Genomic DNA, 55,772 nt, shown 5'->3' with positions numbered 1-55,772 from the left:
TACTCGGGGCACGGCAGGGGGTCCGTGACCCAGCCCGCTGTCAGCACCAAGCGCGTGTGGCGATGCAGGGCGAGGAAGCCGAAAGGCCGGTCGAAGACGGCACTGATCCGGGTGGTGACGTAGCGGAGGTCGGGTAGGCCCCCGGCGACCGCGCTGAACGCCGTCACCGCGGCAGCCTCAAAACCCGACGCGCCGAACTTGGCCCGTGTGTTCTGCTCGGCCGACCCGATGGCGAGCGGGAAGCCGCTGATGCCGGGGAAGTGTCCGCGCGAACGGTCCCGAGCCGTCGTGAGACCGAACAACCGGTGCAGCTTCAGCAGATCGTGGCTCGCGTTCATGTCGTACGCAACGGTCGTCACCTCCAGCCACGGCGGCTCGGGCCGGGTGTTGCGCAGCTTCTCCACGCGCAGGCCGGGGCCGACGTCCCCATAGGGCAACAGCGGTCCCGGCACGACCGGGTACCGGCCCGCGAGGATGCCGACCCCGGCTTCCAGCACCTGCCGCGGCTTCATGTTCTCCTCGCCGAGCAGCAGGTGCACGTCCAGGGCGTTGTTCCCCAGCACCTTCAGTTCGGTGACGTGTCCGCCGGGTGTGTCCGCCACCCCGATCCGGTCCAGTACGGCACTTGAGCGCTGCAGCCCCAGCCTCGGTTCGGCGGCCCAGGGCTCGTACGCCGTCTCCAACGGCACCTCGGTGAACGGGCTCAGCCACTGTGTGCGCATGGTCAGCGCACTCGCCAGCACCATCTCCGAGTCCTCGGTCAGCGTGACCGGCATACGGTCGATCAGCCCACCGGTACGCTTCGCCGTCCACGCGTCCAGCGCTCGATGGTCGGCCGCGCGGTCCCCGGTGAGCACCCCGTGGACGTCGGCCGACAGGCCCGCCTCCCACTCCTCCCGCAGCTCCAGCGTGCGCTGCGTCCACAGCCCCAGCGCCGTGTCCAGACCTCGCATGGCGCCCATCGCGGCAAGCAACTCGCGTGCGGCGCCGGCTGCCTGCCCGGCGTCGATCCCGAGAGCCTCCGCCAGTTCTGTCCGCGCCTCGCCCGCGGCCCCGTCCGCCAGGTGGGCCAGCAGCGGCCACACACCCGCCGCCGAGAACACCGTGCCGCCCTCCGGCACACCCGCCCACCGCGCGGTCAACTCGTTCACCGCGCGGACCGTCGCCGTCGCGACTCCCATGACACTCCCGTCGTCAGCACGCCCACGGTGCGCAGTCCCACTTCTGCACCGGCGTCGCCGCCATCCGCCCGCCTGGAAGCACGGTACCTGTCCCCCCCACCTCCGCCTTCGGGCTAGCGCGTGTCTCTTTGATGGGTTGGTCAGTTGATCAGATGTGCCTGTCCGATTAGTGATCACTGATGCGATGTGGGACCGGATCGCGCCGCTCATGCCGGCCGATCCGGCCCGCGGCAGGCGGTGGGCAGACCATCGCCGCACGCTTGAGGCCATCGCGTGGAAATACCGCACCAACTCGCCATGGCGGGACCTACCCGACGAGCTCGGCTCATTCCAGACCGCCCACAAACGGCTGATCAGATGGGCCATCGACGGCACCTGGGAGATGATCCTTGCCGCCGTCCTGGCGGCGGCGGACGCCGATGACGACATCGACTGGACGGTGTCAGTGGACTCCACGGTCGTCCGGGCTCACCAGCACACCGCCGGAGCGCTCAAAAAGGGGCGGCCCACCGCGGCGAGCCGGCCAATCACACGCTCGGACGCTCCCGCGGCGGGCTGAGCACCAAGGTCCACCCGGCCGCAGATGGCCACGCACGGCCCCTCGCCTTCGTCGTCACCGCAGGCCAGGCGGGTGACGCGCCCGCCTTCGAGACGGTGATGTCCCGCATCCGCGTGCCCCGCGCTGGCCCCGGTAGGCCCCGGACCCGGCCCGTGGCCGTTCTGGCCGACCGCGCGTATTCCTCACGTGCCATCCGCAGCCACTTGCGGCGCCGGCGTATCCGCGCGGTCATCCCGCAGCCGTCCGACCAAGTCGGCCACCGCCTGCGGCGAGGCCGACTCGGTGGCCGCCCGCCCGGCTTCGACCGCGAGGCTTACAAGCAGCGGAACACCGTCGAGCGGTGCATCAACCGCTTCAAGCAGTGGCGCGGCCTGGCCACACGAACCGACAAACTGGCAATCGCCTACCAGGCCGCACTCCACCTCGCAGGCATCCTCATCTGGACCCGACGCTGACCAAAGAGACAGAACCTAGCCGGGCAGCTGCACGTGGTGCTGGAGGATCGGGTCGTAGAACAGGAGGGGCTGGTCGACGCGGGCTGACAGCTCCGCCCGGTAGGCGGTGCCGTCGTCGACAGCATCGTGCACGGCAAGGAGCTCGGGGAGGTGCCCGTTGAGGTCGCCGAAAGCGTGCTGTGCGGCCCGGGCGCCGTCCCACAGCTTCCCTGACGCCTTGGCCTGCGGGACGGACACCTGGTGAACCCGGTTTCCGTGCGCGGCCAGCTAGCCGCCCGCGCGCAGGAGCCGCGAAGAACCGTGGCAGTCTTCGGCTACGCGTACGACACGGGCCCGGCCCTCCGACTCTGTTGGGGCCGGGCCCGTGTCGTATGCCGGCCCCGGTCGGCTGGCCTTCAGTTGTGGAGAGGTTGGCGGACTCAGCGACGGCGGAGTTCCCCGGACCATTCCCGGAGCCGGTCTTCGAGGGTGAGGTTGTCACCCCGGGCCACGGTCTGCAGCAGTTGGGCGCACACGCTCGCTTCGGCGGCGAGCCCGGCCGGGCTGCCCAGGACAGGGAAGGCTGCACGGACGCGGGCGGCGACGTCCGGCTGGAGCAGCGAGTAGGCGTAGAGCATGGCGGCGTCGAACCCCTCGGGGGCCTGCCCCCAGCCTTCCCAGTCGAGAAGCCGCAGAGGCTTGGTGAGGTTCGCCCAGTGCAGGTCGGCGTGGGCGGTGGTCCAGTTGGTCACGGCGGGGGTCGGGATGCCGACGAATTCGGGGATGGCCCGGTCCATGTACTGCTGACGTACGGCGACACGGGCGGTGACGGTTGCCGACACTTTCTCCAGTGTCTTGGTCAGGTCGGCCCACCAGGAGCGGGGCAGCTGGAGGTCGTGCTGGAGGATCGGGTCGTCGGACAGGACGGGCTGGTCGAGGCGGGCTGACAGCTCCGCGCGGTAGGCGGTGCCGTCGTCGACGGCGTCGTGCACGGCCAGGAGCTCGGGCCGGTGCCCGTCGAGGTCGCCGAAAGCGTGCTGTGCGGCCCGGGCGCCGTCCCACAGCTTCCCTGATGCCTTGTCCGCCGGTGCGGACACCAGCCGTAGCCACGCCGGGGCGCCGGCCGCGGTGCGGGCCGGGGCGCCCAGGGTGCGTCCGGCCCACCCCCAGAACTCGCCGTCCGGCTCGACTCGGACGTCCAGGGCCTTCGCGGCGCGGGCGTGGTGGGTGCGCATGCGCTGTTCGGTGTCCGGGTCAGGGGAAGGCGAGTACATGAGTGATCTCCCGCAACTTGGCGGCGAGGGAGGGTTGGGCGACGGCGTCGGCCGCGTCCCTCCAGTGTGGCGTACTGGAAGCGGCGATGAGGACGTCCGTCACTCCTGGGGCATGACGCGACGGTGAGAAGGCACGCCTGGGCGGGGGTGAGGCCGGGCTGGATGAGGTCGGCGAGCTCCTGGTCTGCCATGCCGGGGAGCTCGCCGCCGTGCAGCGGCGCGGAGGCCATCACCCGCAGCCCCGCGTCGGCGGCGGCCGGGAGCGGGCCCCGGCCGTCCAGGGCTTGGACGATCGGCGTCATCATCACCAGGCTGACCGGCATCTGGACCGCGACCAGGTGGTGCTCCGGCCCGCCGACGGCTTCGGCGGCCAGGGCGAGCATCTCCCCCACCGTGAGCGCTTCTTCTTCCAGACCCGCCCAGGTGGCGATCCCGTACCCGGCCACGTTCCCGGCCGCCACCTCCTCATCCAGGATCACGAAGGCGTCCCGCATCGCCGGGTGCAGGGCGAGACGGTCGCCGGGGTGTGCGCGTTCCGGGTTGTGCAGCAGGACCAGGTCCAGCCGCTCACGTCCGAGCTGCTCACGGTTGCGGCGGATCTGCCAGCGCACGTAGTCCGGGGCGAGGCTGTGCCCGGTCACCGCCTGGTCCTCGGTGAGGACACCGGCGTTCACGGCGTCGGTGCCGGTGGCCGCCGTGAAGTACCCCGCTTTCGTGGAGACCCGCAGGGACGGGTGGGCGGCCAGGACCGGAGCCAGCAAGTCCTGGGCGCGGCCCGAAGCGTAGTTGGGGGCGGTGTCGATCCAGTGCGCGCCGGAGGCGGCCGCACAGGCAGCCGCCTCCGGGATCACCCGGCACCGGTAGGTGCCCAGTGCGAGTCGTGCCGTCATAGCAGGCTCCCCACCACGGCGGCCTGCCCTGCGACGAGCTCCTGGATCAGCCCGGCGACGTCCTCCAGGGCGAGGCCGGCCGTGTCGGCGAGCGTGGCCAGGTCCACGGTGCGGCCGTCGACCAGCGGGCGCAGCACCGCCTCTGCCTCGGGGGCGAAGTCGTACACGGTTCCGGCGGCGGACAGGGTCGCGGCGTCGTCGCCGACGTCGAGCACGGCGCGGGCGGTGGTCAGACGCACCCGCAGGTACGGGTCCGCCGGGATGCCGTCGATGTACGGCAGGCTTGGCACCATGCGGCCGACGGCCTGGCCGTCCATCGCGGACCGGTAGCGGGCGAGCAGCCTCGGGTCGTCCATCAGTTCGGCGAGCCGCTTGCGCATCCCGTCCACGGCGTCGGCCTGGACGTCCGGCCCGGCGTGCAGCGGCAGGTCGCGGCGTCAGTCCTCGTGCGTGAGCAGCTGCTCGGACACCCACGCCATCAGGTACGTCGCGGTGTGGGTCTGAAGGCCGCAGGTGACGTGCAGGGACCGGGTGCCCTGGTCGGCGGAGACCGCGTGCCACACACCACGCGGCACATAGAGCCGTTCGCGGTGCAGTGCCTGGGCGAGGAAGTCCTCGCCCAGGCGTGCCGCGATGGACAGATCCGTCATCGCGTCGGGGCTCCCGATCGTCAGTCGTTGCCGTCGCTGCGGCCGGTGCCGCCGCCGTCCGAGGAGATGGCGTTGCGGTTGCGGGCGGCGACGATCCGCTGCCGGGAACGGACCAGACGGCCGGACTGCGGCCCGGGCGTGGCGGGCGAGGGCGGGACGGGACTGGGCATGAGGACCCTCCTCCTGATCGGTCGGCCGGACCCCGGACAGCCGCGGCCGTGACACCCGTCAGTACAGCCACGGCAAGGGCTGGCGATAACCCCGTGACGGGCCCCCACGGTGGGTATGGTCGGGGGACTGACGCCTGTCCTTCCACGCGATTCAGGGGACTTGTGGACGACTTACCGCCGTCACCCGCTCAAGTGCCGCGCCATCTGCTGGCCGACCCGGCGTTCGTCGGGGCTCTGCGCGAGCGGGACTTCACCACGGTGTTCGCCATGGCCCATGACGCGGGGATCTCCTTCAACCGGATCGCCGAAGCATGCGCGCTCAAAGCCGATCGCGTCAGCCAGATCGCCCGGGGCACCGCAGCTGTCACCGCGCTGGCCGCTGTCGAGCGAATCTCTGGCGGTCTGCGCATTCCCGGTGCCTTCCTGGGACTGGCTGCGCAACCCTGGGAGGACACCGCCGTTCTCAGCTCGGAACGCCACCATGGAGTTGATCCGATGAAGCGCCGCAACCTGCTGCGCGGCGCACTGGCCGCCGGCCTCACCGCTCCGGCCCTCGCCGCGCTCACCGCCGCCCGGACCGACCTCGACCAGACCCTCTCCCCCGACGCCCCCGAGGCCCTGGCCGACCTGGAAGCCGCTGCCGAGAGCTACGGGTACGGCTACCACGGCCAAGCCCCCACACGCGTCCTGGCCGATCTGGTCACCGACTTCACGACCCTGCGCCCGCTGCTCACCGTCCCGCAGCCCGCCCCGGTACGGGCCAGGTTGTGCCGCACGGCCGGGCAGATGGCCGGAATGACCGCGATCGTCTTACACGACCTGGGCAGCCGTAAGGAATCCCGCGCCTGGTTCGCCACCGCCGCCCGGGCCGCCGCCGAATCCGGCGATCCCCAGCTTCACGCCTGGGTCCTCGCCCGGGAGGCCATGGTGCCGCTCAACTACGGCGCTCCGAAAGCGGCGGCCCGCCTCGCCGAGCAGGCCCGCCAGGCTGCCGGCACCCGGCCGACGGCCGCTGCGGTGCTGGCGGCCGCGGTCGCCGCTCGCGCGTATGCCCTCAACCACCAAAGCGAGTATCGAAGGCGGGTGGGCGGCCGCCGCGGGTTCCACGTCGCAGGCGGTTGGCCAACTGGTCGCGGCGTTCGGGGATCGTGGCAACGATGCCCCGGCGCCGCAGCAGGTGGCGTATCGCCCGGCTGGAATATGCCTTGTCGCCCAGCACCCGCGTCGGTGTCGTGCGAGGTCGGCCCGTAACGGCGCGCGGGATGCGGATGCTGTCGAGGGCCTGGCCGAAGGCGGTGGCGTCGTTGACGTTGCCGGGTGTGAGGGTGATGGACAGCGGGAGGCCGCGGTCGTCGACGGCGAGATGAACTTTGGTGGTCAGCCCGCCCCGGGATCGGCCGAGGGCCTGGCGCGCCTGCGAGTGGCCCGGATTCCCCTTTTCCGGTTCGTCCCCGCACGCGGCCCCTTTTTACGGGCGCCGGCCGCGTGCTGGTGAGCTCGGTTGATCGTGGAATCGACAGCGACGGTCCACTCCACCTGGCCCATTGCGTCGTCGCGGACCTGGACGTGTTCCAGTAGCTTCGCCCAGGTCCCGTCCGCTTCCCAGCGGGCGAACCGCTCGTAGACGGTCTGCCAGGGGCCGTACCGCTCGGGGCGATCGCGCCACGGAGCCCCGGTCCGCAGCCGCCACAGCACCCCGTTGATCACCTGCCGGTGATCACGCCACGGACGACCGTGTCCGCCCACCCGCGGCAACAAGGGCTCTATTCGCTCCCACGCCGCATCCGTCAGCTCACCTCGACCTGCCACAAGATCAATGATCAGACCGGCTATAGAGTCCCGCCTGTGGCGAATCATCAAGACGAGACCAGGGCGGCCTACGACGGAGTCGTCGAGCTGTACGCATCACTGTTCGCGGACCGGCTGGAGACACAACCGTTTGCCCGGGCCATGATCGGCACCTTCGCCGAACTGGTGCGCGCGACAGGCAACCTGCAGACAGCGGACGTCGGGTGCGGGCCCGGACATCTGACGGCCATGCTGCACGAACTGGGCCTGGACGCCTTCGGACTCGACCTCTCCCCTGGCATGGTCGATCACGCCCGGCGGGCCCATCCGGCACTGCGCTTCCAGGAGGCGCGGATGGAGTCCCTGCCGATCGAAGACGGTGTACTCGGCGGCATACTGGCCCACTACTCGATGATCCACACCCCTCCGGGAGAACTCCCGAAGCTGCTCGCCGAGCAGGGACGCGTCCTGGCTCCGAGTGGCCTGCTCCTGGTCTCCTTCTTCGGGACCGACGGACCGGAGCCGGTCCAGTTCGACCACAAGGTGACACCTGCCTACAGTTGGCCGGCGGACCGCCTCGCCGAACTGCTGGCCGATGCCGGGCTTGTTCCCTTCGCCCGGCTGCTCCACGATCCGGCCTCTGAACGGGGTTTCCTCGACTCCCACCTGCTGGCCCGCCGTTCGTAGGTCCTGCCCGGCAATGCCCGCCGGGTGGTCACTCCGGGCTGCCGGCCAGGCGGGCGCTCGCTGATCCGACGGAAATTGTCAGACAGGCCCTAGGTCGTGTCCGCAAAGTGGTTGTCGCGTTGGTCTGTTCGTGGTGCGTCGTCATGAGCTGACTGATGAGTCGTGGGCGGTGATCGAGCCGTTGCTGGCCCCGCCTCGGATGGGGCGTCCGGTGCGGGATCGCCGTCAGGTGGTCAACGGTGTCCTGTGGAAGCTGTCCACGGGTGCGGCCTGGCGGGACCTGCCCGAACGCTACGGCCCTTGGAAGACGGTCTACGAACGCTTCCGCCGCTGGTCGGCAGACGGCACCTGGGACCGGCTGCTGGCCCACGTCCAACAGCACTCTGACGCCGTTGGTGCCGTCGACTGGACTGTGGCATGCGTCGACTCCACGACCGTGCGGGCCCACCAGCATGCGGCCGGGGCCCGAAAAGGGGGCTCTGGCCGGGTGAGGCGATCGGCCGGTCCCGCGGCGGGCTGACCACGAAGATCCACCTCGCCTGTGATGGACAGGGCCGACCGCTCGCTTTCACCATCACCGCCGGCAATGTCAACGACTGCACGCAGTTCGAGCAGGTCATGGCCCGCATCAGCGTGAGCCGGTGCGGGCCCGGACGGCCCAGGACACGACCCGAGCAGGTCGTCGCGGACAAGGGCTACTCGTCCACGAAGATCCGCTCCTATCTGCGCAGGCGAGGCATCAAGGCCGCGATCCCGGAACGGATCGACCAGATCAACGGCCGTATCCGGCGAAGAGAAAGCCGCTGCCGACTCGACCGGGCCGCATACTGGCGCCGCAACGTCGTCGAGCGCTGCTTCAACAAGCTCAAGCACAACAAGGCCCTCGCCACCCGTTACGACAAACTTGCCCGCCACTATCAGGCCCTGGTCACCATCGCCTGCCTACAGCTCTGGCTCCCCTGACATTGCGGACACGACCTAGCACCCCTTTCATCAGCATCCGACCCAGGTGGCTGACGGGGACCCGGGGAATGCATCTGGGCATGTCCTGAACGCTGCTACAGCCCATACGCGCGTTACTGCCTGCGCAGTTCGATCACTGTGATGTCGGGTGGTGCTCCGACTCGGATGGGTGGCAGGGATGCTCCGACTCCACGAGAGACGTAGAGCTGTGTACGGTCGATGGTGGTCAGTCCCGCTGTGAGGGGCTGGGTCAGTGGCACGAGCAGGTTGCCGGGGAAGAACGCTCCGCCGTGTGTGTGCCCGGACAGTTGGAGATCGACTTTGTGTCGGGCAGCCTGGTGCACCTGCACAGGTTGATGGGCGAGCAGGACCACGGGGTGGGAGGTATCGCGGTTGCCGAGGGCCCTGTCGTAGTCGGGCGCGTCATGGTTCTGCCGGCCTGTGACGTCGGTGACGCCCGCCAGGTCGATGGCTCCGCCCCCGTGTTTGATCAGTGCCCGGGTGTTGCGCAGTGTGGTGATGCGAAAGTCGGCGAGTGTGGCGATCCAGGCGTCGACATCGTGGCGGTAGTCATGGTTTCCCGTGACGAAGAAGGCGCCGTGGGTTGAGGACAGCCGGGTGAGCGGCGCGGCGTGGGTGGCCAGGTCGTCGGCGCTGCCGTCGGAGAGATCTCCCACGATGGCGACGATGTCGGGCGAGGTGTCGTTGATCATGCGCACCATGCGTGCGGTGTGGGAGCGGCCGAAGAACGGCCCGAGATGGAGGTCGCTGGCCATGGTGATACGCATCCCGTCCAGCGAGGGATGCAGTCGGCGCAGGGCGACGGGCACGACCTTCACATCGGGTGCTCCCAGGCTGCGGTGGAAGCCGTAGCCGGTGGTGGCCGCAGCGGTTCCGGTGGCGAGCAGCGCGACCGAGCGCGCGAGCACGAGGCGACGACGCAGTAGCTGCGATGATGCGTCTTCGGCCTTTCGGGTATTCGTGTCGTCCATGATCGAAGTGGCGCCGGAGTGACCCTGTTGCACGACCAATGCGTGAGGGGTCTGTTTGGGCACTATTGTGGTGGATCTACTGCGGCGTCGCAGCGTACGAGCCGTGAGCCGTACCGGTAGTTCGAGCGCGACGAGAGTCATCAGCAGGTAGGCGGCCAGGGCGACCCAGAGGAAGGCCGGCCAGGCCAGCCAGGCGATGCGGGTGGGGTTCGCGTACTGGGCGGCGAGGACACCGGTGGGCACCAGGACCGTGAGGGCGACTGCCGTGGTCCTCCCCGCGCGGCGGAGCCGGGTGGATGTCGTGACGTCCTTGACCAGCCGCAGGTAGAGGTAACGGTGGGCGGCAGCGGGGGCGGCGATGCTCGCTGCGGCGATGGTGGCGTCCTGGGCGAGGGTGCTCACGCCGTTGCCTGGGCCGGCGGGAACGGGCTGGAGAGGGGTCCCCCGTCGTGGGTGATGCCGGGGTTACGGTGTCGCTGCATGGCGGCGGGGTGCTCCAAAAAGGTTGTTGCCAGGCTGAGTTGGCTGGTCGCAGTCAGTGGTGCCTTGGCGGCGGGACGGTCACGGCGGAGGAGGGGATGCGGGGCCGGGTAGCTGCTTGTGCACGCTCACCGCGGGCGGCCGAGGCCCACGTCGTAGGCGAAGATGACTGCCTGGACACGGTCGCGGGCGTCGATTTTTGCCAGGATGCGGCTCACGTGGGATTTGACCGTCGACTCGGCCAGGTGCAGGTGGGCGGCAATCTCCGTGTTGGACCATCCCGCGGCGATGCCGGTGAGCACCTCACGTTCGCGTTCGGTCAGGCCGGCCAGTTGTCGTTGCCGTTCCGCGCCGGCGACGGGAGAGCTCGGCGTTCGCTGTGGTGGTGCGGTGGTGAACGCGTCGATGAGTCTGCGTGTCAGGCTGGGCGAGATGACGCTGTCGCCGGCCGCCACCGATCGGATGCCGACGACGAGTTCCTCAGGGCGTGCGTCTTTGAGGAAGAAGCCGGCGGCGCCGGCCCGCAGGGCCTCGTAGGCGTACTCGTCGAGGTCGAAGGTGGTGAGGACCAATACCCGCGAGCGGCCGCCGGATCCGACGATGCGGCGCGTGGCTTCGATGCCGTTGACGCCCGGCATCCGCACGTCCATCAGGACGACGTCCGGGCGGAGTTCCGCGGCCAGGCGGACAGCCTCCTGGCCCTGGGAGGCTTCGCCGACGACTGTGATGTCCGGCTCTGCTTCGAGGAGCATGCGAAAGCCCAGTCGTTGCAGGGTCTGGTCGTCCACGATGAGGACGGTGGTCATGTGCGGCTCTCCGTGACGGCGCTGGTCAGGGTGCGGGAGGTGCTGAGGATGGTGTGCACGCGCCAGCCGCCGACGGGCGTCGGGCCGGCGCTGACGCGGCCCTGGTAGAGGGCGGCGCGGTGGCCCATGCCGGGCAGGCCCTGCCCGCTGTGCCTGCCGTGCTGTTCGCTGCGCGACGCGCGGGACGGTCCCGTGTCCTCGACGGTGATGTGCAAGGACTCCTTGTTCCTGTGCAGGCCGACGGACACGGTGGTGTCGGGTGCGGCATGTTTGAGCGTGTTGGTGAGGGCTTCCTGCACGATTCGGTAGACGGTCAGTTGGAGGCCGGGACTGAGCAGTTCCAGGTCCCCGTCGGCGTGGAGTTCGGCGGTGGGGCCGGCGGCACGGACGCGGTGGAGCAGCGCGGGCAGGTCCCGAAGGGTTGGCTGCGGGGACAGCGAGGCGGTGTCCCGCTGTGTCGCGGAGTTGTGGGCCACGATGAGCAGACGGCGTAGTTCCGCGAGGGCTTCGCGCGCGCTGTCGCCGATGAGGCCGAGGGCGTCCGCGGATTTTTCCGAGCGGGATCTGGCCAGGGCTGCCGCTCCATCGGCAAGGCCGATGATGACGGCAAGGGTGTGGCCGAGGATGTCGTGCATCTCGTGGGAGATGCGGGTGCGTTCCGAGGCCGCCGCCAGGCGGGTCTGCTGGTCCCTCTCCGTTTCCAGAGCGACGATGTAGGCCTTTGCCAGACGCCCGGTGAAGGCCAGTCCCGCGCAGGCGATCACGACGAGCAGGGCCAGCAGCGTGACGATCTCCGGGCGCTTGACGTGTCGCAGCTGGCCGCTCCCCCAGAACACGGTGAGCCAGACGATCAATTGGACGGCGGTGATGGTGCACGCGAGGGCCAGCCGGCGATGCGTGCCGTAGCGGCCCATGTTGTACAGCGCCACGATCCGGGCCGCGTCGGCGCCGTTGAGGATGTTCAGGGGCAGCGCGAGCACGGACGCGGTGGTGGTGATCGCGAAGACCAGGCCGGGACGGCGTTCTCGCCACAGCAACGGAACGGTGTAGGCGAGGGTGAGGACGATTTCGGCGGGCAGGTAGGCGAGGTTGGCCGGATTGAGCAGGGAGGGCAGTCCGAGGACGGCGCAGAAGAGGGGCACAGCCCACAGCCGCAGCCAGGGGTGGTCACGATCGAGCATGCGCCACGTGGCCAGCCCGCTGATGATCGACACCGTGACGCGGTGCTCGGGGTCGCTGGTCAGCAATCGCGGAAGCCGCGAAGCATGTGGTGAGGCGCCGTGTTCAGGGTCGGCGGTGGTCGGCTCGCTCATGCGGATGGGGGCCTTTACGTTGTCCGGGCGGGCTGCCCGTCTCTGTGTGGGGAGGATGAACCGGCGGACGGGGGCGGGCGGGGCCCGGACGGCTGATGTGCGGTGCACCGTGTGCTGTCCGGGCCCCGGGGACCGCCTGCCGCACCCCGGGGGACGGTGGCGGCAGGCGGGGCCGGTGCGGGAATGCGCCTACCCGAGGGGGGTGGGCGTCGCCGGCTCCTGGTGGCTCTGTACGGGAATGCGGGACTGGCGGTCGCGTTCGGCCAGAACCTGGCGCAGCTTCGCGCCCTCCACATCCACGTCGGGCAGGAGGCGGTCGAGCCACCTGGGCAGTGCCCAGGCCCGTGCACCGAGCAGGGCCATCACGGCGGGGACCAGGGTCATGCGGATGACGAAGGCGTCGAAGAGGACTGCGGTAGCAAGGCCCATGCCGATGGACTTCACCAGGGCGACGTCGTCCAGGAGGAAACCGGCGAACACCGAGATCATGATGACGGCGGCGGCAGTGACCACGCGGGCGCCGTGACGGAAGCCGGTGATGATCGCCTCGGTGGGGCCGGCGCCGTGGACGTACGCTTCGCGCATCCCGGAGACGAGGAACACCTCGTAGTCCATGGCCAGCCCGAAGACCACCCCGATCAGCAGGATGGGCAGCAGGCTGACGATCGGGGCGGTCTCATCGATGCCGAACACGTCCTTGAGCCAGCCCCACTGGAACACGGCGACCAGTACTCCGAGGGTGGCGACGATGCTGAGCAGGAAGCCGGCCGCGGCCTTGATCGGGACCAGGACCGAGCGGAACACGAGGAGCAACAGGATCAGCGCGAGGCCGACGACGACGGCCAGATAGGGCACCATCGCCTCACCGAGTTCGGCGGAGACGTCGATGTTGAGCGCCGTCATGCCGGTCACCATCACCTGCGTGCCGCTGCCTTGTTCCACTTCGTCGCTGCGCTCGCGGATGTCAGCGACCAGATCGACCGTCTCCTGACTCGTGGGCGAACTGCTGGGCACCGCGGTGATCAGAGCAACGTCACCGGCATCGTTGAAGACCGGAGGCCGGACGGTGGCGACATCGTCGAGACCGTCCAGCATGGCGGAGGTGTCCTTGGCCGCGGTCTTGGCGTGTTCGCTGTCCCGAGCGTCGACGACGATGGTGAGCGGACCGCTGAAGCCCGGCCCGAAGCCCTTGCTGAGCGTGTCATAGGCCACGCGTTGCGTGCTGCCGGGGGCGGCCATGCTGTCGTCGGGCAGGGTCAGCCGCAGCGACAGTGCCGGTATGGCCAGCACGCCCAGGCCGACGACGGAGGCCAGCAACATCTTCCAGGGGTGGCGGGTGACGAAGCGGCCCCAGCGGACACCCATGGTGACGCGCCGGCCGCGTTGCTCGGCCCGCACGCGGCGTGTGGTGAGACGGCCGTCGGCCACGCGGGTGCCGGTGAAGCCGAGCGTGGCGGGAAGGAGGGTGAGCGCGACCAGCACGGCGACGGTAATGGCGAAGGCAGCGGCCAGGCCCATGGTGGTGAGCATCGCGATGCCGATGACGCTCAGACCGGCGAGCGCGATGATGACGGTCAGACCTGCGAAAACCACCGCCGAGCCCGCGGTCCCCAGTGCACGCCCGGCGGCTTCCTCGGGCGTGTGCCCCTCACGTAGCTCTGTCCGGTAGCGGGAGACGACGAACAGGGCGTAGTCGATGGCCACAGCCAGCCCCAGCATGAGTGCCAGCGTCTGCGCGTTGGAGGCCATGTCGACGAACGACGAGGCGACCGTGATGGAGCACAAGGCGATACCGACGCCGATGATCGCGGAGAGCAGCGGCAGTCCGGCCGCGACCAGCGAGCCGAAGGTGATCACCAGCACGAAGGCGGCGACCAGCAGGCCGATGAGTTCGGCGGCGTTGCTCCCTTCCTCCTCCAGCACGGCGTTGCCGCCGAGGCTTACCCTCAGGCCCGATTTCTCGCCCCTGGCCGCAGCTTCGTGCAGGGCCTCCGACGCGGCCGGAGTGATGTCGGCCTGCGGGACGGCGTAAGTCACCTGGGCGTAGGCGATGCTGCCCGAGGAACTGACCAGGCCGCCGGTGAAGGGGTCGATCACGCTCGCCACCTGCGGCGCCCTGCGCAAGTGGGCGACCAGGGATTCCACCTCCTGCCGGTGCGCGGCGGACGTCAGCTTCTGCCCGTCCGGAGCCTCGATGACCACACGGGCCGTGGCACCGGCAGCCGAGGCTTGCGGGAACTCCTCCTGCAGCAGATCGATGGCCTGCTGCGACTGGGTTCCGGGAAGCGTGAAGTCGTCTGTCGTGCTGCCCGACACGCCGCTGACGCCGATGACTGCGGCGACGAGCACCGCGATCCAAGCCAGCAGCACCAGCCGACGCCGCCGGAAGGCGAGCCGGCCGAGCCGGTAGAGAAAAGTGGCCACGAAGTGCACTCCCACCAGGAGAGGAACGGATGTGTGAGGGCGAGCCCGACAGGCTCCGCCCATGAACGTAGGCGTCAGGTGCGGCCGAGAAGAGCTACTGGAGGACCAATCCGCGCCCGGGGCAGTACCCCGGTACCGGGCGGTGTCCTCCTCCAGTGGGGCGTCGGGTCTCAGCCGGCCGGATGGACAGCGAGAAGCTCCGTGGTCGCGTCCCACAGCTCCCGCTGTGCGCGCGGATCGCGGCCGGGCTCGGGGCAGGGCAGGGGACGGGCGCCGCGGGCGGAAAAGTAGCCGCCGGTGGTGCCCGCGAAAGCCGGGTCGGTGGCCAGTCGCACGATGATGCCGGCGCCCTTGCGGGGATCGCCGATGTTCAGCGTGTTCAGCACCCGCTGCAGGATCGCGGAGCCGGGCAGGTCCCGGCCGAGGCCGGTGGCATTGAAGCCGGGGTCACAGCAGTTCACGGTGACCCTGTCCGCGTCCAGACGGCGGGCCAGTTCCTGCGTCCACATGATGGTCATCAGCTTCGTGCGCCCGTACAAGGACATCGACTCCCGGCGGGTGTAGGGCTCGGTGCGCCGCAGGTCCTCAACCGGGGAGATCGTGCCGGCCTGCCGCGATGCTTCGGAGGCGACGTTGACGATGCGGGCCGGTGCCGAGGCGCCCAGCTTTGCCGTGAGCACTGCGGTCAGGACGAACGGGCCGAGGTAGTTCACCGCCGTCATCTCCGCGAGGCCTTCGGTGGTGACACGTTGTGTGAAGGCGTGGAGACCGGCGTTGTTGACCAGGACGTCCAGACGCGGGTAGCAGGCGGCGATCTCCTCGCCGGCGCGGCGGGCCTCGGAAAGCAGGCCGAGGTCGGCGTGGAAGACGTCGACGGGCTCGTCGGTCACCGCCTTCAGGTCGGTGACGAGTGCCTCCGCCCTGTTGCGGGAGCGGGCCACGGTGCCGATGCGGTAGCCCTGGCGGGCCAGCTCGAATGCGGCGATGCGGCCCAGTCCGGAGGTGGCTCCGGTGATCACGGCAACGGGACGATCCATCCCACAACCCCTTTCATGAGGTACCTCATGATGCTGTTGTGCGAGGATACCCGAACCATGGAGCAGCACGAATCGCCAACGCCGGACAACCCTCCGGAGCAGGTGGGACTGTCCTTTCTCACCCTCGCGTACAGCCTGCGCGAACAGGTCGACCAGCACATGCTGGCGGCCGCCGGCCTTTCCCTGTCCCGCACCAAGGTCCTTCAGGCCCTGGCCGACCGCGGCACGCTCCACCAAGCGGAGCTTGCCGCCTCCCTCGGCCAGGCTCCACGCTCCGTCACCCAGATCGTGGAGGGCCTTGAGCGCCTCGGCATGGTCCTCCGGACCGGCGACCCCGGGGACCGTCGCCGCAAGATCGTCGCCCTGACGAACGCCGGCCGCACAGCACTGGCCGCCGCGGAGCAAGCGGGCATGACCACACTCAGGCAGTACTTCGGCTCGCTCGCACCGCACGAACTGGCCGCCCTTGACGCCCTGCTCGCGCACCTGAACACCGCCATCACCGACGACCGTACCGGCTGACACGCGGCGCATCAGCACTTCCCTTTTCCTGGCCTTTCGGGCTGTTCTGGGGGATGCGCCCCCAAACGTGGGCGAGTGCTGCCTCGCGACAGGCCGTGGCGGACACCGCGTCGGGTGCCGCGGACTGGACCAGGACGTGGTCCGGCTCCGGTGCTGGGGTGCGGCAGGCGGCCGTGTGTCGTCGTCTTCGGGAGCTACCGAGAAGGGGGCGTCCGGCACGTCATCGGGCAGGTCGTCCCGAGGGGGGAGGTCATCGCTGCGCCTCCTCGGGCCCGGCCGGCTCCGGTGCCGGCGCCCGGGCGGGCGTCGCGGCGCCGGGGCCGTGGGCGGCGGCGAGCTGCTGCACGAGCAGGCCGAGCGAGGGCAGCAGCGCCACGACCGCGGCGAGGTGTCCCAGCACGGTGGGGTCAACTTGTCCCTCACCAGGGCTGAAACCGCACTGGGGATCGTTCGCTTCCGATCATCATCCATGCAATTGCACAGCTACCGCCCAGGGACGGGCACCATGAAGGGGACGCCTGAGCGACACACCTTCCCGTCTGGAAGGCGCGCGGGTTCCCTCGTGCTCAAGGAACCCCAGGAGGGCCCCGTGCCGCTCCCGTCCGGCACGTCGAACCAGCCGGACGGGAGCCAACACTCCGCCGGCCCCTGAACATCACCTCGCCCAGCATCCGACCTTGCCGAGGTACCGAGTCCGCTTACTGACGAGCGGGGCTGCAGCACCCCAAGGCCCATCGAAAGGCGGTCGCGCCGAGCCAGTGCTGTACTTGGAAACAGCACTTCTCACCTCTGGAGGGCGCCATGTGCCCTTCTCCACCACCTGACGCGAATGACCGGCGCGACCAGCCCTGGCGGCCGGTTTCCCAGGGCCCGCGTGGTCCCAGACGCCCCAAGCATCCCTGGATCACCACAATCCTCGTCCTTTTCGGGCTTCTTGTCCTCATGGGCGGCCTCGGGTCGCTGCTTGACGGGAGCCAGGAGGACACGTCCAGCAAGACCGCACCGACGGAGGCCTCCGCGACTCAGCCGTCCGGGAACCCTGGCCCCGGCTCGCTCGCAGGTACGACGAAGCCACCTGCCGAGCCCCCCGACAAGCCCGCGGCCGCGCCGTCCACGAAACCCAAGCCACCCTCGACCGCTCCGACGGGCGCGGTGGTGCTCCGCGTTGTCGACGGTGACACCCTCGAAGTGCGCGGCGACGGCGGGGTTCTGCCGAAAGACACCGCGGCCCGGGTCCGGCTTCTGGAGATCGATACCCCGGAGCGAGGTGCCTGTTTCTCCGATGAGGCCACCGCCCGCACCACCACGCTCCTGCCCCCGGGCAGCCGCATCCGCGTCGAACGGGACGTCGAACTGACCGACCGCTATGACCGGTATCTGCTGTACGTGTGGAACGAGCAGGGAACCTTCGTCAACCAGTCCCTCGTTCGCAGCGGCCACGCCGAGGCGGTCCTCTACCCGCCCAACGACAAGTACTGGACCAGGATCTCCGACGCCGAGGACGCCGCCCAGCAGGCCGGAGCCGGCCTGTGGACCGCCTGCCCCGAGCAGCCGGAGGCCTCCTCCTCTCCCCCGCACTCGCCTGTCTCCGCCCCGGAGACCCCGGCGCGCCCAGACCTCCCGCACGGGCCTGACGCTGGTGCGCCCGATGTGGACTGCTCGGACCTGTCAGGCCTCGTCCGGGTCGGCCCCGACGACCCGCACCGCCTTGACCGGGACGGCGACGGCATCGGCTGTGAGGCCAACTGATCGGCCGGCCGCGCCCGGCGGCGTACCCGGCCGGTTGAAGACCCCCGCTCGGCAGAACCTGCCGGGACGCCCAGGCGTCGCGCCAGGCATGAAGCAGATCAACGAGTCACATGTGGCAGTGCCGGGCCTGGCGGTCGTGGAGGTCGCGGCCGCCGATGACGACACCGCCTTCGCCGTCCAGGAGCTGCTCGGCGCGCGATGCGCCATCCCGCCGGCGGACCATACGACCCGGGCCCCCGGCGAGCCCGGTGTACGGCTGCGCTGCTTCCTGGAACTGCGTCAAGCGCCTGACGCGTAGCGCTGCGGGAGGCAGCCGTTCCGCCGTTCGTGAGGGGCCGGTGCGTGAGGTCCTTGCGGTGGTGGAGGCGGGCGCGCGCGGCGGCGGGCGTGGCCGGTTGTGACGCTCCCGCGGCTCGGCATGCGCGGCGGCACCGTGGTGCGGCGGTCTGGCGCGGCGGGGAAGCAGGGAGCCGCCGGGAAGCCCGGGGCGGCAGGGAAGCCGGGGGCTGCCCAGCCGAGCTCGTCCAGCAGCCGGCGCACCGGGGCTCGCCAAACCAGACGACCCGGGCTACGAGGGATCACGCGCTCCTGCGCGGTTTGCGCCCTGATGTCTTCTTGGCTGCGGTCTTCTTGGCCGGCTGCTTCTTCGTCGTCTTCTTCGGCATGTCGTGGATGTCGGCGTCCTCGCCGCGGTCGGCCCGTGCCTTCTGTACGGACTGGGTCAGGGCGGCCATGAGGTCGACGATCTGGCCCGGCTCCCCCTCCGGCTCCGGCACGGCCGGCGGCTCGCGGTGCTCCCGCTTGGCCTCGATGATCTGCTCCAGAGCCTCGGTGTAGGTGTCCTGGAACTCTGCGCCTTCAAGGTCCTCGCGGGTCATGCTGTCCATCAGCGCCAGAGCACCCTCGATCTCCTCGTCGGACAGCTCCGCCGGCAGCGGCAGCAGTTCGCCGGGGTCGCGGATCTCATCGGGCCAGCGCATGGCGTGCAGCACCATCACGTCGTCACGCACCCGCAGCAGCCCCGCGGCATCAACGTCTTCATCGCCGCGTATCGGTACATCAACGGCGCGGGCGGGTGGCTGCGCATCGCCGGGGCCCAGCCTTCAGTCACCTGCCAGCGGCCGGGCGTCACCTGGCGCGGCTCCCACGCCCAACCGAGCCGGGCGGACAGATCATGCAGGAAGTACAGGGTGTAGAGGGTGTCGGCCGCGACGATGTTCGATACCAGGGAGTCCGCCGACAGGTTGCCCCATTTCCCGTCGTGCGGCCGCCGGGCGCGAACCGACACGACCGAGTGCGAGTGAAGCAGCGGCCTCGATTCCGTGGGCCCTGGCTCGTAATGCCGAACACCGCGACCACTAGCCTGTCCTTGACCCGGGCCCTCTGCTTGCCGCCATCCTTGCTGCGCGATCGATTCCTCCAACCACGCCAGGGGCTTGTCACGGGCGAGTCGTCGCACAGCTCCAGCACCCGGCGGTGCTCGTCGTCCTCAGCGCCCGCCGATTGTGTGCCGTCGGCGGGGGCGGAAGACCAGGTCAAGCTCAGCAGGGCTGTCCGAACCAGTGTTGCTTGCTGACGCTGTCCACGTCGTTATAGTTCCGCATGGAAACCGTACCGGTGTTCCACCCGGTCAGGTAGCGGTTATAGACGTGGTTCTTCCACAGCGTGCAACCGTCCCAGGTGCCCCATACCTGGCCGCCATCTGCACTGCTGCACGGCGAGAGATAGACACCGTCCCCATCGGTGTCCAGGCACATTCCCGTGGAAGTGTTCTTGTACATCCCTCGGTTGGTGCCGACCTCCACCCAGGACCATGAGGTGCTGGCGTCTCCGCAGTTGGACTGGGCGACGGTGTGACCCGACCAGCCGGCCAGGCACTTGCCGGTGGCGCCGTTCCGGGGAGTGAACGACGAGGCCGCGTCGGCAGGGGAGGCAGCGACCGTGAGTGCGGTCACCGCTCCCACACCAGCCAGGACGGCAGTCATCTTCTTGCGCATGTCGAACTCTTTCTCATCGGTGCGTACGCACAGGCCAAACAGCAGCGCACGCGTTTCTTGCTACGTAAGGTGTGCGAACGGGTAGCTTGGTCCGGCGCACTCCGTGGAAGCCGGGGCGTGGATCAGGTGGCCAGGAGGCCACACAGCCACTGTCGGCGTGCTCGCTTGGCCCGTCGCGCCAGGGCTGTCCGGGGGGCGAACTCGTCAAAGCCGTGGAAGCCGCCCGGCCACACGTGCAGCTCGCACTGGACGCCGGACTGCCACAGCCGGCCGGCGTAGCCGACGGTTTCGTCGCGGAAGGTTTCCGCCGAGCCGACGTCGAGGTAGGCCGGGGACAGACGCATCAGGTCCTCGGCGCGGGCCGGGGCGGCGTACGGTGAGACCTCGGGGCCACCGGCGGCGCCGTCCAGATAGGCGTTCCAGCCCGTGGCATTGGAGGCGCGGTCCCACAGACCGCGGTTCTCCATCTGGCGACTGGAGGGGGTGTCGTTGCGGTCGTCGAGCATGGGGGAGAGCAAGATCTGGCCCATCGTCGCGGGGCCCCGCCGGTCGCGGGCCAGCAGGGCCAGGCCCGCGGCGAGTCCTCCACCGGCGCTGGCGCCGACCAGGACGATTCGGTCCGGGTCCGCCCCCAGTTCCGCGGCGTGTTCGGCGGTCCACAGCAGACCCGCGTAGCAGTCCTCCAGCGGTGCGGGGTAGGGGTGTTCGGGGGCGAGCCGGTATTCCACCGACACCGTCACCGTCCGCAGGGCCCGCGTCCACTCGAGGACGTCGGAGACGAGATGCCGTCGGCTGCCCGCGATCAGGCCGCCGCCGTGGACGTAGTACAGGACCGGGAGGCGTTCCGCCGGTGTCGCGTCGGCGGGCCGGCCGATCAACAGGGTGACGTCCGGATTCCCGTCCCGCCCAACGACCGTGCGCTCCGCCCAGGCCAGTTCTCCGCCGGCCCTCAGGGTGTCGTCGTCGAGCGCACCGGCCCCGATGGCGGTGCGCGTCGCCGGGATGCTCTCAGGGGTCAGTGCGGGCCGCTCCCCCATCTCCCGTATTACTGGGACCAGTTCGGGGTCGTAGGGCAAGGGTGGCGATGCGGCGGGGGCGGTCATGCCGGGGCGGGTGGTGTGGGCCGGGGTCAAGTGCTTGGTCATGTGCGGTCTTTCCGAGGTGTTCGTGGGCGTGTGCCGGGGCGCCTCCCCGGCGCCCAGCACACCCCGCTGCGGGCTGTTCAGGGAAGTGCTTCTTCGGTATGCCCCCATGCCGCGACGGCATGGCGGCGCTGTCGGCCTCACGTCAGCCGTCCACGGGCAGGGCCGTGACCGGGCTGGTCCGGGCCGCGCGGCGGGCCGGCAGGGTACCGGTGGGGGCGGCTAGGACGAGGACGACAGCGGCTAGTTGGAGCAGGGGAATTCTTTCGGTAACTGCTTCTGAGGTACGGCCGGACCGGCGTGGAAGGGATGCCCGGACAGCCTCGCCGGGCGGAAGGGACCGGCGCATCGGCCGCGAGACAGAGCTTGCGCGTCACCCGCCGCCCGGGCATGCGACTTTCGGCCGGTCTACGGCGCCGTCCACTGACGAGCGCCGGGCCCGCCCCCCCTGCCGGGCGGCGCCCGGATACCCGACACGTCGCTGCCGCACACGAGCACGAAGGCCACCGGGAGCGACCGGGATCCTGGCGACCCGTGGGTGACGAAGGCCCACGCCGGCACGCCGGTGCCTTCAGTAGGCTCGTCGTGGCCCTCGACCCGGCACACGCTGTACGTCGACGCCGTAGTCCTGCTGCCCGTGCTCCGCTCCCCCACCCGTTAGCCGGACGCACCGGGTAAAGCGGGGAAGCGCCGAGCGCGACGTCGGTGTACTGCCTCGAAGGCAGCGGCGCCGCCGCGAGCACCCGGGCCGCGCCGTCCCCGCTCGGGGGGCGCGGCCCGGGTGCTTGTCATGCGGACAGAGCCGGGGTCGGGACCTCGGTGTCCGCGTCGCGGTCGGTGGCCGGCCGGGCGGCGTTCCGGCGGCGCAGTGTTAGCGCGATGGCCACCCCGAGCAGGGTGAGGGCCGCCGCGGTGAACCCGGCGGTGCGCAGGCCGGGCACGAGGCTGGGTCCGGTGGTGGCGTGGGTGCCGTGGGAGGCCACGGCGATCAGGACGGCCAGCCCGACGGCGCTGCCGATCTGCTGGGTGGTGGAGGCCATGGCGGAGGCGATGCCCTGGTGGGCGGCGTCGACGCCGGTGCCGGCCACGGCGAACATGGCGGTCCAGGCCAGGCCCTGGCCGAGGCTCAGCAGGGTCACGCCGGGCAGCAGCGACAGGTAGCCACCGGTGGGCGACAGCGCCAGGGCGAGGACGGCCATGCCGGCGGCGCCGAGCAGCAGCCCGGTGAGCAGGGTGGTGCGCGTCCCGACCCGGTCCAGGAGCTTCTCGCTGGCCTTGGTGCCCACCATGCCGGTCAGCGCGGACGGCAGGAAGGCGAGGCCGGTGGCCATAGCGCTGTAGTGGTGCACGTTCTGGAGGTAGAGGGTGAAGAAGTAGTACTGCGCACCGAAGGTCCCCATGAAGATGAAGGTGACGCCCATCGCTGCCACGAGGTTGCGGTTGTGCAGGAGCCGCAGCGGCATGAGGGGATGCGCGGTGCGTGCCTCCACGGCGAGGAAGACACCGATCAGGGCGAGTCCCCCGAGGAGGGCGGTCAGGACCTGGACGGAGGTCCAACCCGCCTCGGGCCCCTGCACGACACCGAAGACCAGGGCGGTGAAGCCGACCGTGGCCGACAGCGCGCCGGTCATGTCGAAGCCGCGGCCGCGTTCGCGGGGGGCGTCCGGGGTGATGGCCTTCCACGCGACCGCGGCAGCGCCGAGCGCCAAGGGCACGTTGACGTAGAAGACGGCTTCCCAGCCGAGGTAGTTGGTGAGCAGGCCGCCGAGGAGGGAGCCCAGGGCGAGTCCGACCGCGCCGGCGCCGCCCCACACGGCCAGCGCCCGGTTGCGCTCGGCGCCCTCGCCGAAGCTGGTGTTGATCAAGGACAGGGTGGCGGGCAGCAGCAGGGCACCGCCGAGGCCTTGGACGGCACGGGCCGCGACGAGCACGCCGGGTCCGGTGGCGAGGCCGCCCGTGAGGGAGGCCAGCCCGTACAGGACCAGTGCCGTGGTGAACATGCGGCGCCGGCCCAGCAGGTCGGCCATCCGGCCGCCCAGCAGCAGGAACCCGCCGAAGGCGACGGCGTAGGCGCTGACGACCCACTGGAGGCTGTGGGCGTCGAAGCCGACGGCCCGGCCGATCTCGGGCAGCGCCACGTAGACGATGTTGTAGTCGATCGCGCTGATGAACTGGGCGAAGGCCAGGAGAGCGAGCAACAGCCCGGTTCCCCGACGCTTGGGCATGACAGGTCCTCTCAGAATGAGCGGTCGATAGAAGTAAGCGGTTAACTGCTTACTTATTGAGTCAAAGAGAAAGCCACCGAAGTGGCCCGTGTGGGCAGGGATCAGCCGCGCAGGGTGCGCACCCAGGGGGCGTCCACCGTGTCGGCGCCGACGGCCAGCACCACGTTGCCGAGCAGGGCGTCGGCGAAGTAGCGGCGCAACTGCCCATCGGAGGCCCCGATGTACTCGACCTGCTTGGCGTAGCAGGCGCGCACGGCCTCGCCGATGACAGGCTCGACGGCCGCGCAGTTGCCGTGCATCAGGATCATCAGCACGTCACGGTCGGCGATGACGTCCTCGTACGAGGAGCTGAGGACGGCTTCCGGGTCGGCGGTGGCGACCTTGGCCACCGCGGCGGCGGCCTCGCGCAGCACGTTTGAGCAGTGGTCTATCAGGGCGGCGAATAGGCACTCCTTGTCCGGGAAGAGCCGGTAGAGATAGCCCTGCGAGATACCGGCGGCCTTGGCGACATCCATGGTCGAGGTGCCGTCGTAGCACCGCACGGCGAGCATCTTGATCGCCGCGCTCATCACGGTGGGCCCGCCACTCCTCGGCTGTGGAGCGCTGTCGTGTCCTCGCGATGCTCATGAAAGTAATTAACCACTTTCATAATCGGACGTCAACCTGGCTCTGCGCCCGGAGCTGTAGTGCGCCGGGGTCAGCGCGTGGCGGCGCCCGTACGGTGATTCCGGGCGGTCGATGTCGACGCGGTCAGCGGAAAGCGCGCCGCAGGACGGCTCGGCACCGCCACGGATCAGGCCTCCCCGGCTCAAATCCGGCCGACATCTCGATTGAGCGGGCTTCGGTGGCGCCCGGTCCGCCCCGGCGACGTGATTTCCGGCCGCACCGCGAAGGACTCGAGCTCGTTCTCGGATGCACGCCGAACCGTCTCGCGCAAGTGCGCCCGCCGGCCCCCGCCCTCCCGTGCGGACCGGGAGGCAGCGACAGGCGTCCCGCTCGGCGGGGCCCGCCGCCCTCGGACCACCCAGCGTACCGGCCCCCAACCGCACCGGATGCCGTGAGCAGAGTCTCAGGCGTCCTGCCCCGGGCGGTCCGGCACACGGTCGTCATGCGGGACAGTCCGGATCAGCACCCGGCCGATCGTTCGCCGACGCGGTGTGCGCGGGAACCCGGTTGCCGCGTCGACGGGCTGTCGCTGACGGATTCCGCCTCCAGACAGTCCGGTCACGGCCCCGCGCCTCCCTCGATGCCCTCGATACTGGGCAGTGGCGGGCTGGCGCGTACCCCCGCTTCGGCGCCGACCCGGACACCCGCCGATCGCGGTCGCTCGTCCTGGCCTACGGCGGGGCGCCTGGCCCTGTCACGGCGCGCACTTCGCGGCCCGCCCGGCAGGGAGGTCCATATCGCGCCCGCCGGCACCCACGGGGACCGGCGCCCGTGAGGCCGGCCGAGGACCGCCGCGGTTCACGGCCGCCGGGACGAGCCGGCGGATCACGGCCTCACACGGCGGGGCCGCGGGTCAGCAGCGCCGAGATGCCGTGCTCGAAGCGCTCATCGAAGGAGGCGGCGCCCAGATGCGCGAGCACCCGGTGCAGCGAGGGATGGTCCGCCTCGGTGACCGCCTGGGCGAGGCGGTCCTCCAGGGCCTCGGGGACGGCTTGCTCCTCCTGGGTCAGGCCGAGGGTGAAGTACATGACCGCCCACGCGGTCCAGGCCGCCCGGCGGTCGTCCATGCCGCTGTCGAGCAGGGCGCCGACGAGGGTGTCGGCGAAGCGCAGGGTGTGGGCTTCAGCGGCGTACGTGCCGGTGACCAGCGCGGCGCCGTCGCGGTGGGCGAGGAGGGCCCGGCGGTAGCGGCGGGCCAGTTCGCGGGTGCGTTCGTCCCAGGCATCCGGCAGACCCTCAAGCGGAATCTCACCGACGATCGCGTCGGCCATCAGCTCCAGCATCCGGGGCTTGGTCTTCACGTGCCACAGGACCGTGTTCATCCGTACGCCGAGCCGTCCGGCGACGGCGCGGGTGGATAGGGCGTCCCGCCCTTCCTCGTCGAGGAGTTCCACGGCGGTGCGCACGACGGTGCCCGGATCCAGCCGGGGGGCGCGGTTTTCGGCCGTCGGTTGCCTTTTGGTCATTGACCTAGTTTACTTCACGATGCGCCCTTGGTCACCGACCAATGTGACTCTCGGGCGGTCACCGACCGGCCATGTCCGTTGCAAGCGGAAGAACTGGCGCAGGGAGAAGAAATGGAACAGCAAGTCGTCATCGCCGGAGGAGGGCCCGTCGGGCTCTGGCTGGCAGCCGAACTCCGGCGCGGGGGTATCTCCGTTACCGTCGTGGAAGAGCGCCCTGAGCGGGACGGGCGCTCCAAGGCACTCACCGTCCACCCGCGCACCGTCGAGGTACTGGCCTCGCGCGCAGTGCACGAGCCCTTCCTGGCCGAGGGCCTGCCCATCCCGTCCGGCCACTTCGGCCTGCTCGACGACCGGTTGGACTTCCGGAGACTGGACACCCCGTTCCCCTACACACTGGCCCTGCCGCAGGCGCGCACCGAGGAGATCCTCGAGGAGCACGCCCTGTCGGTCGGCGCGCGGATCCGACGCGGGCACCGCGTCACCGCCCTGACCGAGCACCCGGACGCGGTGACCGTGCGGATCGAGGGCCCCCGGGGACCGTACGAACTGCGGGCCGCCTACCTCGTGGGCTGCGACGGCACCCGCAGCACCGTTCGCCAGGCCGCGGGTATCGGCTTCCCCGGCAGCCCGTCCACCGTCCTGGGCTTCCTCGGTGACGTCACCCTTGAAAGCCCGCCGCCACCCGGTTTCAGCGTGTTTACCGAGGCCGGCACGCTAATGGCCGCCCAACTGCCCGGCGCGGTGTACCGGCTGGTCGGCATCACCCCCGACGACCTGACCACCACCTGGCCCGGCGAACTCACCATGGGCGAGCTGCGGGCCAAGACGATCGCCATCGCTGGCCGGGACTTCGGCATCCGGGAGGGTCTCTGGCTGTCCCGGTTCGGCAACGCCAGCCGCCTGGCCGAGCGGTACCGCAAGGGACGGGTCCTGCTCGCCGGCGACGCCGCCCACCAGCACTTCCCCGCGGGCGGTGTCGGCATGAACGTCGGCCTCCAGGACGCCCACAACCTCGGATGGAAGCTCGCCGCCGTGCTCAGCGGCCGCGCTCCCGAGCCGCTGCTGGACACCTACCACACCGAACGCCACCCCGTCGGCGCCGACCTCATCCGGGCGAGCCGTGCCCAGACCGCCCTCATGACCGCTTTCTCACCGGAAGGCAGGGACCTGCGCTCGCTGCTCAGCCAGGCTGTCGCCACCCAGCCGGAGTTCAACCGGAACCTGGCCGAACGCCTCACCGGACTGGCCGTCAACTACCCCCCGGCCGACCCTTCGGCCCACCCCCTCACCGGCACCCGCGCACCCGACCTCGCCTTCGCCTCCGGCGATACGGCGACCGAGCCCGGTGCCTCCTCCCTGCTCGCCCTGCTGCGCGCCGACCGATACACCCTGCTCGACCTGACCGGAAGCGCCGACGGACCCCTGCGGGCCCTGGCACGGCCGGGGCTCGCCGTGCACGCCCGGTCGCTCGCCACACGCCCGGACGGGTGGTCCGAGGTGCGGGCGGTCCTGCTCCGCCCGGACGGCCACCTCGCCTGGGCCGGGACCACCGCGGACGACGCAGACCTGGCCGCAGCCGCCAACCAGGCGCTCACCGCCCTGCACGGAGGCCGCCGTGACGCGTGATCGCACCTCCGTGACCGTGGCGGAGTGCCTCTCCGCGCACTTCGCCAACTGGGCGTCCAGCACCTCTTCGGTGTGCCGGGTGACTTCAACCTGACGCTGCTAGACCTGATGTTCGCCACCGGCAACCAGCAATGGGAGGGCTCCCCCAATGAACCGGGCGCCGGCTGCGCGGCCTGGCCGCGCTCGTAACGACGTACGGCGTCGGGGAACTCAGCTGCACCAACGCGGTCGCGGGCAGCCGGGTGGGTGTGGCCGGGACTGGGCGGTTGGGGGCCGGGGGCGAATGCTTGGGCATGCGCGGCCTTTCCGAGGTGCTCGTGGGTGGCCGGTGCCGGGGCGCCTCCCCGGCACCCAGCACTCCCCGCCGCGGAGTTCAGGGAAGTGCCCTTTCGGCATGCCTCCATGCCTCGATGGTATGGCAGTGGACCAGCCGTCGCCGCGTCAGCCATCTACGGCCAGCGCGGTGACCGGGCTGATGCGGGCCGCGCGGCGGGCGGGGAGGGCGCCGGCGAGACCGGTGAGGGCGGCCAGGACGAGGACGACGCCGACGAGTTGGAGCACGGGGAACTCGGTCGGTACGTTGGCCCCGGTGGCGTTGACGAGGAGCCAGGAGTAGGGGACGGCGAGCAGCAGGCCCATGGCCGAGCCGATGATGCCGTACAACGTGGCTTCCAGGGTCAGGGCGGTGGTCAGGCCACGGCGGGAGAGACCGACCGCCCGCAACAGTCCTGCCTCGCGGACACGTTCCACGACTGACAGTGCCGTGGTGGAGCCGACGCCGGTCACGGCGATCAGCACGGTGAGGGCAATGAGGGCGAGGACACCACCCACCGCGATGCCGAGGTCGGCGGTCTCGCTGTCTCGCCCATCGGCGATGACCTCGATGTACACCTCGTCCTGCGGACCCACGGCGGACCTCAGCGCCTTGAGGGCGTCCGCGCGGCCCTGCTCGCCGGCAACAACGGCGTCGGCGACCAGACCAGTGGGTCCGCTGGGCAGACCGAGGCGGTCCAACTCCGCCGGATCGGTGAGAACGCCGGCGTTGAGCGGAGCCCCTTCAACAACGGCCACCACCTCGACGTCGGCCGTCCGGGCGTCGCGGGTGAGGGTGACGGTGTCACCGACGTCCAGGCCCGCGTCCCGCGCTGTGGGTCCGAGCAGCGCCACTCGTCCCGGTCCGAGGGCGTCCAGGGAACCGCGGTGGGCACGGTACTTGCCCCAGGTCGAGAGTTTTCGCAGGTTGAGGTCGACAGCCTGGGTCTCCTCGCGCAGGTCACCAATCCGCACCAGCGCACTGCGCTGGGGAAGTACCCGGGTCAGGGTCTCGGCCCGGCGCACCTCGGCCACCAGCTTCGGCGGAAGCGGATCGAAGGCGGCGGAGTTCAGCCAGAAGTCGCTCGGTGCAGTGGCGGTGACGTTGCGCTCTGCCATGACCTTCATGGAGGCCGCGCCCACCAGCACCACCCCGGTCATGGTCACGCCGAGTGCCACGACGACGCTCACCGCGGCGGCCCGCCGCGTTGCGGCGCCGACGCCTTCGACAGCGAGCCTGCCCAGCGGACCGGCCTTCCGCAGCGGCCGGCCCACCAGGTTCAACAGCGGCCGGACCAGGACCGGGCCGAGCACCACAAGCGCGAAGTACGCCAGCGCGCCTGAGAACACGATCAGCAGCAGCACGAGTTGAGCGTGGTAGTCCTCGTGCCCGGGCCGGGGAAGCTGTCGCGCGGCGACTACTGCCAGCACGACCGCCACTGCGGCCAGAGCGCAGCCGAAGACCGCGCGGGCCCGTCCGATGCCCTGGCGTGCGGCACTGGTCGCGGCGGTGCGCAGCGCCTCCAGAGGGGAGACCCGGGCAGCGCTCGCGGCGGGAGAGAGGGCTGCTGCCGCCGCCATGGCCACCGCTCCCAACATCACGGCGGCTGCCGGGGTCAGGGGGACGCCTGGGGCGGAGAATCGGACGCCGAAGAGCGTCAGCGCGCCCGGCAGGAGGTTACCGGCCAGCGCTGCGGCGCCCACACCGACCAAACCGGCGACGGCTCCGGTCAGGGCTCCTTCCACGGCCAGCGCCCGGGCCAGAGGTTCACGGTCGGCGCCGACCGCGCGCAACAGGGCCAGCAGGCGCAGCCGTTGGGCGAAGACGATCCGGAAGGTGGAGGTGGAGATAAGGGTTGCCGCCAGCACCGCGACCGTCAGGAAGACCGAGACGAGGGAGAAGAGGTTGCCGTAGCCGTTGATGAGGTCCCGTTTCTCCTGCTGGCGGATTTGTTCGGCTGGGACGACGGCGGCCTGTTCCCCCGGCCCTTCGGCGAAGGCAGCCGACTCCAGGCGTGTGCGAATATGTGGCACGTCGGCGCTGTCCGTGAGGCGTACCTCTACCTGGCCGAGGTAGCTGTCCGGTTCGCTCAGCCCGGTCACGGTGGTGTCAGGGGCGAAGGCCTGCTCACCGCCAAGGCCTCGCATGGTGGGCGTGTCGACTGTGGCGACGGCGAGCCCAGTGATCCGCAAGGTGACGAGGCGATCGGATCCAGTCTTCACGGTGACGGTGTCGCCGGTGCCGAGTTCGAGCCGCAAGGCGGAGCGCCGTGTGAGGGCGATCTCGTCGGGTGCGGCCGGGTAGCGGCCTTCCAGCAGGCGCACCTGGGAGAGCAGGCCGGCTCCGGGATCGGCGGTGACGCTGATGTTGGCGGCGGCGGGTCGGCGCAGCTCGAGGAAGGCGGTCGTCCGCGCTTGGGCCTCGGCGACTCCCGGCACCCTGCGGATGCGCGGCAGCGCGGAGGTGCGCACGGGCGCGTCGAGGGTGCCGACGACGTAATCGGCCGCTGAAGGTGTGCCGCGATGGGTGTCGAGGATGGTGCGTTCGATTGTGCGGTGCGCGAGGACGGTGGCGAACACGACGAACGCGGCGACGGCGACGGCCAGGCCGGTCAGCAGCAGCAGCCCGGGGCGCTGCACGGCGCCTGAGAGCTGGATACGCGTGAGGGTCATCGGCCGGCCGCCAACTGGCGAAGGGCGTCGGTGACGGAGGCGGGCTCGGGCCGGTCGATCTCGCCGGCGAGCCGGCCGTCGGCGAGCAGGATCACCCGGTCGGCGTGGGACGCGGCGCCCGGGTCGTGGGTCACCATGATCACGGTCTGCCCGTATGCGCCCGCTGCCTCGCGCAGCATGGCCAGCACCTGTGCGCCGGAGCGGGAGTCGAGGTTGCCGGTCGGCTCGTCGGCGAAGACGACCTCGGGCCGGGACACGAGGGCGCGGGCGAGGGCGACGCGCTGCTGCTGCCCGCCGGACAGTTCGGCGGGGCGGTGTCCGAGCCGGTCGGCCAAGCCAAGGGATGTGGTGAGGCGGTCCAGCAGCTCCGGATCGGGCTGACAGCCGGCGAGATCCAACGGGAGAGTGATGTTCTGTTCAGCAGTGAGCTGCGGTAGCAGGTTGAACGACTGGAAAACGAAGCCGATCCGTTCTCGCCGGATCTGGGTGAGGATCCGCTCGGGCTGGATGGTCAGGTCGGTGTCCGCGAGCAGTGCCTGCCCTGATGTGGCCCGGTCCAGCCCAGCCAGACAGTGCATGAGGGTGGACTTGCCTGAGCCGGAAGGGCCCATGATGGCGGTGAAACGGGCGGGGGCGAAGGCGACGCTCACGCCGTCGAGAGCACGGACGCGCGTCTCGCCGGTGCCGTAGACCTTGACCAGGTCGACAGCAGTGACGGCGGCGGCCGTCGAGGGTCCGGCCCATTGGGTGGTGGCGCGGTGTGTGAGAGCGGGCGGAGGGAAGGACATCGCGGAACTGCTCCTGGGGGTACGGCCGGGCCGGCATCGGAGGGGTGCCTGGACAGCCTCGCCGCGGGGCAGGGGCCGGTACATCCGCCGTGGGACAGATCTTCGGCGTCACCAGGGCCCATGGCATCTGACTTCCGGCTGATCCGGTGGCACCACTCCGGCGGCTGTCGTGACGCCGACATGGAGGTCCTTGCCAACGTCCGGAACGACGCGGAGGCCATCCGCCTGCCCGCTGCGGGTGCACGTCCGGCTGACACGGGCCTACTCCCCGTCCATGGCCGATGACGGGGTCGCCGCCGTGGGCACGGCGGGCGGCAGCCTCGGCTTCGGGTTCGGTTTGGTCGCGATGCTCGAGCGGGTTCTCATAACGGGTGGCTGATCATCGCCGTTGAAGAGAGGATGAGGGCTGGGCCGTCGACGCCGTGCTTCCCCTGGCCGACGACGAGGACGGGCCATGATGCAGTGGACCTGGCTGCCTTCCCGGGAGACCGAGGTCGTCCGGGCGCCTGCCCATTGAACCTGGTCGGTTGACGCCGCCGATTCCCGTGAGGGGGCGGCAAAAGCCGCTCGCCAGTGAGGTCTGCATCAGGATCGTCTGCCAATCACGACGCCGGAGTCCGCGAGAACACCCTGCCTGTGGGAAGCGGTCGTCATCTGCCGATGAGTCCGCCGTCGCGGGACGCATCGGCGATGACTTGACCCCCCACCTAAGAGAGTGGTTGATTACTTGTATGAACACCGCGAGGACAAGGCAACGCTCCACGGCCGAGGAGCGGCGGGCCACCGTGATGAGCACGGCGATCAGAACGTTCGCCGTGCGTGGCTACTACGGCACCTCGACCATGGATGTCGCCAAGGCCGCCGGGATTTCGCAGGGCTACCTCTACCGGCTCTTCCCCGACAAGGAGACCTTGTTCGCTGCACTGATCGACCACTGCTCACACCTGCTGCGGGAAGCCGCCGCCACCGCAGTGGCCAAGGTTCATACCACCGACCCGGAGGCCGTCCTCGCCGCTCTCAGCTCATCGTATGAGGATGTCATCGCCGACAGGAACGTACTGATGATCTTGATGCACGGCAATTGTGCGGCCGGTGAGCCTGTCATCGGCGAGGCCGTCCGCGCCTGCTACGCCAAACAGATCGAGTACATCCGGGCCGTCTCCGGAGCCTCTGACGATCAGTTGCGCCGCTACTTCGCCGACGCCCTGCTCGGCAACGTGGTGCTAGCCGTCGGCGCCGACACGGTGGACGCTCCCTGGGCGCGCACTCTGCGCGGCTGATCCTCACCACCTCCGGGCCTCTTCGGCGGCCATTCACCAACCCGAGAAGTAATCGGTCAACCGCTTATACGGTTGGAATCTTCAGGCTGCTTCTCCAAACCGTGCACCAGTACAGCGCCAGGACGCCGGCGTGGCCTTCCTGCCGTCCGCGCTGACCGGCATGGCGGACTCAAAGGTCAGCGAGAGTTCCTCGGGCGCGTCGGCACCCGCACAACATTGGGGTTGGACTGGTGCTGGGTGCCGCTGACGTGGCCTTGCTGGCCTTGGCCCTGCCACCTGCCAGTCACTCCCCGCGCTACTGCCGGGCATCGTCCTGCTCCCGAGCCCGCTCTCTCGCCCTGACGCGGACGACGGCCGCTCCCCCGAACCAGGAGCGGCCGTCAGGCCGTTGCTCCGACGGAACGTGATCGCAGCCGGTAAAGGTCAGCGAGTCGGGCCTCAAGCCGTCAGGCGCCCGAGCTGAAGAGCCGGAATGACGCAGGTCCCGCTCACCGAGGCGTGAGCAGGACCTGCCGGCAGGAATGAGAACCGCAGAGCGCTGGTCACCGACCGAAGGCGGAGACCATGTCCTCAGCACCTCCCCCCAGAGCCTTGATGGCGATCAGCGGGTTCCAGAAGTCCACGTAACGACTGATCTTCCCATCGACAGTCTCAACGACGGAGATGTAGGTCTGGTTGTAAGGTCGGCCGGTCGCGCGCGCGGTGCCGACGCTCTTGAACTCGGCGATGACCAGCGACGGGTCGACGGTCTCGTGGAAGCGGAGGTCGGTGAACTCGACCTCGAAATGCTCGGGGAAGTTCTTCATGTAGGCGAGCAGTTCCTCCTTGCCGGCGACGCGCGTCGGGTAGCCGTCCGGCCCGTAGGGGAACTCGAGCACGCCCTTCTCGGTGAACAGGTCCACCCATTCCGGGATGCGGCCGGCCGACAGTCGGTCAAGGTGACTGCGGAAGGTTTCCTGCGCGGCTGCGCGGACCGAGTCAACGCTTTCGACGGCGGTGGTGTCGGTCATGGGGACCCCAACCTTTCTTGCCTATAGATAAGCGGTCGTTCACTTACTTGATGGGACGAGCGAACGTAGCTGGACTACGAGGCGGGGCGCAGGTGCACCGGTCGCATCCGAGCCCGTCGCATATAAGTAATTAACCACTCGCATATCTTCATGTCAACCATGAAGTCCACCTCGCTGCGGGCGGACCGGGGGGCGGGCATCCGCCTTCAACCGCGAAGGCCGCTGTCCCCGGAGCGGCGCGATGGCTCGACACCACCATGTGGGTCCTCACGGTGTGCCGGGGACATGGGACGGATGGAAGGCGAAGGGTGAGGACGGAACCTTCCCCGAGGACGCTGGACAGGCTGTCGCCACCCAGCCGGAGTTCAACCGGAACCTGGCCGGCCGATACGGCGACCGAGCCCGCTGCCTCCTCCCTGTTCGCCCTGCTGCGCGCCGACCGATACACCCTGCTCGACCTGACCGGAAGCGCCGACGGACCCCTGCGGGCCCTGGCACGGCCGGGGCTCGCCGTGCACACCCGGTCGCTCGCCACACGCCCCGACGGGTGGTCCGAGGTGCGGGCGGTCCTGCTCCGCCCGGACGACCACCTCGCCTGGGCCGGGACCACCGCGGACGACGCAGACCTGGCCGCAGCCGCCAACCAGGCGCTCACCGCCCCTGCGGCGGGTGACTTCACCCTGACGCTGCTCGTCCTGCTCCTCGCCGCCGACCACCAACATAGGCCGCTACGATCACGCTGAGCGCTTGCACCCGCGGCACCGGTCGTGCAGGTCGGCAGCCGGTCTCACCGTCCTGAGACCCGGTGGTCGGTGAGCATGATCCTGCGGGCAACCAGGAATGTCACGGGCACGGCCACCGCTGCCGCGGCCAGCGAGGCGATGCGGCTATCAACGTGAGCTTCGCGGACCAGAAGGTACAAGCCCCCAGTGCTCACACAGAGATTGACAAGGACCGACAGAGGAAAGCGTAGGAACTTCCGCCAGCTGACCTCCGTCCGGTAGGTGAAGCGAGCGTTGAGCAAGAACGATGACACGGTGGCCAGGGCGAAGGCCGACACATGCGCCGCCGTATAGGGCAGGAAAGTCAGGAGCAGCAGATAGAGCGCGTAGTACACAGTCGTGTTCACCGCACCGACGAGGGCGAAGCGCGGCAGCTGCGCGTTCATCGCCGTCCCTTGGAACCGGCGGAGGAGGTGAGGGCCGGAGCCGAACGGGCCGACAGGTGATCCTCTTTCAGGATGTAGTGCGGCCGTCGCTTCACCTCGTGGTAGATGCGTCCGACGTACTCCCCCACCACGGCGATCATGACCATGTGCACGCCCGCCAGCGCGGTGACGGCCGCCAGTAGCGTCGCGTAGCCGGGCGTGTCGACGCCGCCCACCACCACAGCGGCGATGATCCACACCGCGTACAGGCCGGCGCCCAGCGTCAGGGTCGAACCGAGGTGAAGCGCGGCGCGCAGAGGCCTGGTGTTGAAGGAGAGCACCCCGTCCACGCCGTAGTCGAAAAGACCGGTAAGACTCCACTTGCTGCTGCCGTGCTCCCGCACGGCGTTCTCATAGGCGAGGGTGGTGCTGGGGAAGCCGATCCAGGCGAAGAGACCTTTGGAGAAACGGTTGGACTCGGTCAATGTGAGGACCGCCCTGACCGCCCGACGGGACAGGAGCCGGAAATCGCCGACACCGTCGACGAGTTCGACGTCCATGAAGCGGTTGACGAGCCGGTAGTACAGGCGTGCTGTAGCGGTGCGCAGTGCTCCGTCACCGGTCCGCGTCCGCTGGGCGATCACCTGGTCGAAGCCCTGCCGGTGCAGGCTCACCATGCGCGACAGCAGTTCCGGCGGGTGCTGGAGGTCGGCGTCCATGAGCACGACGGCGTCCCCGGTGGCTTCGCGCAGTCCGGCCAGCATGGCCGCCTCTTTGCCGAAGTTGCGGCTGAACGAGAGGTACCGCACCCGTGCGTCGCTCTCGGCGAGCCGCCGCAGCGCAGGCAGTGTGCCGTCGGTACTGCCGTCGTCGACGAAGAGGAGTTCGTAGGTGTACTCGGCGGTGGCTATGTGGTCGGCCACGCGCCGGTAGAAGTGTTCGATGACGGCCTGCTCGTTGTAGCAGGGCACGACGAGGGAGATCAGCACGGCTTGTCCAAAGAGGTTGTTCGGCCGCGCAGGGAGCGCAGACCGGCGAAGGTGCACAGGGCGAGAAGGGCGATCAGCGCGACACAGGTGCCGGCGCGCAGGCCCGGAGGGCGGAACTCACAGCGGAGTTCGGTGGCCCGGCCGTCGAGCGGGACGGCGATCAGACCGAGTCGGTGCTCGGCTGGGCGCGGCGAGTCGTCCCCCGTGGCGCAACGCCAGCCGGGGATGCGGGGGGCCGCGAGTACCGCGACTCCGGTGGATCTGGGAGGCAGCGTCGCGCGGACGGTGTGGCCGTCCACGTGGACCGCTCGTGCGCCTGTGGCCCTGAGGCGCTCGGCGGCGGCGCGCAACCGGTCGGTGTGCAGGCAGCCGACGGCATCGGTGGGCAGAAATCCGCCGTGTTCCGGATCAAGCCGGATCGTGAAGCGGCCCGACGCGGGCACGGTTCCGAGGAACTGGACGGCTGCCGTCTTGGTGACGGGGGCCTGGTCGGCCCGGAACCGGCCGGTGGGCAGCGGCTCTCGGCCGTGCGCCTGCCTGGCGGTCCCGGAGTAGCGCGGGGCCCACAGGTGCAGGCCGGTCCCTGCGGGACATGTCCCGCTGACCCGCCAGCCGTCGCTGCGGCCAGGGACGGCGTGGCGGCCGTCCTCGGGGCGGACGGGAGAGCCCGCGCGGGCGAACCTCAGCCGGGGCAGCGTGTACACCTTTTCCCCCAGCATCAGCTCCTGGTTGCGGAAGGCCGAGTCACCGAACTCGCGCCGGAGGGTGGCCGGGTGCACGGTTACCAGGGGCGGGACCGGCCGGCGCACCACGTCGACGGTGTTGGCCGCGTCCGGATACCAGTTCTGGTGCGGGTCGGGTGGGGTGCGCAGGCGCGCGCCCACGGAGAACACGACGTCCACGACCGGGTTGTCCACACTCTGCACCGACCGGCCCCGCGAGGTGTGGCCCCCGCCCAGGGCCGTGAGTGTTCGAGCCAGGACGTCGGAGGTGACACTGCTGTAGTACGCGCCTCCCTGTCCGCCGACGACCAGCGGGTCGTTGCCGACGGTCTGCTCCCGGCCGGGGTCGGTGCGGTAGCGGGGCCACGCGTCCACGCGGGCGATCGCCGCGCGCTGGGTCTCCTGCCGTTCGCCCCAGGGCGCGTAGTCGTCCTTGCGGGCGACCCGCAGCCGTTCGGTGTATGCAGTCGTCGCCACGGACTGCCCGATCAGGGCACAGCACAGCAGGGCCAGACACCAGGACGCCGTTCGAGATGAGCGTCCTAGGGTCCCCGGCGGACGCGCCAGGTACCACAGGGCGACGCCGGCGAGCGTCGTGCCGGCCGCTGTGGCGGGCAGCGTCCACGCGCTGGCTACGTCGCTGTCGCTTGCGAGCGCGGCGAAGGCCGCAGTGAGCGCGAGGGCTGCCAGGAGCGGCCGTCCCTGCGGCGGTCCGTAAGCGAAGGACGTCCACGCCGCGACCACCAGCAGGCCACAGACGATGAAGGCCGCCCGGTAAGGGCTCCCGTTGGGCGTGGCGAAGCCGTTCCACATGAGGTTGGTGGGAGTCCATTGCAAGGAGGCGGCCGCCGCGAGGACGAGAACGATCAGCGCTGCGCGCACGCGCCGGGGAACCGCCCGGTTGAACGGCAGGCTCAGCGCAAGCAGCAGGGCGACGGCGTCGACGTACAGCGCCGGGCTGGAGAAGCTGTAGGTGACGGGCAGCAACCGCGTCAGCAGGTCATCGGCCGCGATCGGTGTGAAGGACCCGGTGCGTCCCGGGTACGCGTATCGCGTACCGAAGTACACGGTGAACAACACGGGCGCGGCCAGGCCCACGCCCAGAACCCCGGCGAACGCGGCACGCAGCAGCACCGCTCCTCGTGCGCGCCAGGGCAGAGGTGCCGCCCCCAGGCGGGCCAGCAGCAGGAGGCCGGCGGCCAGGGTAGCCATGTAGGCGGTGTAGAAGTTGGCGACCCAGCACAGCGCCATGACGAGGGCACTCAGCACCGTCCGCCGGCCCGCCAGTGCCCACTCGGTCACCAGGAACAGCAGGGGCAGGGCGATCAGGCCGTCCAGCCACATCGTGTTGTAGACGGCGTCCGCGAGCGCCCAGCCGCATAACCCATAGGAGGCTCCCAGCAACCCGGCGGCCCACCATGCGCCGCTCCGCAGCCGCAGCAGGTAGGCGGCCATCAGAGCCGCGGCCACGGCCATCTTCACCAGGGTGATCACGAAGACGGCGACGTCGATCCGGTCGCGAGGGAAAAAGGCCACCAAGGGGGCGAAGGGACTTGAGAGATACGTTCCGTAGTCAGGCAGGAAGCTGGAGCCGAAGCCGGATTGCCAGTTGAGGAGGAGGTCGCCGTCCGCCTGTCCGTGCAGCAGGTCCCACAGGCGGGTGTGGAAGGGCACGTACTGGTTGCCCAGATCGTTCACGTTGCGCGTACGGTCGCCGAATGGAAAGGCTCCCGCGGTGGCGTTGCCCGCGCACAGGACCAGCAGCGTGATGGCGGCGGCCACCAGGGACGCGCGCCGCGCGTTTCCCGGCGGCCCGGTGGCTGTTTTGGTCTGAGTGTCGTTGTTGCTCTTCACACTCAGGACTGTCCACCGGGCGGATCGGGTCGCAGTGACCTGTGCCACACGCAGGGGTGAGGGCGAGCCGGGGCGGATCCGCGTGATGCGTCCGGTCGGCACCGAAGGACTATCCGCGGCGGTCGCCCGGCGTGACGCACATCATGGAGACGACCCGCTGGGAGCGGACAGGACGGAGCGTGGATCTTTCTCTACGTGCTCGAATACGAGCCGGTGACACTCAGGCGTTCGCACAGCTCTTCCGGGAGCACGCGCAGGCCGTGCACAGCCACGCCGCACGGTGGCTCGGCGATCCCACCACCGCCGAGGACGTCGTCTCGCTGACCTTCCTTGAGGCGTGGCGTCTACGGGAGAAGCTGTTGGACGACGACGGCGCCGCGCGGTCCGGCTACGAGGTGGACGTCGGTGACGGTCTGCGCGCCTGGCTGTTCGGCATCGCCACCAACGTGCTGCGCAACACCCGCCGTGCGGCCCGTCGGCACAGAGCCGCGCTCGACCGGCTCCCGAGGCACCGTTCCGACACTGACTCGGTGCCCGACTTCACTGATGCGCTGGTCGGCCGCATGGAGGACGCCGAGCGTCTCGCCGCCGCGCGGGTGGCGCTGGGGGAACTGCGCCCGCGGGAGCGCGAGGTGTTCGCCCTGTGCGTCTGGTCCGAGCTGAGTTACGCCGACGCCGCAGCCGCGCTCGGGGTGCCGGTCAGCACGGTGCGGTCCCGGCTTTCCCGGGCCCGGCAGCGGCTGCGACGCCTGGCCGAGAGCGAACTTGCGCGTCATCCCGGCCGGGCAGCCGCTCGTGACCGGAGAAGAAACGAGACGCCTGTCCGCCGGCGGACAGGAACCGGGTGACCGGGCCGACACGGCCTCGTCGACACAGGAGTGACATCGATGAATCCCACCGAACGCGAAGAACTGGCGCGGCTGTTGCCGACCCCGGGTGCCCCCGTTCTGCCGAATGACCGCCTGACCCAGTTGGAGTCCCACCTCATGCAAGAGATCACTCGCGACGCGCCCTCACAAACCACCCGCCCGGCCCGGGAGGGCCGGTCCCCGTCCCGGTCGTTCCGGCGTCTCGCCGCGATCACCGTGCCCCTCGGCGCCACCGCGGTCGTCGCGACCATGCTCACCGTCGGCAACGGCGACAGCGGCGAACCGTCCACCGATCCCGAGGCGGTCCGGCTGCTGAACCGCATCGCCACGGTTGCCGCAGCCCAGAACGCCCCGCGGGTTCGCGACGACCAGTACATCTATACCGTGACCCAAGGCACTCAGCAGATCATGGACCAGGGCTGGGACACCTTCCGCCGCTCGGACTGGCAGGCCGTCGACGGCAGGCGCGACGGACTGGCTCGCATCACCGTGCTTGCAGGACCTTCCGGCAAGGGCACCAAGGACATGAGGCTGCAGGCCGACCCCAACAGCACCACTTACCGGGAGCTGCAGGCTCTTCCGACAGACCCCGATGCTCTGTACGAGCAGGTCTGGAAGGAGACGGAGGGTCAGGGACCAACCCATGAGGAGGCCGCTCTGGAGATGATCGGCTCCATGCTGCCGGGAGCCTCGCTGCTGCCCGAGGTGGACGCGGCCCTCTACCGCGCTGCAGCTCGGATCCCGGGTGTGACCGTGGTACCCAGTGCGAAGGACGCCGCCGGCCGGGCAGGCGTCGGTCTCGCCTTTGGCGACGGTAAGGACCGCGACGTGTGGGTCTTCGGAGACAAGGACCTGAACTACCTCGGCTCCGACGAGGTCGCTCTGCTCGACGTCGGCGTCGTCGACGAGCCCGGGCACACCCCGGCCGACTGACAACCACGGGTAAAGCGAGAGCCGCCCGGGGCTTGTCTCGCGGGTACTTCCGCGGGCAGGGCAGCCCAGCTTTGCCGCTCGCGACGGCGAGCTGCCCTGTCCACGGAGGCCGCCATCACGGAAGCAGGCGTCAAGGGTGTTGACGACGGAGCGGTGGCGGCGAGCGTACGGCTGTCATCGCACGCGCTCAGGGGTTCTGCGCAGCGGGTCCGGCCCGCTGCGTCACGCGGCGAGGCCGTGGGGGGAGTCCACTGTGCGACGGCGGATCTCTGACTTTCGGCTGATCCGGTGCCCTCCGTACGGCCACTATCGTGTCGTCGATGCTGAACGAACAACCACCAGCTGGCTGGTCCGGGGCGGGCAGGGCGGCCGGTCTCGTCGCTCTGGTCCTGCTGGGATTCGCCGACACAACCTTCGGCGACACGACGACACTGGTGACCTCCTCGGCCAAGGGCGGATCGGCGCTGGCCGCCGCCGCGCTGTGGCTGACAGCCGGATCGCACGCGCGGCACCGGCTGTCGTCGCTCGCCTTGGTTGTGGCTGCTGGTTCGCTCGGTGTCACCGCGCTGCTGATCGCTGCAGAGGCCGATGGCCTGTGGGGGTGGGCGGAGGTTCTCGCGCTGGTGCTGCTCGTGATCACCGTGACCCATCGCGGGAAGGGGTGGGCCACGGCCCCGGCGGTGGTGGCCCTTGGCCTGGCGCTTTGCGTCCAGCCGTACCGGACTGCCGCCGAACATTCCGTGCCCTCGCTCTCCGACCACGCCGGGCTGTTCGGCTCGGTGCAGTGCCTGGCTGCTGCCGTTGCGGTGGGCGTCGGTCTGTACCTGCGCTTCCAGGCGGCCTCGCACGAGCGGCTGCTCGCCGCGGTGCGCGCCGAGCAGCGCGCGGAGTTCGCCCGGGACCTGCATGACTTCGTCGCCCACCATGTGACAGGCATCGTCGTCCAGGCGCAAGGCGCCCGTTACGTCGCCGAACTCGCCCCCGAGAGGGCGCTTGACGCCCTTGAGCAGATCGAGTCGGCGGGCACCCGGACGCTGAGCGCGATGCGGCGGATGGTCGGTGTACTGCGCGAGGCGAGCGAGGACGTACCTCTGGCGCCGCCGGTAGGTCTTAGTGAGCTGGCTCCCATGGTGAAGGAGTTCACGGCGGCGGGCGGGCCCCGTGTCGAGCTGTCCGTCGATGACGTGGCGGAGGACCTGCCGGTGGAGGTGGCGTCCACTCTCCACCGGGTCGTGATGGAAGCACTCACCAACGTGCGCAAGCACGCAGGCGCCGCGCGTGTGGTGGAGGTCGACATCCGCCGCACACCCGACCGATTGTCCGTCCGAGTGGCGGACGACGGGGCGGCGCGGCCCGCCCGATGGTCGCGGTCCGGGTTCGGGCTGGCCGGACTCGCCGAACGGGTCGGCACGATCGGCGGCCGCATCGAGGCCGGGCCGGGAACCGACGGGGGGTGGGTCGTGACGGCTGTCCTGCCCGTGAAAGGCTGTGGCGTGAGCGATGAGGACGGCGCGGTATGACGATCCGGGTGTTGGTCGCAGACGACCAGGCGATGGTACGGGCCGGTTTCGGGATGATCATCGGGGCGCAGCCGGACATGGAACTGGTCGGTGAGGCCGCGGACGGCGTAGAAGCCGTCGAACTGGCCACGCGGCTGCGGCCCGACGTGGCCCTGATGGACATCCGGATGCCCCGCATGGACGGGTTGCGGGCGCTTGAGCTGCTCGCCGGGCCGGACGTCGCCGATCCGGTCAGGGTCGTCATGGCCACCACCTTCGACCGGGACGAGTATGTCCACACAGCTCTGCGACGCGGCGCCTGCGGCTTCCTGTTGAAGGACGCGGGCCCCGCGCTGCTGGTGGAGGCGGTCCGGGCGGCCGTCTCCGGCGAAGCCCTGATCAGTCCGGCGATCACTGTGCGCCTGCTACGGTCCCTGACCGTTCCGGTACCGGCCCGGGACGCCAATGGGCTGTCCCCCAGGGAGTGCGACGTGATGCGGCTGGTCGCCCGGGGGCGCACCAACGCGGAGATCGCACAGGAGTTGGTTATCACCGTCGGCACGGTCAAGAGTCACCTCAGCAGCATCCAGACCAAGTTGTGCGCCCGCAATCGGGTCGAGATCGCCGCTTGGGCTTGGGAGCGGGGGCTGGTGGGCTGAGGAACCCGGTCCGCGTGTGCGGCGGGTGTGCCGGGCCGGGCGCTCCCAGGCCCCGGCTCGAGTGGCCGTGGCCTGGGAGCGCGGTGACGCTCAGCGCAGGGAGGCCTTGTCGGTGGTGCCGTAGCCGAGCGGGGTAAGCACCTGTATCTGTGGTGCGCCGGTGAGCAGTTCGCCGACCCGGCTGAGGGCTTCGGCGAGCCAGGGCGCCGTGTTGTGGTCGTCGAGGTCCTGCTGGGAGGCCCACTTTTCGATGACCACCACGGTCAGTGAGTCGTCCGCCACCTCGTGGGCTGCGTAGGTGAGGCAGCCCGGTTCCTGGTGTGTCTGCTTCACCACCGAGGCGATGACGCCGCGGGCCTCGTCGGCCCGGTCGGCCCGCAGGTGCAGGGTGCCGATCACGATGACAGGTTCCACTGTCCGTTCCTTTGCTGTGCACGCCGGGCGTTCCGGCTGACGGCCAGCGAACCACCTGGTTTGGTGGGTGCGGAAGGTCCGATCCGGCATGCCCCCATGCCGTGCGCGCATGGGGGGCGGGCGTCTGTGAGGGCGAGCCGGGTCGGGCCGGTCCGCCGGGGAACCAGTCCGGAGACGGATGGGAAAAACATTTCGTTGCGGGCAACCGGGCCGGTGGGCCAGAGGGTTTACCCGATGTGGGAGATCCGAGAACGGCACAGGCACGATGGCGGGGACATGTCCGGCGCGACAGACGACAGAACCGGTGCGCGGGACGGCCAGGAGTCCAGCGTGCGAGATTTCGAGGAGTTCGTCGAAGCGTGCGGGCCGCGCCTGTTGCGGATGGCATGGCTGCTGACAGGCGACGCGCACCTGGCCGAGGACCTGTTGCAGACGGCGCTGGCCAAGGTGTGGCCGAAGTGGCCTCGTATCGCGCGGGAACACCCGGAGGCGTACGTCCGCAAGACGCTGCTCACCACGCACGCCTCGTGGTGGAGGCGCCGCTGGCGGGGCGAGGTGCCGCATGGCGAAGTCCCCGACCGGCCCGCGGGCGGCGACCCGTTCACCGGCGTGGACCTGGAGCAGGCGCTGTCGGTCACTGTGCGGCAGTTGCCACCGCGGCAGCGCGCGGTGCTCGTACTGCGCTACTTCGAGGACCTTTCCATCGAGGAGACGGCGGACGTCCTGGGGTGCCGGCCGGGGACGGTCAAGAGCCAGGCTGCCAAGGCCCTGCGGACGCTGCGAGGGCTGCTCGACGGCTCCTCCCACGTCCCGGCCGACGGTCACCGGCCACAGGAGCGCGGACCGCGCTCCGCGAGCGGAAGGGGAGGGCGGTCGCGTGCCTGATGCCGAAGACGGACTGACCCCCGTGCGCGAACCGGCCGAAGTGCGGGCGCTGCTGGAGCGTGCGGTGCCGCAGCTGACCCCTCCCGCGGACCGTATGGGCCGGATCCGGCACCGCGTCCGGCGACGCCGGCTCAGGCGGACGGCCGCGGCCGCCGCCGTGGCCCTGGTGGCGGCAGCGATCGCCGTGTGGCCCGGCACGGGCTGGCCACCGGGCCGGGAGCCGGCTTCCGTCCCGCCGGCCGCAACTGCATCCGCGGACACGCACGAGTGGGTCGTACGGTTCCCCGATGCCGGGAGCCTGGTCTTGACGCTGCCCGACGGCTGGCAGGCGCGCACAGTGGCGAGAACGGACCGCCCGACTATGGTCTACGCCGCTACGCAGTCGCTCTCCCCCGGCGCCGTCGAACCCGGCTGCGCCGAAGGCGTCGCGCACCGCAGGGATGCCTTCGCCTGCGCGCCGCTGACCGCTCTGAAGCGCGGTGGCGCCATCGTCAGCTTCGCACCAGTCGAGGCCCCGGACACCACCCTGCCCCTGACCGCCACGTTGTCGCCGACGGCCACACTCGGCGAGGCGTGCAAGGGCCTGGGCGGACGGCTCGAGTACCCCGCCCGGTCCGTGGTTCGGTCCGCGGACGGTGCCTACGCCCTCCAGGTGAGCATCTGTCTGGGCGAGCCCTCGCCCCGGCCCTACGCCGCCGACAGCGCAGTCCCATCGATGCCGTCCGCTTCCCCCGGCGGCCGCGGCGGGCGGCCGGACGGCCCCGTGCCCGGCTTCACCGTCGCCCCGTCAGCCGGTTCTCCCGACGCCTGGGCCAGCGTGCTGCAACAGGTGCAGTCGCTCATCAGCACTCTCCGCTACGGCTGACGCGCCGACTTCCTCTTTCCCATCTCCTTCTCGCGAGAGGTTCCTCAGCCATGCCCATACGCCCTGGACGCCCGCTCCCCGCAGCCGTCACTCTGAGTGCAGTACTCCTAGTGAGCGGCTGCATTCCGTCCGCCGATGACACGGAAGCGGCAGCGCCGGCCGCTACCACCCAGGCCGGCGTGGCCGGCCGGCCGACCGTGCCCGATGCGCGGCCCCAGCCGGTACGGAGTGAAGCGCCCTTGCCCGGTGTGGGCTCGGCCATGCTCGACGACATCCCCGCCACCTCCCGTCAGGTACTGCTCGTCACCGGCGACGGCGCAGACGAGAACACCGCCACGGCCGTGTTGTACGAGCGCACCGCCGCCGGCTGGGAACCGGCCGCGGGGCCCTGGCCCGCGCACAACGCGCTGAAGGGCTGGACCGACGACCACCGCCTGGGCGATCTGCGCTCACCCATCGGCGTCTTCGGGCTCACCGACGCGGGCGGCCTGCTCCCCGATCCGGGCACGCGTCTGCCCTACGACCATTCCTCGGCGTTCAGCATCTCCGGCACCGGGTTCGAAGGGGAGCCGCTGGCGGGCTCGTTCGACTACGTGGTCGCCATCGATTACAACCGCAAGCCGGGCACCACACCGCTGGACTGGACTCGGCCGCTGGGTGAGGACAAGGGCGGTGGCATCTGGGTGCACGTGGACCACGACGGTCCCACTCAGGGCTGCGTCAGCATCGCCGAAGGGCACATGAAGGAACTGCTGCTCGCCCTTGATCCGGCTCTGGACCCCGTCATCGTCATGGGGGACGCGGCCGCACTGGCCCACTGAGCACCGATCCGGACCGGCCCGGACCGCGGATCGGTCGCGCCGGATCAGTGATCCGGGGAGGTGGTCAGTGCGTCGACCAGTTGCCGGGCCCGGGTCTCCTCCCCGAGCAGGAGCGCCACCAGCGAACCGGTGCCTGCGTCGTCAGCGGCGGCGCCCGGACCTGCCACCTGGTCGAAGTACCGCTCGGCGGGCCGCGCGTCGGCCGTCAGGCGGATGCGCCCACCGGTCAGGACAGCATGCGTCAAGGCATAGGTCAGGCCCAGGCCTGCCAGCCGCTCGCCGCCCGCGAAGCGAAGGGCGAAGGCGGAGTCCCCCGCCCCGGTCAGGTGCGGGTACCGGAGCGCGACCTCATGGGTGGCCAGAACCCCCAGCAGGATGTGCTCCGTGCGCACCGCGGCGTCGCCGAGTCCACGTGCCTGTTCGTAGCTCTCCTGACGGACCCACTCGACAGGCATCGAAGCCCAGTTGACCCCGCCGCCGCGGATCAGCCATCGCTTCCAGGGGCGCATGTGCCGGTAGGGGCGGCGACCGAGGAGGGCGTCGCGAGTGGCGTGCAACAGGGGGGTCAGGCCGTCCTCTCGTGGGCTGCCGGCGCCACCGTCGAGACGGGCCCGTAGAGCCTGTGGTGCGACGCCGCAGGCTGCCAGTGTCTCCACCGCACGGTTGTCGTCCTCCAGCAGACCGCGCAGCAGGTGCACCGCGCCGAACTTCGCCGCGCCATCACGCCGGGCGTGTTCCATCGCGGCGGCCAGCGCCTTGGCCGCGGCCCCTGTGAAACGGAGGCGCCGGTCACCGTCGTCCCCGAGGACGTCCGGCGCGGCCACACTCGCGCCGGTGTCGTCGTCGCCGCTCCAGGCACCGACGCGGCCCTCCCGGTCCCGCAACACCGCGAGCAGCGCGACCTTGGTCGCCCCCTCGTCCGCGAGTGCTTCGCGTGCGGGCCCCTTGACCGTAGTGAGTCCGGCGAGCAGGTGCTCGGTGCCGATGGGGTCTTCGGCTGTTGCCCGGGCGCCGCGGGCAGCCCCCAGGACTCCCACGGTCCTCCACTCCGGTTCCTTGATCGCTTCCATGCGGTCCTTCTCCTTCTTGTCGTGCGGCCTCGCAGGCCGGGGCTCTCGGCCCGGGCGGGCCGTGCCGCTCACTGTGCCGGGCGCTCGCCGGTACCGGGGTGTACGGGCGGGGGCGCGGCCGGTGCACCGGATCCGTGAGGTGGTTCCGGGCGGTGTCCGGGGCCGTACGGCGTTGTGGCCGTCGGCGCCGGGTACGGATCGGGGGCGTACGCGACGTGTGAGGTGTAGTGCGGCAGGGTCGACAGCGTTGTGGGACGGGCGATGACCGCGGGGATGGCGAGGCGCTGCGGCGGTTTGCGGCGTGCGAGCCACAGCACCGCGGCGGCGTACAGCAGGCTCGTCATGGTGTCGACGGCGGCGATCTGCCAGGGCAGGTCGGCTGCTGTCTCGTCGGAGGCCAAACCGTCGACGGTTGTGGCAGCGAGGCCGAAACCCATCAGGTTGTTCATGACGTGCAGAGCGACGGAGGCCTCCAGCCCTCCGGTGCGTATGGTCAGCCAACCCGCGATCAGGGCGAACACCAGCAGGTCGGCGAAGCCCCACGGGGTGCCCCAGCCATGGGCGGCGGCGAAGAGCACCGCCTGTGGCAGCACCGCGCACCACGGCGAACGCAGGAACCCGCCCACCGCCTGCATCATCCAGCCGCGGAACACGTACTCCTCGGCTGCCGCCTGCAACGGTACGAACACCGCCAGCACCGCCATCGAGGTGAGGAACGCCGGCAGACCCACCCACTGGTCCGTAGCGGTGGACTCCTCCTCGCTTGTGGGGAGGAGGAACGAGGCCACGGCGAGCAGCGCGACGGCCGGTACCGCAACCGCCGAACAGCGCATCAGCCAGCCCCAGCGCAGCCTCCCGGCTACCGACGAGACGCTTCCGGCTGGTCTGCGCTCCGTCCAGCGTACGGCCAGCAGGACCAGCGGAAGCATGAAGGCGATGTATGACAGTTCCAGCGCGGTGGTGGGCAGCAGGCCGAAGTCGATGGAGCCGTCCCGCAGTTCCGGCCGGCCGGCGACCGTGCCGACGGCGTAGGAGACGGTGTCGACCACGATGACCAGCAGCAGCCAGCCACCGGCCAGCAGCGGCACGCCCAGCAGCGGCCGCCACCACCGGTGGCGGCCGGTGAGGCGGGCCAGCCGGTGGTATGGGAGGGACGTCGAAGCAGCAGGTGTTGTCATGTCCAACAGCATCCCGCTCACCCGTGCGCGCGGCGTCCGACGTCGGCAGGAAAGGCATCTCTACCTCAGGTTGCAGATGCGGACCGGTACGCCGACACCGGCTCACCCCCGACGGGCTCAGTACCCCGCGCGGGCCGGGTCGTCGGATGTGCCGCGGGGACGGACGAGGCCCGACTCATAGGCGAGGATGGTCGCCTGAACCCGGTCACGCAGGCGAAGTTTGCCGAGCAGGGCGTTGACGTGGGACTTCACGGTGCCGGTGGTCACCCCGAGCCGGTCACCGATCTCGGCGTTGGTCAACCCGGAGGCGATCAGCACCAGCACTTCCCGCTCCCGGGGGGTCAGACCGGCCAGCTGCCCGGAGATTTCGGGCGGTACGGGCGCCCCGCGCGCGAACTGCCCAATGAGTCGGCGGGTGACGGCCGGGGCCAGGATGCCGTCCCCCGCGGCGACCACCCGGATGGCGGCGAGGACCTCATCGGGCAGGGCGTCCTTGAGCATGAAGCCGGACGAGCCGGCGCGCAGCGCCTCGTACACGTAGACGTCGAGGTCGAAGGTGGTCAGGACGAGGACCTTCGGTCTGCTCTCCAGGGCGGTGATCAGGCGGGTCGCGGTGAGGCCGTCCATGCCGGGCATGCGGATGTCCATCAACACCACGTCAGGGGCAAGTCGTTCGGCGAGGGCGACCGCTGCCCCGCCGTCACCGGCTTCGCCCACCACGGTCAGGTCAGGTTCGGCGTCGACGACGGCGGCAAACCCGGCGCGCACCACCGCCTGGTCGTCGACGACCATCACGCGTACGGCGATGACGTGACCTCCTGGCTGACGGCCCGGTTCGGTGTGTCACCGGCGGGCAGGGACACGCGCAGCGTACCCGCCCGGTCGACCGTCAGTTCGCCCTCCCCCGCCTCCACCTGGACGCGCAGCCGTTCGGCCACCGGTCCGGCGGCTGCCAGAAGTACCCCGGTGACCGTGAGGTGCACCCGCTCCCGGCGCCGGCGCAGCGTAATCCGTACCGGTCCGCGGTCCCCTGCGCCGAGCGCCGCCTCCACCACCCGGTACACCGTCAGAGACACCGCTGCCGGCAGGCCCTCGGCGGCTCGGGGCAGTCCGTGCGACGTCACCTTCCGCCCGGCGGCGCGCCAGGTACGGCACAGCTCGACGAGGTCGGCCGCGACCGGCTGCGGAGCGTGCCGCGCCTCCTTGGTGCCGCCGCGCAGGCTGCCCAGCAGTTTCCGCATCGCCGCAAGCGCCGCCCTGGCCTCGGTCGCGACGTCGTCAAGGTCCCCGGTACCGGACCGAGCCACCATCCGCTCGGTATGTTCCATTACCTCCCTGTGCAACTCGGTGGCAATGCGTCGGCGTTCGGCGGCGGCCTCGTCGGCGGCCCGCCGTTCGGTATCGGCGAGCGCGCCGCTCTCCCGCGTCACCACCCGCAGCCGGCTTCTGCGCGCCGCCCGGCCCGTCCCCCAGGAGACGAGCAGCAGCGGGCCCGTGGCGCACAACAGCAGCGACGCCGTCCAGCCGACAGCCACCGGATCGTCCGCTGGCGAGAGCACAAGCACCCCGTCGACCACGGCCGTCACTGTCATCGCGGCCACCATGTTCACGGTGGCGGCCAGGACCGCGCCGAGGCCGCGCACGGTGTGCCGGCCATAGGCGGCGACCGCGTACGCCGCCATCGCCTCGCTCACCACGGCGCCTGGCAGCAGGCTCGCCCAGGCCGGCGGGACCAAGCCGGCGGCGCACGCGGCGGGTAGCGCCCAGACGGTCGCGGCCACCGCGCACAGTGCGGCCCAGGGCGCCTGCCGCCGCCACAGCAGGGGCAGCGCGTGCATGGTCAGCAGCGCCGCCAGTGCGAGCAGGCCGGCCGGGTCGCCGGGCAGCGCCCCTTCCACGATGGCGGAGAGCAGTGCGAAGAGCGGCACCATCACGGCGGTGAACATCAGGCAGGCGTCTGTCAGTCGCTGCTCGCGGCGCGGGGTGGGCCGCCGGGCGGTCTGGTCCGGGCGGACGGGTCCGGTGTGGTCCGGCAGGGTCGCGCGCACCCGCCAGCCACCGTCCGCGGCGGGCGCCGCCGTCAGGTCGCCGCCGACGGCCGCTGCCCGTTCGCGCATGCCGGTAACGCCGTGGCCCGAGCCGAGTCCAGTGGTGGCCCGCAACCGGGCCTGGGTGGCGCGTGGCGCATCATTTTCCACCGTCAGGTCGAGGACGTCGCCGTCACGCCGGATGCGGACGCGCACAGGAGCGCCGGGGGCGTGCCGCAGTGCGTTGGTCAGGGCCTCGCGGACGATGGCGAGGACGGTCTCGGCTGCGGGGCCGGCGAGGTCGTCGGGCAGGTCGGCGTCGACGGGCCGGCCGAGCCGGCCGAACGCGGCGATGAGGTCCCGCAGCCGTCCGCTCACCGGCCTCGCTTCGGGCGGCTCAGTGTCGCGTAGGACGGTGGCCAGGCGGCGCAGCGCAGTGCGGGTCTCCTCGCCGGTGCGCACGGCGAACGATGTGGCCTCAGCGACGAGTTCCGGCCGTCCGGCGCCGAGCCGGCGGGCCGCGTCGACCGTGACCACCACGGAGGTGAGGTGGTGGGCACTGACGTCGTGCAGTTCTCTGGCGAGCCGATGGCGCTCGGTGTCGGCGGCCCGCCGACTGTCCTGCTCGGCCCGGGCCAGCCGGCCAGCCGCCGCCCACCGGCCCCCAAGCCACTGCCGCCGTGCTTCTCCCAATCCGGCGCACGCCACACACAGGGCGGCGGTGATCGCCAAGTCGGTCAGCGACACCGGTACGGAGCCGGAGCGCAGGGCGCCCGGCAGCCAGCCGCATGCGACGGCGGCGGCGGTAGCGGCGGCGGTTACCCGGCCGCCGCAGCGCACCGCCACGGAGTACAAAGCTGCGAACGCGCTGATGTTGCTGAAGTGTTCCGGGGCGGTCGTGGTGCCGATGACCGTTCCGGCCAGAGTTCCGGCCAGGGCGCGGAGCGGATCGTGGCGGCGCCGTCCCAGTGCGACGAACTGCAGGAGGAGGGCGATCGTCAGTCCGGCGGGGGGCAGCACATTGTGCGGCGGGCCGCCCCACACCAGGACAGCCAAAATCACCGCGTTGGGCAGCGCGAGGGTGGTGGGCAGGAGCCAGTTACGCAAAGGTTCCATGTCGGGTGCGAGCGTAAGCGACGTATCGGGCGCGTACGGCACCGGCGTCCGTCCCCGGCGCGCGGCGTACGGGCGGTATCGGTTCACCGGCTGTCCCTCGCGCCGGACCGGGGTCAGGAGAGGGAATCCGGTGTGGCGGCGGGACGGGTGTCCGCCCGGTCGCCTCGGTGTCCGCGGTCGGCGTCGCGTCGGCGCAGCCGGTGGTATGCCGGGGCGAGCAGCGTGGCCACGAGCAGGCCGCACGCTGCCTGGAAGGTCCAGCGGAGCCAGCCGTCAGGGGCGCCGTGGATACGGTCCAGTGGGAAGTTGAGAGGGTAGGCCATCACGGCTCCGATCAGCAGCAGCCACCAAGGGCCGGACCAGCGGCCCTTGGCGAACGCGGCGACGCCGAGGGCGAGTGCGATGATCACGGCCGTCACGACGGTGAAGAGGACAGACATAGGGGACCACTTCCTGCCCTGCCGGGCTGGTGAGGAACGGATGCGAGGGGTGTGGCAGGAGAGCCGGGCCGCGTCGCCGGAGAACACCGCATGCGGCCAGCGGCCTGGCTGCCCCGCCCAACACTGGTGGGTGTGACATCAGCATTGCGCCCGCAGACAGCCCATTCGTCGTCCAGCGGTACGAAGCCGGTCTATGTCCCAGGGTGGAGACGGCACCCGGTGGGGGAAGCGGTGGTCAGCGTGACACGGCGTCGGCTCGTGACGCTGGGCCCGGCACCGTCGCCACGGATCGGGCCACGCTGCTCGGTGGCGGGAGGTCGGGCCGAGCGGCGGGTGTGGCGTGCGCGATGAAGCGGTGCACGTCGGTGGTGGCTCGCTCCCGGACCCAGACCAGGTGGAGCGGCAGCCGGGGGCCGTCCGCCAGCGGGATGCTGACGGTCCCCTCGGGCCGGCCGGCGCCGTTGTCCGGATCCGCGGTGAAGGCCACGGCCTGTCCCAACCGGACGACGGCCAGCATCTGCAAGCCGTCGCTCACTTCCACACCCGGGCGTCCAGGCGGTCCGTCGGGCCACAGGGCGGGGTCGCTCAACGAGGCGCTCGCACCCAGCCAGCGGATCACCGGCTCATCGGCGAGCTCGGCCAGGGTGACCGACCGCCGCTCGGCCAGCCGATGCGCCGAGCCGACCAGCACGTGGCCACGTTCGTGACGCAGGAGCCGGGCGGCGAGGTCGGGGGCCGTTACCGGGCCCCGCCACAGCGCGATGTCTGCCTGCCCGCAGCGCAGGCGGGTCAGTTGATCGTCGATGGTTCCGACTGAGACCTGCGCCCGGTACGGGGCGCGAGCCTCGTTGAAGGCGCGCACCAGGCGGTCTAGTAGCAGCACGTCACATCCGGGGCCGCTGACTGTCACCACGGAAGTGGCGGCGGCTTCCCGGCGTACCTGGGCGGTCGCCCTGGTGGCCTGGGCCAGCAGCGCCTTGCCTTCCTCCAGAAGAGTCCGGCCGGCTGGCGTAAGGGTCACGCCTTGCGGACTGCGGACCAGCAGTGCGCTGCCCACGGTCCGCTCCAGTGCCTTCACGGCACGGGAAAGGGCCGGCTGGGTCATGGCCAGCCGGGCAGCGGCCCGGGTGAAGTTGGCCTCCTCGGCCACGGCGACAAAGTAATGGACCTGCCGCAGCTCTAGTTCGGGTTCAGCCATGCCCGTCATGCTTCCACGTGCGGATATGCCGGTGCGGCATCGGGTTATGCGGGCTGCATGCTTCCACTTCACGCACTCCTGCGCGGTTTGCGCCCTGATGCCTTCTTCGCCGCGGTCTTCTTGACCGGCTGCTTCTTCGTCGTCTTCTTCGGCATGTCGTGGACGTCGGCATCCTCCCCCCGGTCCGCCCTCGCCTTCTGCACGGACTGGGTCAAGGCGGCCATGAGGTCGACGATCTGGCCCGGCTCCCCCTCCGGCTCCGGCAGGGCCGGTGGCTCGCGGTGCTCCCGCTTGGCCTCGATGATCTGCTCCAGAGCCTCGGTGTAGGTGTCCTGGAACTCTGCGCCTTCAAGGTCCTCGCGGGTCATGCTGTCCATCAGCGCCAGAGCACCCTCGATCTCCTCGTCGGACAGCTCCACCGGCAGCGGCAGCAGTTCGCCGGGGTCGCGGATCTCATCGGGCCAGCGCATGGCGTGCAGCACGATCACGTCGTCACGCACACGCAGCAGGCCCAGGCGTTCCCGCCCGCTCCAGGCGTACTTGGCGACGGCGACCTTGGCGGAGCGGCCCAAGGCCTTCGCGAGGAGCTTGTAGGGCTTGTGGGCGACCGGCCCGGACGGCTGGAGGTAGTAGCCCTCGCCGATCCGGATCGGGTCGACGGACTCCAAGGGCACGAACGCTTCGATCTCGATCGCCTTGGCGGTGGGCAGGGGCAGGTCGCGCAGTTCGTCGTCGCTGATCGGGATGACCTGCTCCTTGGTGAGCTGGTAGCCCTTGCCGATCTCGTCGCTCGTGACCTCGCGGTCCTCGGCCTCGCAGAACTTGCGCACCCGCACGCGGCCCATGTCCTCCAGGTGGTACTGGTGGAACCGGAGACTGTGATCTTCGGTGGCGCTGACGACGTTGACCGGCACGGTGACCAGACCGAAGGAGATGGCGCCTGACCACACGGTTCGGGGCATGAGGTACCTCCGCGCTAGCCCCGAGCAGCACCAGCCTACGAGCGGCACAGCCGCCGCGCACGCGTGCACCCGCCGGCTCGGCAGGGTGGGGGTGTGCGTCCGCGGAACGAGGAGGTGCTGTGTCGGCGGGCGGCGATCAGGGGAGCTCGTCGCTCTTCGGGATTGGGCTATGGGCCGAGGTTGACACGCATGCTGCGTGCGGCCGCTGGGGCACGTCTCGTGGGGGCCGTGGACTTCTCGAATTGGGGCCCGCGGTGCCGTGCGAGACGCGTAGTGTCGACCGTGAGCGTAATCGTGTGGACACGTTGAGTCGTCCCCTGTCGCTCGTTCTCAGACCGTGCACGTTGCCTGGGCAGAACGAGAAGTTTCATGACACCCCCCGCCGCTTCCGATCTCGACGCCGTCGCCAGCCTGCAGGTGACCGGGGCCGGGCCCGCTCGTGCTGATGGCGGCGATGGCCCACGGCTCCAGCCTGATCACCGGCCTGTCGCGGGGCCAGGACGTGACGCACACGCTGCGCGCGGTCGAGCGCTTCAGTGTGATCGTCACCGATGCGGGTGACGGGCGAGTGCGGGTGGAACGGCCGATCCGGCACGAGCCGGACGATGGTCTCGACCACGGCAACGCCGGCACCGGCATCCGGCTCACGGCGGGGGTGTGCGCGGGCATCGACGGCATGTCGGTGCTGACCGGGGACCGGTTCCTGCGCCGGCGCCCGATGGAGCGGATCCCCGCGCCGCTGCGGCTGATGGGGGCGAGCGTGGACGGCCGCCAGGGCGGGAAGCTGGCGCCGCTGGTGATTCGTGGTGACTCGCTGACCGGCATCACCTACGCCCCCAAGGTTGCGTCAGGGCAGGACAAGGGGGCGCGGCTGCTGGCCGGTTTGTCGGCTACGGGGCCGACCGCTGTGGAAGAGGTGCATGCGACGCGCCGGCACACCGAGGAGATGCTGCCGAGTTCGGAGCCCGGGTGCGGGTGGACGCTCACCGGGTGACGGTGGAGCCCGCCAGGCTGACGGCGACGGACGTCAGCGTGCCGGGCGACCTCAGCCAGGCGTGCTGCGACGACCCGGTTCTGGCGGTCCTCGCAAAGAAGCGCCTGTGACTCACGCTCGATCCAGCCGCGGCCGTAGCCGACCGCCTCCCACCGGTCGTCGGTGAACTTCTGCCCGCAGTCCTTGCGCACCGGCCGCCGCGCCTCCCGCTCCGCAGTCATCCAGACGACGTGCGGCACGGCGAGTTCTGATCTGCCGCTCCCCCCGTCGGCGCACAAACAATGTGCTGCGACCACACGCCACCCGGAGGGAACACATGCCGTACAGGATTCATTTTTCCATCGAGGATCTCGCCCGTACCCGGATCGCGGCGAGACCTAATCCCATGCTGGAACTCAGCACTGCCGTCCGGCAACTGCAATGCACTGACCATGCCGTACGCCTGCGCGCCTGGCGCCGCGAGGCCGCCAACGCGTTGCATCCTCGAGCCCGCATGGTGCTGGACATGATCCCCGCACAGGGATGGGTACCGAGCTTCCTCGCCCCAGCGGCAACGGGCACGCCGGAGGAACTGCTCAAGCAGGTTCTCGAGACACCTCGGGCTCGGATACAGGCCGAACTCGAAGGTCTGGCCGCACACCGACCGCTGCCAAAATGGCTGCAATATCTGCCGGACGATCCGGAGATACGGCGCCGGTTCAGCGCCGCCCTCTACCACACGTACGATTCCCTGTTACGACCGTACTGGCCGCGCATCACGGCTCTCACCGCGGCGGACAGTGCCTTACGGGCACAACAGCTCCTATCCGGCGGGATGGAAAACGTCCTGCCCCGGTTGAACCCGCCCAGAGTGCAATGGAAGGCCCCCGTGCTGGAGGTGACCATGGCCTCGGGGCTCGACGGGGACCTGTACTTGCAGGGCCGCGGGCTGCTGCTGGTCCCATCAGTGTTCGGAGTCGACGGCCCCGTGATCGACCCCGATGCCGAACCTCAGCCCCTTGTCACCTATCCCGTCGGCACAAATCGTTCGCCCGTGCGCCTCCTCCACGACGTACTGTTCGGCTGCACGCCCACCGCCTCCCGTTCGCTGGCCGCCGTCCTCGGTCTCACCCGCGCCACCGTGCTGATGGCCGTAGCCAACCGTCCGGGCTGCTCCACCACCGAGTTGGCGGCGAGCGTGGGTATCGCAGCGGCGAGCGCGAGTGAACACGCGGCCGCGCTGCGCGGCGCCGGGCTGCTGCACACCGCCCGGCTCGGCAGGATGGTCGCGCACAACGCCACCGCCGCTGCTCACGCCCTGCTCGAAGCCTCGGGCACCTGAAGGTCAGCGCACCCAGCGGGCCCGCTCGACGGTGGTGAGCCACCTCTCGCTCAACGCCCGCAGCTTCGCAAGATCGTCCTGCGGAAGGTGAGCAACCCTGGCGCGCCGGGCCTGGAGCAGGGCGGTGGGCAGATGGCTGCGCGCCGCGCAGAGACCATCGGCGACCGCCAGCTCGACCTCCTTCCTCTTCAAGTCCGCCGCGGCGCCCGGTCGTCGTGCGGCGTCACGGACCGAGGCGCGGGCGGCATCGGGATCAGCATGATGATGACCGCTTCGCAGCATGCAGGACCGCCACGTGGCGAGCGCCGAGGCGTACGCCGGCTCGTACTCGGCCCCGTTTGTCACGCGGTCGTCGAATTGCTGTGGCAGGTAGTCGAGTCGGGCCCACGCGTCGACGCCCCCAGCGAGCTTCCGGCGGCTCTGTGCGATGCAGCCAGCAGCGGGCACAAACGCCTTCGCCTCGCCCAACAAAGGCACGGTGGTCTTGGGTGCTCCAGGTCCGAATTGCGTCTTGGTATATCGCCTTTGCTCCTTCTGCGACAACGTGGCCGTGTCGTGATCCGGCTCGGCCTCCGCGCTTCGTGTCCCGGTCGTGACTGCGTCCACGATGCCGTACCCGACGCGTCTGCGTTCTGCCATGCCGATCACCGCGGCCTCGTCCTCGGGGACGGGCAGCCGCAATCGGGGCGCATGTGGCGGGGTCAG

53 protein-coding genes and 2 pseudogenes (2 of these 55 cut by a window edge) are annotated in these 55,772 nt (G+C 70.5%); 19 read left to right on the top strand and 36 right to left on the bottom strand.

Going from position 1 to position 55,772, the window contains the following annotated elements; translation table 11 throughout:
- On the bottom strand, positions 1–1,181 hold the 5' portion of the coding sequence (locus ACF07N_RS34760; RefSeq protein ID WP_392120711.1) for a serpin family protein. Its footprint begins 28 nt before the window's first position; the window shows 1,181 of its 1,209 coding nt (coding positions 1–1,181); it begins with the start codon at positions 1,179–1,181; the stop codon falls past the left edge of the window.
- Between the two features lie 184 nt (positions 1,182–1,365).
- Between ACF07N_RS34760 and ACF07N_RS34755 the strand changes: the two genes are divergently transcribed.
- Positions 1,366–2,195, top strand: a protein-coding gene (locus tag ACF07N_RS34755) for an IS5 family transposase (RefSeq protein WP_392120727.1) whose coding sequence is annotated in 2 segments (ribosomal slippage) — positions 1,366–1,705 and positions 1,705–2,195 — 831 coding nt in all. Because the reading frame shifts where the segments join, the coding sequence is not laid out codon by codon here.
- A gap of 15 nt (positions 2,196–2,210) precedes the next feature.
- Here ACF07N_RS34755 and ACF07N_RS34750 read toward each other — a convergent pair.
- From ACF07N_RS34750 to ACF07N_RS34720, 7 genes and pseudogenes are all read right to left on the bottom strand, one after another.
- Positions 2,211–2,432, bottom strand: coding sequence for a hypothetical protein (locus ACF07N_RS34750; protein ID WP_392120710.1), 222 nt, complete (start codon positions 2,430–2,432; stop codon positions 2,211–2,213).
- Between the two features lie 182 nt (positions 2,433–2,614).
- On the bottom strand, positions 2,615–3,448 hold the full coding sequence (locus ACF07N_RS34745; RefSeq protein ID WP_392120708.1) for a hypothetical protein: 834 nt from the start codon (positions 3,446–3,448) through the stop codon (positions 2,615–2,617).
- A gap of 242 nt (positions 3,449–3,690) precedes the next feature.
- A pseudogene (locus ACF07N_RS34740) lies at positions 3,691–4,338 on the bottom strand (aldo/keto reductase); the annotation flags it as partial.
- Positions 4,335–4,718, bottom strand: a complete 384-nt coding sequence (locus ACF07N_RS34735) for a winged helix domain-containing protein (protein WP_392120725.1) — start codon at positions 4,716–4,718, stop codon at positions 4,335–4,337. The gene ACF07N_RS34735 and the pseudogene ACF07N_RS34740, both read right to left, overlap by 4 nt.
- A gap of 57 nt (positions 4,719–4,775) precedes the next feature.
- On the bottom strand, positions 4,776–4,988 hold the full coding sequence (locus ACF07N_RS34730) for a JmjC domain-containing protein (protein WP_392120706.1): 213 nt from the start codon (positions 4,986–4,988) through the stop codon (positions 4,776–4,778).
- A 20-nt stretch (positions 4,989–5,008) separates the two neighbouring features.
- Complete coding sequence (locus ACF07N_RS34725) at positions 5,009–5,158, bottom strand: hypothetical protein (protein WP_392120704.1); 150 nt, start codon at positions 5,156–5,158, stop codon at positions 5,009–5,011.
- Between the two features lie 1,072 nt (positions 5,159–6,230).
- Positions 6,231–6,967: pseudogene (locus tag ACF07N_RS34720) on the bottom strand (IS5 family transposase); the annotation flags it as partial.
- A 36-nt stretch (positions 6,968–7,003) separates the two neighbouring features.
- On the opposite strand from ACF07N_RS34720, the gene ACF07N_RS34715 reads away from it, so the two are divergent.
- Together ACF07N_RS34715 and ACF07N_RS34710 are read left to right on the top strand one after the other, a co-directional pair.
- The gene (locus ACF07N_RS34715; RefSeq protein WP_392120702.1) at positions 7,004–7,633 is read left to right on the top strand and encodes a class I SAM-dependent methyltransferase; all 630 of its coding nucleotides are present in this window, start codon (positions 7,004–7,006) and stop codon (positions 7,631–7,633) included.
- A 133-nt stretch (positions 7,634–7,766) separates the two neighbouring features.
- Positions 7,767–8,596 (top strand): IS5 family transposase gene (locus ACF07N_RS34710; protein WP_392120723.1). Its coding sequence is split into 2 segments (ribosomal slippage): positions 7,767–8,115 and positions 8,115–8,596, totalling 831 coding nucleotides; the frame shifts between segments, so codons are not numbered across the junction.
- Positions 8,597–8,709: 113 nt separating this feature from the next.
- Here the strand turns inward: ACF07N_RS34710 and ACF07N_RS34705 are convergent.
- From ACF07N_RS34705 to ACF07N_RS34685, 5 genes are all read right to left on the bottom strand, one after another.
- Positions 8,710–9,990, bottom strand: coding sequence for a metallophosphoesterase (locus ACF07N_RS34705; protein ID WP_392120700.1), 1,281 nt, complete (start codon positions 9,988–9,990; stop codon positions 8,710–8,712).
- Positions 9,991–10,196: 206 nt separating this feature from the next.
- The gene (locus tag ACF07N_RS34700) at positions 10,197–10,874 is read right to left on the bottom strand and encodes a response regulator (protein WP_392120699.1); all 678 of its coding nucleotides are present in this window, start codon (positions 10,872–10,874) and stop codon (positions 10,197–10,199) included.
- A complete protein-coding gene (locus ACF07N_RS34695) occupies positions 10,871–12,187 on the bottom strand; it encodes a sensor histidine kinase (protein WP_392120697.1) in 1,317 nt (438 codons plus the stop codon). The genes ACF07N_RS34700 and ACF07N_RS34695 overlap by 4 nt, the downstream gene beginning before the upstream one ends.
- A gap of 189 nt (positions 12,188–12,376) precedes the next feature.
- Positions 12,377–14,611, bottom strand: coding sequence for an MMPL family transporter (locus tag ACF07N_RS34690; RefSeq protein WP_392120721.1), 2,235 nt, complete (start codon positions 14,609–14,611; stop codon positions 12,377–12,379).
- Between the two features lie 170 nt (positions 14,612–14,781).
- Positions 14,782–15,648: an SDR family NAD(P)-dependent oxidoreductase gene (locus tag ACF07N_RS34685; protein ID WP_392120695.1), complete on the bottom strand. Its 867-nt coding sequence runs from the start codon at positions 15,646–15,648 to the stop codon at positions 14,782–14,784.
- A 57-nt stretch (positions 15,649–15,705) separates the two neighbouring features.
- On the opposite strand from ACF07N_RS34685, the gene ACF07N_RS34680 reads away from it, so the two are divergent.
- Positions 15,706–16,170 carry a MarR family winged helix-turn-helix transcriptional regulator gene (locus ACF07N_RS34680; protein WP_392120693.1) on the top strand — a complete coding sequence of 155 codons (465 nt, stop codon included), beginning with the start codon at positions 15,706–15,708 and terminating at the stop codon, positions 16,168–16,170.
- A gap of 250 nt (positions 16,171–16,420) precedes the next feature.
- On the opposite strand, the gene ACF07N_RS34675 is transcribed toward ACF07N_RS34680, so the two are convergent.
- Entirely contained in the window at positions 16,421–16,570 is a 150-nt protein-coding gene (locus tag ACF07N_RS34675) for a hypothetical protein (RefSeq protein WP_392120691.1), read from the bottom strand.
- A 752-nt stretch (positions 16,571–17,322) separates the two neighbouring features.
- On the opposite strand from ACF07N_RS34675, the gene ACF07N_RS34670 reads away from it, so the two are divergent.
- Positions 17,323–17,919: a thermonuclease family protein gene (locus ACF07N_RS34670; protein ID WP_392120690.1), complete on the top strand. Its 597-nt coding sequence runs from the start codon at positions 17,323–17,325 to the stop codon at positions 17,917–17,919.
- A gap of 88 nt (positions 17,920–18,007) precedes the next feature.
- Positions 18,008–18,217 carry a DUF6207 family protein gene (locus ACF07N_RS34665; RefSeq protein ID WP_392120689.1) on the top strand — a complete coding sequence of 70 codons (210 nt, stop codon included), beginning with the start codon at positions 18,008–18,010 and terminating at the stop codon, positions 18,215–18,217.
- A 280-nt stretch (positions 18,218–18,497) separates the two neighbouring features.
- Here the strand turns inward: ACF07N_RS34665 and ACF07N_RS34660 are convergent, their stop codons facing one another.
- The 7 genes from ACF07N_RS34660 to ACF07N_RS34630 form a co-directional block, all read right to left on the bottom strand.
- The gene (locus ACF07N_RS34660; protein WP_392120688.1) at positions 18,498–18,929 is read right to left on the bottom strand and encodes a hypothetical protein; all 432 of its coding nucleotides are present in this window, start codon (positions 18,927–18,929) and stop codon (positions 18,498–18,500) included.
- Positions 18,914–19,378 carry a relaxase domain-containing protein gene (locus ACF07N_RS34655; protein WP_392120687.1) on the bottom strand — a complete coding sequence of 155 codons (465 nt, stop codon included), beginning with the start codon at positions 19,376–19,378 and terminating at the stop codon, positions 18,914–18,916. Before ACF07N_RS34655 ends, ACF07N_RS34660 begins: the two co-directional genes overlap by 16 nt.
- 82 nt (positions 19,379–19,460) lie before the next feature.
- The gene (locus ACF07N_RS34650) at positions 19,461–19,916 is read right to left on the bottom strand and encodes a hypothetical protein (protein WP_392120686.1); all 456 of its coding nucleotides are present in this window, start codon (positions 19,914–19,916) and stop codon (positions 19,461–19,463) included.
- A 122-nt stretch (positions 19,917–20,038) separates the two neighbouring features.
- On the bottom strand, positions 20,039–21,061 hold the full coding sequence (locus ACF07N_RS34645; RefSeq protein ID WP_392120684.1) for an alpha/beta hydrolase: 1,023 nt from the start codon (positions 21,059–21,061) through the stop codon (positions 20,039–20,041).
- A 785-nt stretch (positions 21,062–21,846) separates the two neighbouring features.
- Entirely contained in the window at positions 21,847–23,283 is a 1,437-nt protein-coding gene (locus ACF07N_RS34640) for an MFS transporter (protein WP_392120682.1), read from the bottom strand.
- A 101-nt stretch (positions 23,284–23,384) separates the two neighbouring features.
- Positions 23,385–23,852: a TetR/AcrR family transcriptional regulator gene (locus ACF07N_RS34635; RefSeq protein ID WP_392120719.1), complete on the bottom strand. Its 468-nt coding sequence runs from the start codon at positions 23,850–23,852 to the stop codon at positions 23,385–23,387.
- A 930-nt stretch (positions 23,853–24,782) separates the two neighbouring features.
- Positions 24,783–25,415: a TetR/AcrR family transcriptional regulator C-terminal domain-containing protein gene (locus ACF07N_RS34630; protein ID WP_392120680.1), complete on the bottom strand. Its 633-nt coding sequence runs from the start codon at positions 25,413–25,415 to the stop codon at positions 24,783–24,785.
- Between the two features lie 111 nt (positions 25,416–25,526).
- On the opposite strand from ACF07N_RS34630, the gene ACF07N_RS34625 reads away from it, so the two are divergent.
- Together ACF07N_RS34625 and ACF07N_RS34620 are read left to right on the top strand one after the other, a co-directional pair.
- Positions 25,527–27,041, top strand: a complete 1,515-nt coding sequence (locus ACF07N_RS34625) for an FAD-dependent monooxygenase (protein ID WP_392120678.1) — start codon at positions 25,527–25,529, stop codon at positions 27,039–27,041.
- Positions 27,042–27,065: 24 nt separating this feature from the next.
- Positions 27,066–27,230, top strand: coding sequence for a thiamine pyrophosphate-binding protein (locus tag ACF07N_RS34620; RefSeq protein ID WP_392120676.1), 165 nt, complete (start codon positions 27,066–27,068; stop codon positions 27,228–27,230).
- Positions 27,231–27,482: 252 nt separating this feature from the next.
- On the opposite strand, the gene ACF07N_RS34615 is transcribed toward ACF07N_RS34620, so the two are convergent.
- Positions 27,483–30,026, bottom strand: coding sequence for an FtsX-like permease family protein (locus tag ACF07N_RS34615; RefSeq protein WP_392120674.1), 2,544 nt, complete (start codon positions 30,024–30,026; stop codon positions 27,483–27,485).
- Positions 30,023–30,814: an ABC transporter ATP-binding protein gene (locus ACF07N_RS34610; protein WP_392120672.1), complete on the bottom strand. Its 792-nt coding sequence runs from the start codon at positions 30,812–30,814 to the stop codon at positions 30,023–30,025. The genes ACF07N_RS34615 and ACF07N_RS34610 overlap by 4 nt, the downstream gene beginning before the upstream one ends.
- A 731-nt stretch (positions 30,815–31,545) precedes the next feature.
- Between ACF07N_RS34610 and ACF07N_RS34605 the strand changes: the two genes are divergently transcribed.
- Positions 31,546–32,094, top strand: coding sequence for a TetR/AcrR family transcriptional regulator (locus ACF07N_RS34605; RefSeq protein WP_365740713.1), 549 nt, complete (start codon positions 31,546–31,548; stop codon positions 32,092–32,094).
- A gap of 542 nt (positions 32,095–32,636) precedes the next feature.
- Here the strand turns inward: ACF07N_RS34605 and ACF07N_RS34600 are convergent.
- A complete protein-coding gene (locus ACF07N_RS34600; RefSeq protein WP_392120670.1) occupies positions 32,637–33,104 on the bottom strand; it encodes a nuclear transport factor 2 family protein in 468 nt (155 codons plus the stop codon).
- A gap of 308 nt (positions 33,105–33,412) precedes the next feature.
- Between ACF07N_RS34600 and ACF07N_RS34595 the strand changes: the two genes are divergently transcribed.
- The gene (locus tag ACF07N_RS34595) at positions 33,413–33,847 is read left to right on the top strand and encodes a hypothetical protein (RefSeq protein ID WP_392120668.1); all 435 of its coding nucleotides are present in this window, start codon (positions 33,413–33,415) and stop codon (positions 33,845–33,847) included.
- 44 nt (positions 33,848–33,891) lie between these two features.
- Here the strand turns inward: ACF07N_RS34595 and ACF07N_RS34590 are convergent, their stop codons facing one another.
- From ACF07N_RS34590 to ACF07N_RS34580, 3 genes are read right to left on the bottom strand one after another with little or no spacing between them, the layout of a single operon-like run.
- On the bottom strand, positions 33,892–34,272 hold the full coding sequence (locus ACF07N_RS34590) for a GtrA family protein (protein WP_392120666.1): 381 nt from the start codon (positions 34,270–34,272) through the stop codon (positions 33,892–33,894).
- Positions 34,269–35,240 (bottom strand): glycosyltransferase family 2 protein, encoded by a 972-nt coding sequence (locus ACF07N_RS34585; protein ID WP_392120664.1) that lies wholly within the window; start codon positions 35,238–35,240, stop codon positions 34,269–34,271. The genes ACF07N_RS34590 and ACF07N_RS34585 overlap by 4 nt, the downstream gene beginning before the upstream one ends.
- On the bottom strand, positions 35,234–37,816 hold the full coding sequence (locus ACF07N_RS34580) for a YfhO family protein (RefSeq protein WP_392120663.1): 2,583 nt from the start codon (positions 37,814–37,816) through the stop codon (positions 35,234–35,236). The genes ACF07N_RS34585 and ACF07N_RS34580 overlap by 7 nt, the downstream gene beginning before the upstream one ends.
- A 131-nt stretch (positions 37,817–37,947) precedes the next feature.
- Here ACF07N_RS34580 and ACF07N_RS34575 point away from each other — a divergent pair, with 131 nt between their 5' ends.
- From ACF07N_RS34575 to ACF07N_RS34560, 4 genes are all read left to right on the top strand, one after another.
- Entirely contained in the window at positions 37,948–38,664 is a 717-nt protein-coding gene (locus tag ACF07N_RS34575) for an RNA polymerase sigma factor (RefSeq protein WP_392120661.1), read from the top strand.
- Between the two features lie 39 nt (positions 38,665–38,703).
- Positions 38,704–39,618, top strand: coding sequence for a CU044_5270 family protein (locus ACF07N_RS34570; protein WP_392120659.1), 915 nt, complete (start codon positions 38,704–38,706; stop codon positions 39,616–39,618).
- A gap of 320 nt (positions 39,619–39,938) precedes the next feature.
- A complete protein-coding gene (locus tag ACF07N_RS34565) occupies positions 39,939–41,138 on the top strand; it encodes a sensor histidine kinase (RefSeq protein ID WP_392120657.1) in 1,200 nt (399 codons plus the stop codon).
- Positions 41,135–41,776 carry a response regulator gene (locus ACF07N_RS34560; protein ID WP_392120655.1) on the top strand — a complete coding sequence of 214 codons (642 nt, stop codon included), beginning with the start codon at positions 41,135–41,137 and terminating at the stop codon, positions 41,774–41,776. The genes ACF07N_RS34565 and ACF07N_RS34560 overlap by 4 nt, the downstream gene beginning before the upstream one ends.
- A 90-nt stretch (positions 41,777–41,866) precedes the next feature.
- Here ACF07N_RS34560 and ACF07N_RS34555 read toward each other — a convergent pair whose 3' ends face one another.
- Positions 41,867–42,190 carry a putative quinol monooxygenase gene (locus tag ACF07N_RS34555; protein WP_392120653.1) on the bottom strand — a complete coding sequence of 108 codons (324 nt, stop codon included), beginning with the start codon at positions 42,188–42,190 and terminating at the stop codon, positions 41,867–41,869.
- A gap of 276 nt (positions 42,191–42,466) precedes the next feature.
- On the opposite strand from ACF07N_RS34555, the gene ACF07N_RS34550 reads away from it, so the two are divergent.
- Genes ACF07N_RS34550 through ACF07N_RS34540 form a run of 3 tightly spaced genes read left to right on the top strand, consistent with a single transcriptional unit; the run spans position 42,467 to position 44,761 of the window.
- On the top strand, positions 42,467–43,075 hold the full coding sequence (locus tag ACF07N_RS34550) for a SigE family RNA polymerase sigma factor (protein ID WP_365740722.1): 609 nt from the start codon (positions 42,467–42,469) through the stop codon (positions 43,073–43,075).
- A complete protein-coding gene (locus ACF07N_RS34545; RefSeq protein ID WP_392120651.1) occupies positions 43,068–43,940 on the top strand; it encodes a hypothetical protein in 873 nt (290 codons plus the stop codon). Before ACF07N_RS34550 ends, ACF07N_RS34545 begins: the two co-directional genes overlap by 8 nt.
- A 50-nt stretch (positions 43,941–43,990) precedes the next feature.
- Complete coding sequence (locus ACF07N_RS34540) at positions 43,991–44,761, top strand: hypothetical protein (protein ID WP_392120649.1); 771 nt, start codon at positions 43,991–43,993, stop codon at positions 44,759–44,761.
- 44 nt (positions 44,762–44,805) lie between these two features.
- Here the strand turns inward: ACF07N_RS34540 and ACF07N_RS34535 are convergent, their stop codons facing one another.
- From ACF07N_RS34535 to ACF07N_RS34505, 7 genes are all read right to left on the bottom strand, one after another.
- Complete coding sequence (locus ACF07N_RS34535) at positions 44,806–45,831, bottom strand: Clp protease N-terminal domain-containing protein (protein ID WP_392120648.1); 1,026 nt, start codon at positions 45,829–45,831, stop codon at positions 44,806–44,808.
- 68 nt (positions 45,832–45,899) lie between these two features.
- On the bottom strand, positions 45,900–47,009 hold the full coding sequence (locus tag ACF07N_RS34530; protein ID WP_392120646.1) for a CPBP family intramembrane glutamic endopeptidase: 1,110 nt from the start codon (positions 47,007–47,009) through the stop codon (positions 45,900–45,902).
- Between the two features lie 117 nt (positions 47,010–47,126).
- On the bottom strand, positions 47,127–47,801 hold the full coding sequence (locus ACF07N_RS34525) for a response regulator (protein ID WP_392120644.1): 675 nt from the start codon (positions 47,799–47,801) through the stop codon (positions 47,127–47,129).
- Positions 47,801–50,152 carry a histidine kinase gene (locus ACF07N_RS34520; protein WP_392120642.1) on the bottom strand — a complete coding sequence of 784 codons (2,352 nt, stop codon included), beginning with the start codon at positions 50,150–50,152 and terminating at the stop codon, positions 47,801–47,803. The genes ACF07N_RS34525 and ACF07N_RS34520 overlap by 1 nt, the downstream gene beginning before the upstream one ends.
- 113 nt (positions 50,153–50,265) lie before the next feature.
- Positions 50,266–50,592 (bottom strand): hypothetical protein, encoded by a 327-nt coding sequence (locus ACF07N_RS34515; RefSeq protein ID WP_392120640.1) that lies wholly within the window; start codon positions 50,590–50,592, stop codon positions 50,266–50,268.
- Positions 50,593–50,827: 235 nt separating this feature from the next.
- Entirely contained in the window at positions 50,828–51,790 is a 963-nt protein-coding gene (locus tag ACF07N_RS34510; protein ID WP_392120638.1) for a LysR family transcriptional regulator, read from the bottom strand.
- Between the two features lie 68 nt (positions 51,791–51,858).
- Complete coding sequence (locus ACF07N_RS34505; protein WP_392120636.1) at positions 51,859–52,752, bottom strand: Ku protein; 894 nt, start codon at positions 52,750–52,752, stop codon at positions 51,859–51,861.
- A gap of 445 nt (positions 52,753–53,197) precedes the next feature.
- Here ACF07N_RS34505 and ACF07N_RS34500 point away from each other — a divergent pair, with 445 nt between their 5' ends.
- Positions 53,198–53,746 carry a hypothetical protein gene (locus ACF07N_RS34500; protein ID WP_392120634.1) on the top strand — a complete coding sequence of 183 codons (549 nt, stop codon included), beginning with the start codon at positions 53,198–53,200 and terminating at the stop codon, positions 53,744–53,746.
- A 316-nt stretch (positions 53,747–54,062) separates the two neighbouring features.
- A complete protein-coding gene (locus tag ACF07N_RS34495) occupies positions 54,063–55,067 on the top strand; it encodes an ArsR family transcriptional regulator (RefSeq protein WP_392120632.1) in 1,005 nt (334 codons plus the stop codon).
- Positions 55,068–55,070: 3 nt separating this feature from the next.
- Here ACF07N_RS34495 and ACF07N_RS34490 read toward each other — a convergent pair whose 3' ends face one another.
- Positions 55,071–55,772: the 3' portion of a hypothetical protein gene (locus ACF07N_RS34490; RefSeq protein WP_392120630.1), read on the bottom strand. Its footprint extends 213 nt past the window's final position; 702 of the gene's 915 nt are visible here — the last part of the coding sequence; the start codon falls outside the window, past its right edge; it ends in the stop codon at positions 55,071–55,073.

This window comes from Streptomyces sp. NPDC015242 (assembly GCF_043079125.1).
In the GTDB taxonomy this organism is placed as follows: Bacteria; Actinomycetota; Actinomycetes; order Streptomycetales; family Streptomycetaceae; genus Streptomyces.
Note: the sequence above shows the minus strand (reverse complement) of the source record. Positions and strands in the feature narration are given on the sequence as shown.

What these genes read in the sequence shown, in the direction of transcription:
- ACF07N_RS34730 (WP_392120706.1), bottom strand. Translation starts at nt 4,988, where the DNA reads ATGACGGATCTGTCCATCGCGGCACGCCTGGGCGAGGACTTCCTCGCC.
- ACF07N_RS34745 (WP_392120708.1), bottom strand. Translation starts at nt 3,448, where the DNA reads ATGTACTCGCCTTCCCCTGACCCGGACACCGAACAGCGCATGCGCACC.
- ACF07N_RS34725 (WP_392120704.1), bottom strand. Translation starts at nt 5,158, where the DNA reads ATGCCCAGTCCCGTCCCGCCCTCGCCCGCCACGCCCGGGCCGCAGTCC.
- ACF07N_RS34605 (WP_365740713.1), top strand. Translation starts at nt 31,546, where the DNA reads ATGAACACCGCGAGGACAAGGCAACGCTCCACGGCCGAGGAGCGGCGG.
- ACF07N_RS34680 (WP_392120693.1), top strand. Translation starts at nt 15,706, where the DNA reads ATGGAGCAGCACGAATCGCCAACGCCGGACAACCCTCCGGAGCAGGTG.
- ACF07N_RS34640 (WP_392120682.1), bottom strand. Translation starts at nt 23,283, where the DNA reads ATGCCCAAGCGTCGGGGAACCGGGCTGTTGCTCGCTCTCCTGGCCTTC.
- ACF07N_RS34635 (WP_392120719.1), bottom strand. Translation starts at nt 23,852, where the DNA reads ATGAGCGCGGCGATCAAGATGCTCGCCGTGCGGTGCTACGACGGCACC.
- ACF07N_RS34600 (WP_392120670.1), bottom strand. Translation starts at nt 33,104, where the DNA reads ATGACCGACACCACCGCCGTCGAAAGCGTTGACTCGGTCCGCGCAGCC.
- ACF07N_RS34540 (WP_392120649.1), top strand. Translation starts at nt 43,991, where the DNA reads ATGCCCATACGCCCTGGACGCCCGCTCCCCGCAGCCGTCACTCTGAGT.
- ACF07N_RS34630 (WP_392120680.1), bottom strand. Translation starts at nt 25,415, where the DNA reads ATGACCAAAAGGCAACCGACGGCCGAAAACCGCGCCCCCCGGCTGGAT.
- ACF07N_RS34615 (WP_392120674.1), bottom strand. Translation starts at nt 30,026, where the DNA reads ATGACCCTCACGCGTATCCAGCTCTCAGGCGCCGTGCAGCGCCCCGGG.
- ACF07N_RS34565 (WP_392120657.1), top strand. Translation starts at nt 39,939, where the DNA reads ATGCTGAACGAACAACCACCAGCTGGCTGGTCCGGGGCGGGCAGGGCG.
- ACF07N_RS34645 (WP_392120684.1), bottom strand. Translation starts at nt 21,061, where the DNA reads ATGACCAAGCACTTGACCCCGGCCCACACCACCCGCCCCGGCATGACC.
- ACF07N_RS34695 (WP_392120697.1), bottom strand. Translation starts at nt 12,187, where the DNA reads ATGAGCGAGCCGACCACCGCCGACCCTGAACACGGCGCCTCACCACAT.
- ACF07N_RS34535 (WP_392120648.1), bottom strand. Translation starts at nt 45,831, where the DNA reads ATGGAAGCGATCAAGGAACCGGAGTGGAGGACCGTGGGAGTCCTGGGG.
- ACF07N_RS34700 (WP_392120699.1), bottom strand. Translation starts at nt 10,874, where the DNA reads ATGACCACCGTCCTCATCGTGGACGACCAGACCCTGCAACGACTGGGC.
- ACF07N_RS34650 (WP_392120686.1), bottom strand. Translation starts at nt 19,916, where the DNA reads ATGCGCAAGAAGATGACTGCCGTCCTGGCTGGTGTGGGAGCGGTGACC.
- ACF07N_RS34495 (WP_392120632.1), top strand. Translation starts at nt 54,063, where the DNA reads ATGCCGTACAGGATTCATTTTTCCATCGAGGATCTCGCCCGTACCCGG.
- ACF07N_RS34735 (WP_392120725.1), bottom strand. Translation starts at nt 4,718, where the DNA reads ATGCGCAAGCGGCTCGCCGAACTGATGGACGACCCGAGGCTGCTCGCC.
- ACF07N_RS34570 (WP_392120659.1), top strand. Translation starts at nt 38,704, where the DNA reads ATGAATCCCACCGAACGCGAAGAACTGGCGCGGCTGTTGCCGACCCCG.
- ACF07N_RS34515 (WP_392120640.1), bottom strand. Translation starts at nt 50,592, where the DNA reads ATGTCTGTCCTCTTCACCGTCGTGACGGCCGTGATCATCGCACTCGCC.
- ACF07N_RS34530 (WP_392120646.1), bottom strand. Translation starts at nt 47,009, where the DNA reads ATGACAACACCTGCTGCTTCGACGTCCCTCCCATACCACCGGCTGGCC.
- ACF07N_RS34505 (WP_392120636.1), bottom strand. Translation starts at nt 52,752, where the DNA reads ATGCCCCGAACCGTGTGGTCAGGCGCCATCTCCTTCGGTCTGGTCACC.
- ACF07N_RS34625 (WP_392120678.1), top strand. Translation starts at nt 25,527, where the DNA reads ATGGAACAGCAAGTCGTCATCGCCGGAGGAGGGCCCGTCGGGCTCTGG.
- ACF07N_RS34500 (WP_392120634.1), top strand. Translation starts at nt 53,198, where the DNA reads ATGGCGGCGATGGCCCACGGCTCCAGCCTGATCACCGGCCTGTCGCGG.
- ACF07N_RS34550 (WP_365740722.1), top strand. Translation starts at nt 42,467, where the DNA reads ATGTCCGGCGCGACAGACGACAGAACCGGTGCGCGGGACGGCCAGGAG.
- ACF07N_RS34665 (WP_392120689.1), top strand. Translation starts at nt 18,008, where the DNA reads ATGAAGCAGATCAACGAGTCACATGTGGCAGTGCCGGGCCTGGCGGTC.
- ACF07N_RS34560 (WP_392120655.1), top strand. Translation starts at nt 41,135, where the DNA reads ATGACGATCCGGGTGTTGGTCGCAGACGACCAGGCGATGGTACGGGCC.
- ACF07N_RS34520 (WP_392120642.1), bottom strand. Translation starts at nt 50,152, where the DNA reads ATGGAACCTTTGCGTAACTGGCTCCTGCCCACCACCCTCGCGCTGCCC.
- ACF07N_RS34685 (WP_392120695.1), bottom strand. Translation starts at nt 15,648, where the DNA reads ATGGATCGTCCCGTTGCCGTGATCACCGGAGCCACCTCCGGACTGGGC.
- ACF07N_RS34525 (WP_392120644.1), bottom strand. Translation starts at nt 47,801, where the DNA reads ATGGTCGTCGACGACCAGGCGGTGGTGCGCGCCGGGTTTGCCGCCGTC.
- ACF07N_RS34510 (WP_392120638.1), bottom strand. Translation starts at nt 51,790, where the DNA reads ATGGCTGAACCCGAACTAGAGCTGCGGCAGGTCCATTACTTTGTCGCC.
- ACF07N_RS34610 (WP_392120672.1), bottom strand. Translation starts at nt 30,814, where the DNA reads ATGTCCTTCCCTCCGCCCGCTCTCACACACCGCGCCACCACCCAATGG.
- ACF07N_RS34590 (WP_392120666.1), bottom strand. Translation starts at nt 34,272, where the DNA reads ATGAACGCGCAGCTGCCGCGCTTCGCCCTCGTCGGTGCGGTGAACACG.